We start from the raw sequence: 57671 nt of genomic DNA, 5'->3' as shown, positions 1-57671 counted from the left end.
AAACATATGCTCCTCAAGAACATGCAGCAGCTTCATTTGTATCCCGGGAGACAGGTACGTTACATTTTCCAGATAAAGAGTTCCGCCGCTGGCCTGACGAAGAATGCCTTCCGAGTCCGGACCGGGATAATGCTTATTCTGTGTGCCAAACAGCAAACCCTCCAGTAAGTTCTCTGGAATAGATGCACAATTGATGGAAAGGAAAGGCCCGTCAGACCGGGAACTGCTTTCATGAATAGACCGGGCAAACGTATTTTTTCCACAGCCATCCTCCCCAATCAGCAGTACAGAGGAGTCCGTTTTGGCCGCCTTTCTTGCCAGCGTTAAGCTGTACCGGAAGGTTTCACTGCTGCCTATAAGGTCTGCAAAGGGAGCAGCGTCCCTTCCGTTCTGGCATGACCGGTGCCGGTTAATTTTACTCTGCAGCTCCAGGTTCTCGTCAATCATATTGGAAAGCTGAGTTAAGTCACGCTGAATATTAAAAGCCCCTATAAGTTCTCCGCCCTTATAGATTGGTGTAGAATCAATGGTTTTTGTCTTTTTCAGCCCTCCGGTATAATATACACAGATCATATCACGGACCGGACGCTTTTCCGTCAAAGCTATATAGGCCGGGCTTGTGTCCTTTCTGACATCATTTTGGAAGTCATAAAGCTCAAAAAGAGACCTCCCATATGATTCTTTTAAGGTATATCCCTCCGAGCGCTCCGCAGATTGATTCAAATATACTAAATTTGCATTTACATCAAAAAACAATATTTCATCCTGCATCTGGTCGAAAACGTCAAAACAAATACCGGTTTCCAGGATCAACTCTTTGTACCCAATCATGCATAATCCTCCTCTGACTTGACACACCTGTATCTGACAGATTTAATTATAGCATATATGCAAAATGTGGGAAGAGTTTTTTATAACTCCATCAGCAGCAGAGACTATAGCAATTACAATTCATGCAATTAGTACACATCATAAGTAAATGCAATATACGCTTCGATCTCTTTTCTTCCCGGATTGCCCGGTGAATTTCCAAAGGCACCGTCATGGGCAAATCTATCCGCTGCAGACAGGCAGTCTTCCAGAGAATATCCAGAATCACGGATGGATGGAATCTTCAGTTCTTTCATCAGCTGAACGACTCTCTCCGCCAGGGCCTCAGCCAGCTGCATGGTATCTGTATCCTGTGTATATGCAGTCTCCATGGCATCCGCCACAGCCTCAAGGTTCTTTCTGTCACCGTATTTTGCTGTATAAATCATTACCCCGGGCAGTCCCCAGGCGCAGCCCAGACCGTGGGGTATATGGTTTTGGGCGCCGAAGGTCTGACTGAAGCTGTGTCCGATTTGACACCCGCAGGCCGAGATAGCCATCCCCCCCAGATTAGCCGCCAAAGACATCATCTCTCTGGCCTCTGCATTTTTAGGCTCTTTTACCGCAGCAGGCAGCCATTTAAGGGTGAGCTTTATTCCCTCTTTTCCGAAAATATACCCGTAAGGATTATAATTTTTGTTGGTGATTGCCTCCACACAGTGTGCAAGCACATCCATCCCTGTTGCAGCCGTAGGGCCTGCAGGGAGGGAATAGGTAAGCACCGGATCCACGATAGCCATGTCTGGCTTGTATATGGGCATTTCCTTCGCTCCGGTTACCGTATCTCCGATGACGGCCCACTGGGAAATCTCACTGCCTGTGCCGGAGGTAGTGCTGATCGTAATCAGCTTTATCTCATGTTCTGCTTCCCCAATCCCATAGTAGTCACGGATGGTCGTGCCATTCTGGCTGATGATAATCCCGATGGCCTTAGCGGTGTCCAAGGTACTGCCGCCGCCCACTGCCACGATACCGTCAATTTCATGCTCTCTTACAAACGCAGCGCCTTCATCACAGATATCGCTGGGTGCGTCCGCCCTGCATTTATCAAATACAAAAACCTCCAGCCCTGCATTTTTTAATACCTCAATCACCTGGGTGGCTACTTTGAATTCACATAACGCTTGTTCCGTACAAACCATAACTCTGTGCATTCCAAGTTCTTTGGCTTTCACTCCGGCCTCTTTGGACGCACCCGTTCCAAAGAGTGTCGGACAAAATGTATTCCACATGTAAGCACTCATACTATTACTCCTTTTCCTTAAAACAGACTTTTCAGATAGGACAAAACTGCCTCAAGATCGTATTGATACTGATGATATAATTCTTCTGCGCTTCCAAATCCAGGGTACACCTGGGGAACCCCAAACCTTTTAAAGGATTTTACACGGATCCCCTGGTCACACAGTACATCCGCAACCGCACTGGCCAGCCCATTTTTCATAAGGTGATCTTCCCAGACAATGATTCTGCCAGTCTCAGAGGCAGCCTTTCGTACAATTTCTTCATCCAGAGGCTTTACTGTGAACATATCAATCACCCGCACGCTGATCCCCTCTTTTTCTGCCGCATCGTGCAGCTGAAGTGCGTAATCAACCATTTCCCCGCAGGCAATTACTGAAATATCCCTGCCCTCTCTCGCTGTGAAGCCTTTACCGATTTCAAAGTCCGCATCTGACGGATATAAGATACGGTTCTCTTTACCCGGGTCAATACGGATGGAGAGAGGACCGTCATAGGTCATACTTTTCTCTATAATCTGCCGCAGCTGCACCGGATCGGATGCGGCGCAGACTGTCATATTTACCAGAGAAGAATAAAGCGCCATATCCTCCATAGCATAATGGGTAGATCCGCCATTTCCCGTCAGCCCCGCATAATTTGCAATAATTCTCACCGGAAGGTTAGGATAGCAGATATCTGTGCGCACCTGTTCCAGTGCGCGCATACTCATAAAGGGCATCATCCCGATAATAAACGGTATGTTCCCATCGTAAGCCAGCCCAGATGAGATGCCAACCACATTCTGTTCCGCAATCCCCGTGTCAAGGAAGCGGTCCGGATACTTTTCCTTGAAATCTTTGCAGCCAAAACCGATATCCGGTGTCAGTAGCCATACCCGATTATCTTTTCCCCCAAGCTCCGCTATGGTATCTCCTACCACAGATCTTGCTGAATTGTATTCGTCAAGTGTGTATGATTGCTTCATTTATAACTCCTTTCTCTGCTTTTCCAAAGCCGTGTCAAGGTCTTTTAAAGCTGTTTGTAAATCCGTTTCATTCAAGCTTCCCGCATGCCATTTTATCTGGCGCTCCATAAAAGATACATACTTCCCTTTTACAGTATTGGCTATGATTACGGTGGGAACCTCCCCGCTGCTTTTGGGGAGTCCGTCAAATGCCTCCACGATCTGACTCATATCATTCCCGTCTCTTATTTCTATTACATTCCATCCAAATGCACGCCACTTATCTGCATATGGTTCCATTATGACCGACTCCTCGGAAAAACTGGTCATCAGCTGTCTGTTGCGATCCACAACCGCCACCAGGTTTCCAAGCTTTTGCGCTCTCCCTGCCATAGCTGCCTCCCAGACAGAACCCTCACAAGTCTCCCCATCCCCCATCATACAGAAGACACGGTGTTTCTGTCCCCGCTGCCTTGCAGATGCCGCCAGCCCTACGCTGATGGGCAGCCCATGTCCCAGGGAACCCGTGGATGCCTCCAGCATAGGCAGCCTGGTTTTGCACGGATGCTGGCCATATTTACTGCCTATCTGACCATAGGTCTCACAGATTTCCTTATAGTCGAAAAATCCTTTCAATGCCATAACAATGTACATGCATGCCGCTCCGTGGCCTTTGCTGAGGATAAAACGGTCGCGTTCCGGATCCTCCTGCAGTTCGGGGGCCACCCGCATGGTATGCTGGAAAAGACAGGTCAGCACATCGATCATTGACATGTCTCCGCCCATATGAATATTTCCGCCGTAGGATCCGCACAGATTGCAGAGATCATACCGGGCCTGGTGGGCCAGCTCCTGTAAGCGTAAAATTTCTTTTTTATCAGCCATTTTCTCAAACGCTCCTTTCCTAAAAATCTATGGAAACAAATATTTTTCCGCACTGATAGCTGGATGCCAGCTCAATTGCCTCTTTATACCTGGATGCAGGAATTACATGGGTCAGGATTTTCTCCAGGGGAAGTACGCCGTCTTCAATGATCTGGCCTACCTTTCTCATGTAATATTTTCCAAGGAACCCGCCGTGGATCTCTACTTCTTTTTTAAGAAGTGTACCCACCGGAATCTCGGGCCGTATCAGCTCGTCATGTCCGTACTGCAGAACCTTGCCCCGGGGACGTACATATGCAATACAGTCCGGTATTAATCCCCCCACTGCTTCAATGCAGTGATCTACTCCAAGATTCTCCGTCTCTTCCAGCACTATTTTCCCAACGTCCTCCTGCTCCGGGTTCACCACGCAGGTTGCTCCTACTTCCAGCGCTTTCTTCCGGCGGTATTCAATGGGTTCAGAGACAATAATCTTTCTGCACCCGCTTGCCTTGAGAAGTGCTGTAAACATCAGACCGATAGGCCCCGCGCCTAACACACATGCGGTATCTCCCACATGCACATTCAGCTTTTCCAGAGCATACCCGCATCCGGCCAGAGGTTCCGCCATACCCATCAACTCAGGCTTTGCATCTGCCCCTACTTTGTATACACACTTCTGGGGAAGAACCACATAGTTTGTCAGGCCGCCGTCAGCGAATACCCCCATGGTCAGTGCCTGGCCGTCAAAGCCGGAGTCCGGACCAAGGAATACCTCATCGCAGGCCTCAGGAAGTCCTGCCAGGCAATTGTCACAGTGGCCGCAGGGACCGTGGGGATCTATGATAACCTTATCCCCAGGCTCCAAATTCGTAACCTGCGCTCCCACAGCTGCAACCTCGCCGCAAAACTCATGACCGAAAATTATATCCTTTTTACAGGGGTGCTTCTGGGGTGTAGCAAAGATATTTACATCTGTGCCGCAGACGGCACAGCCATATACTTTAATCTTGACGTCATCCCCGTGTTCCACTTCCGGGACCGGACGATCTTCATATGCAAACTCTCCCGGTCCTTTATAAATAATAGCTTTCTGTGTGTCAGCCATTTTGCTTCCCTCCTACTCTACATCAACCCATTTTGAATTGTTCTGTGCACTTTCCATAACTGCGTAATAGAATTTTACGCCGCTGACGCCAGTCTCCACATCCGGGAAGTCCAAATCCTCCTCAGTAGGTGTCTCACCGTTTTTCAGCTTCAGAATTGTATCAATAACATTCCTGTAAATATTTGCAATTGCAATATAATATCCCTCAGGATGCCCGAAAGGAACCCGCGCCAGACTGCCGGCCGGCACATCGATGCCGTCCCCTGCCCTGCAGAGCAGCTGGGCTGCCTCACCCGCCCTTGCAAAACGGACTTCATCCGGTCTGGTCTGATGCCATTCAAGAGATCCCTTGGTTCCGTAAATGCGCAGATTAATCTCATTAGGGGATCCGCACGCAACCTGAGAAAACCAATATGCGCCATGTGCACCGTTTTCATATTCGAGAATAATATTGTCATTCAGATCCAGCTTCTTGCCGAACGTATCTGCGGTTGCCAAAAGTCTCTTAATCTTCAGTCCGGTTACATAGTGCACCAGATGCTCTACATGTGTCCCGTCGTCCGCACAGGTATTGGAGATACCGCTGTATTTGGGGTCTGTGCGCCAGATTCTGGAGTTAACCTGTTCCTTCTCAGAGAGGAGTTCCAGAAAACATCCCTCCATATAATCTGCATTCACAGAAATGATCTCGCCGATATCGCCTCTGGCAATCATCTGCTTCATAACCTTGCACATAACATACCCGGAATAACAGTAATCCACTGCAAATACCAGATTTTTTTCCTTTGCCAGTCTGGACAGTTCTTCCGCCTCCTCAACCTTCAGCGTCAGAGGTTTTTCACAGACTACGTTGATGCCATGCTCAAGAAATGTCTTCGCCACTGAGTAGTGTACAAAATTTGGAGTGCAGATGGAGACGAAATCAATCTTCCCGGCCTCCGCCTCCGCCATTTTTTCAGCATCATAGTAAACTCTGGCTTTATCAACATGGTAGGCTTCTGCGCACTCATCATTCAGCTCATCGACGGCAGAAAAGCATCCGCATACAAGCTTTGCCCTGGGATCCAAACCCAGCGCCTTGCGGTGGCATTCCCCAATTAACGCTTTCAAATCTCCGCCTACCATACCATACTTTAATTCTCTCACCATTTTTTTCATCCTCCTGAAATGTTTTTTAACTGTAAGCCCCTCGGGCATTAACGCGGCGTTTGCCGTATGTTAAAGCAGTAATTTGCCTGCTTCTTTTATATAAGGAAATCCTGCTTCGGTCTCCCCTGCGGGAAAATATTCAAAGCATACCGTTCCGTCAAAACCGCTCTCCTTAATATTTCTTAACAGAAAGTCAAAATTAATCTCCCCTGTTCCGGGCTCGTGGCGATCCGGTGCATCTGCCAGGTGCAGATAAGGCATAACATCCATGTTGTCTGTAATATTCTGAAGCAGATTTCCATGCATTACCTGCATATGAAACACATCACACAGAAGTCTTACCTTCGGGGAATCAACAGCCCTCACAATGTCCGCTCCCAGCGCCGTATCCGTCACGGCCATGCCCGCATCGGCCCCCAGATTGCAAAGAGGCTCCAAAAGCACTGTCATATCTTCTTCCTCCAGAAGGGGCGCCAGGCATGTGAGTGTATGCGTTATGTTGGCAATCATCGCCTCGCGGCTGTACTTGTCACGGAAATCCGCACAGCCGGAGGGAGTGAAATGATTGGGAAACAGAATCAGGGTATCACAGTCCAGTTCCTTCGCGGCTTCTATTGACCGCCTGATCCATGCTATATATTCTTTGCTGTGTTCTCTGTCACACAGGGAATACGACTTGGTGCCGCTGAACGCCCTTACCTTTACCCCGTGCCTTCTGCAGGTCTCTTTTATCCGGGAAAGATCCCTGTCATCCCAGCTCCAGAACTCCACAGCCTGAAAGCCCGCCGCACTGACCCTTTCAATTTTCCCGCAGATATCCATGCCTGGGTACAGCGGTTCAATATTAATCGCAAAATCAATCATAATTGCTTCCTTTCTTTTATATCGCCTCTGCAGGGCATCCCAGTTATAAAATACCCTGCTCGTCACGTTTCCTCAGATCCGCTATCACCTGGGGATACAGCTTATCCAGCTTATACAGCAGACAGAGTACTACAATAATTGCCGAGAAGATTATTGGCGCATACATACAAATGGCTTTGATCATACCCAGAGCTTCTGCACTCTGCGCTGCAGCAAGACCATCGTAGCCAACGGAATCCATTAAAAGTCCGATTCCGGCAGATGCCAGACCGCCGCCAACCTTTGACCCCACAGACGCAGCACTGAAAATCATACCATCCTGCCTGACGTGGGTTTTCCACTGGCCGAACTCTGCACAGTCGGCAATCATGGGGAATACGCAGGCCCACAGAGGCGCCACGCCAATTCCCCGAAGTATAGCGCTTGTCATGGCCACGCCTACACTCATAGGATTGGTAATCCATACCAGCTGCGCCACAATCACCAGCAGGATACCGGCAAGGGTAAGATTACGTTTGCCAAACCGCATAACAAAATATGGGACAATTAAAACCACAATGCTCTGTGCAATCAGCTCTGCCGCATAGATCGGACTGTAAAGATCCTGATTTCCTAGTATGTATTTACAGTAATAGGTGGTTATGGTTCCGCTGACTGTACTCATCATAACCATAATCCCCCACAGGCCCAGGCAGATTGCCCAGTACTGGTTGGAAAACAGCGCCTTCAGGTTTTTGCCCACAGATACCTTCTGGTTCTGAGCTGCCTCGATTACCACCCGTTCCTCAATGTTAAAGAAGCAGACCAGCAGCAGAACCAGTGCAATTACCGCAAAAATGCAGGAAACAATGATCCAGCTTCTCTGTGTGTCCCCAAGGGCCTTGACCAGGGGAAGTGTGGAAACCGTTACTACCATCTTCCCCATAGGGCCGCAGAAGATCCTCCATGCCTGGGTTGAGGCCCGGGATTTCTGATCCCTTGTTATCAGGGATGCCATGGTGGAGTACGGCAGATTCAGCGCAGTGTATACGATGGTGTTCACCAGGTTATAGGTGACAAATATATAGATTGCCTGTATCGTTTGTGACGCATTTGCCGGAACCAGAAAGAGCAGGATGAAAGTAACCGCGTAAGGTACCGACATCCACAGAATCCACGGTCTCGCCTTTCCGTATTTGGATTTTGTCCGGTCCGTAATAAATCCCATAATAATATCTGATACACCGTCAAAGAGACGGGTAATCAAAAAGATAATTCCAACTACAAACGCATTAATCCCCACATAGTCGGTGTAAAAAAAAGTGAGCAGCGTACTGCATAGTCCGTATACCACGTTGCACGCAGAATCGCCCAGGCCGTAACAAATTTTTTCGCGGAAGCTGACAACATGATCCTCCCTGCTCCGGCGGTTTTTAGAAGCGTCGTCCATTTTCATAACTCCTTTCTACTTTTGATCCGAAATTTGTTTTATTCCGCATCCATTATTTTTTATGTACTGCCTTGTAAATTGTCGACAACTTATTTATAGTGGTATTGTACTATCTTTTCTAAACCAGTTCAGCCAGTTTCGTTTCTAATAATAAAACTATCTTCTCAGGTTCCTGGGAGTATTGTTGTATTTTTATTGATATCGCTTTTATATGCCAATAAAATCGGCGCATAAAACAGCAATATATACAAAGCCTATCTGCAATAATCAGATATTTCTGGATTTTTATTTATAAATATAGTAAAATAACAAGGGATAAAAGAACCTGTTTTATGCAGTTTTTTAGCCCGCCAGAGGCTGTATGTATGGATATTTTGGACCAAGCAGGAGAGGGAGGAATACCCTATGGATAGTATTGTTATAAATCACAAGATGATGGAGGAATTGGCACACCCCAATCAGATGTTCCCAATCTCAGAATTTGTAGACCATTTTGATACCTTTGCAGACGGGAGCTTCCCCAGCCACTGGCACCATGAGCTTGAACTTCAGATTGTCCTTAAAGGCAGTGCGGAGTATCGGGTAAACGGAACGCCCTATGTGGTGGAAGAAGGCTGTGCCATATACATTGCACCCGAAGCTATACATCTGGCCAGGGAGCTGTCCGAAGGTACCATCGGATATGATATTGTATTGCTGCCTCAGATCTTGATTAACCTCATGAGGAGCGCCAACTGTGAAAAATATACCCTGCCTCTGACTACCCGCCGTCCGGAAGCTCTCGTGATAACCCCGGAACGCAAAGAAGGCCACAAAATTCTGGAGTATATGAAACGGATGTACTATACTGAGAGCACTCATTTTACGTATGAACTGTTTTTACTGGAAAACCTTATCGGAATATGGCGCAATCTGCTGGGCATTCTTCCCAAATACAGCAAAGACCAGGAAGACAGCGGCAAGCTGCTCAGAGAACAGCGAATGAAGGATATGCTTGATTACATACATCAAAATTATATACAGCCAATCACTATACAGGACGTTGCCGGCGCTGCCAATATCAGTAAAAGCGAATGCTTCAGGTGCTTTTCCGAATTGTCCAAAATGACCCCTGTAGAGTATATTAATAAGTTCCGTCTGCTGCAGGCCTCCCAGCTTCTGTTAACCACAGAAAAAAGCATGTCGGATATCTGCTTTATGACCGGCTTCAATAACACCAGCTATTTTTCTAAAAAATTCAAAGATCAGTATGGGGTAAATCCTAAGACCTATAGGACCAAGAAACGAAATGAATAATAAAATCCCCCGGAGGGCAGACATACGCACTTCATTTTCTGTCTGCCCCCCGGGGGGGATATTATAGTACTTATTCTCCAAAACCTGATTCTACCAATTTCACAAGACTATCTACAGCCTTATTTTCATCCTCGCCCTCTGCCTCAATGTTAATTATCGTATCGGTACCTGCACAGAGAGCCATCACAGACATAATGGATTTTCCATCGGCAAATGTTTTCTTTGGATCATTTTCTTTCGTCAGTATGATTTTGGAATTAAATTTTTTTGCCATCTTTACAAATTCTGCCGCTGGCCGCGCATGTAAACCAACCGCATTGATTACTGTTGCCTTTTTACTGTACATAATATATCCCAACTATCCTTTTTGTATATATTTTATATCTGTTTTCGCAAATCTGCAAAATCAACGCCTGCAGCCTCATATACTGTGCCGCCTTCATTGATTTTTTCTTCTTTACCATTAATTACAACATGATCAATTGTTTTATACTCTTTTATTGATGTAATCGCAGGATCCAAAGAAATCCATGTTTTAATTCCTTTACTCTGTGCTTTGGCAGCAACATGCTCCATCATATCAATGCTTCCGATTATAACACAAATGTCATACTCTTCCGCTGTTAAAATGTCATCTATATTTTGACAAATAGTCCCCTGTTCTCCTTGTGTACCATCTTCTGAATAATTCAGATATGTCCTGCACAGTTCTCCGGTGAATTCAGATAAATATAAATACCCTTCTGACCTGCCGCCTGCCACTGCATCAACAACTGCACCTTTTTTTCCTAAATCGTGAATTATCATATATGCAGCTGCACCGCCAAGATCCTCTGCGATTACTAATGCCTGCTTTCCTTCCATATCTTCATTTAGGAATGGACATTTTCTTCCAAAAGGCCCAAATATTTCTTCTATGTTTCCGCCGTCCGCTAATTCTGATAATTCCTTTGTACTATCGTTAATTACACGAAATACGACTTTGATAATCCCTCTCTCCGGAAGGATATCCGTAAGCACAACCGGAACCCTATGCTTATCATTTGGAAGCTTTAATTCAAAATACTGGCCAGGCGCACAAGAATGTGACGCTTCTTCAGCTTCAATTCCTAACAGATATCCCTCTTGTGTCATTTCCACATTTTTATAGACTTTATACATTGTTTGCTCTCCTAAATTAATATTCATTCCAGTGAATACGTTCTTCCATATAAGAAGTACGGGCTTCTGTTTCTTCCTCACCATAACCGAGTTCAATGACACAAACTGGTTTAACATTTTCTGGTATACTCATAATCTTCTGCACCTCCTTCCATTCATCTTCAAAAGGATAAAGGCCAATCCAGACACTGTCAATGCCTTTGTCTGCTGCTGCATTCGTAAGGTTCGTCGCTGCAATCAAGCCGTCAACTGCCCAATAATGCTTGCTAAGTTCAATATCTCCCATAACAACAACTGCTGCAGTACAGTTATATTTTCCATAAGGAAGCGCTTTCTGAAGTTTTTCAATACTCTCCGGTGTATCTGCCACTAAAAATTGCCACGGGTTTTTTCCTAATGCTGTCGGTCCTGCCATTGCAGCCCTAAGCATCTCATCAATCAAACTTCTTTCTACTTTTTTATCAGTAAACTTTCTTACACTTCTTCTTTTAAAAATTGTCTCCATAAATTCCATAACTATATCCTCCTTAGCCTTTCAGATCAAAAAGACCTGATCTGTTTTCTTCATAAATTCCCCAGTTTTCTACTGCCTTTCCAAGTTCCTCATACTCTTTTGCGGCTGCCGCTAAAGACTGGCCTTTGCATACTGCATCAATACCCTGACGGAACGCTTTAGCTCCTGCTTTGGGTCCCATTGGATGTCCGTGAATTGCCCCCCCTGCGGCTATCATTACATCGTTTCCGAATTTCTTTACAACATCTTCAATATGTCCCTGAGTAGTTCCTCCTCCCGGCATCGGGAATACCGATTTAATATGCTGCATCGGCGCCAAAAGCTGTAAGCCCATATTTACAAAAGTATCCATCATCATTGGGAATTTCCCATATGGAGTCAGTGCGATCACCATATCCATTCCTGCCAAACGAGGAAGTTTTGCTCCAATCAAGGTTGCAGAAAGACCAGACCATGGGCTTTCGTATTGGGCTCCTGTATAATCCGAATGGCCCAGGATCGGCACATTGATATTCGGATCCTCTGTTATTACCCTTGTTGTGTCAAGGCCAACACTGGCATAATTAATCATCAGCGCATTTGCTCCCGCTTCAATTGCACGATACGCATTTTCTCTCATCTGAAGTACCGGCGCTGTAATATTAAATGCATATAATGTCTTCTCACCTTTCATTTCATCCGCTTTTTTAAGCGCTCCCATCACCGCTTTTACTCTATCCTCCAGCGGACAGAAAGAAGGGCTGCATACAAGCTCATCATCCTTTATCACGTCTACGCCGCCAACCGCAGCTTCAAATGCAAGCTCTGCTGTTTTTTCTGGAGTGAGTCCAATACAGGGTTTGATCATATTATTTAACAGTGGGCGGTCATAAACACCTAATACTTCACGAATTCCCTGAACACCGAATTTGGGCCCCTTAAAATTTTCAAGAAAACTTTTCGGAAACTCCAAATCGACTAATTTTACTTTTCCGGAGCTGGAAATATTTCCGATTACAGTAGAAAGCATCATCGAAAACTGAGCATCAAAGTTCCTCCAGGGGTATGCAATACGAATAATGAAATGTCTTTCTTTTACCTCTTCCGGTATTTCAATCTGATGAGACGGTGCTTCATAAACCCCAAGTACTCTCCCAATTGCTCTCTCTCTAACCTCAGGGGTTTCTCCCGGCACTTTCAACCATGTTCCACATGTCTGTTCCACGGCAAGCGCTGCAGCAAATTTCACCATATTAGTGCCAGGCTTACCTGCCGCATAATAGGTTGCGATTACAAAGCGGTCACAGTCGATTTCCTCTGGTAACTGCATGATAATTGGATCTACAAACATTATAACGATTCTCCTTTCCTACCTGTCAATTTAAAATTATCTTATACGCTAATTATAGAATTACTTATACTGACTTACAATATTGAAAGAAATTTCAATCAATCATTGAAATTTCTTTCACTCTTTCTATTTGGCAGGACTAGGTTCATTGTCTCAACGCTAATTTGAAATTCAGGTTGTACATCAGTAAAATTTGGTATATCGTCAAATAATGCCTTTTTATTCGCCTCAAAATATGTTTGAAGATCCTTCAATGTATCATAAAGACTATGAGCAATGCAAAAATATTTTGGCGGTACTTCTTCGTCCATTCCGCATATTCCCATCTCTATCTGAGCACCCCGGCATTTTACATCATTGGGATCCATCATATGGACATTGCAATAATAGTCCATATCAAAACGTTTTCCTTGTTGATACGGATACATAATAGTCAATTTATACACATTTTTCCTCCCTATATAGAAGTTTCCTGATAAACAATTTCTTCTAGCTGCCATACTGGAGCAATATCCGTAAATCGCGGAATATCTTCCATTAAAAACGTATCCACATCTTCTGTATAAGCTTTGAAAAAAGTTTCCTCATTTTCAAATACCAGTCTCGCAGAAAACGCAAAAAAAGGCGTCGTGTCCTGATAAAATTCTTTAAATCCTCTTGTCACTTCTACTTTTAAACAGGCTTTTCCCAAAAGCTTTTTTGCATTCACCAGATGACTTTTCAAATAATATTCGATATCAAATCTGCGGTCTTCACCATAAGGATACATAATTTGAAAAATAACCAATTTCCGCATACTCCTTTCTTTTTTATTTACATATTCAAAAAATCTTTACTTGTTGATACAATACCGTCGAAAGCGGGGATGCGTTCCCCACTTGACCCAGAAGCATATCCCACTGCTCCCGTGCTAACGAGAGAAGCGGTCGCAGTGTTAACATCGTAAAAAGGATCGCCGTGGGTAATCAAAATAGCCTGCCGGTTAACCTTCAATGCCGCCTGACACATACTTTTTACCTTTTTTACTGCTTCTTCGAGCGCCTCCTGAGGCGCTTTTTCTTCAGTATATTTGCTTGGTCCGTCCATAACCATAATGCCGATAATGTCAATGCCCGCCTTTGTTAACCGGACTGCCTGTTCCTCATTAAACGCCCATCCCATTGTTAAGAGACCTCGTTCTGACGCCTGACGAAGCATGTCCAGTTCCACACTAAACCCTAATCCATATTCTTCCAGAACCTCAGCAAACCAATCCCCATATATTCCTGCAAAAGGCTCATTTGAAACACCACAAAATCCCATCTCAGCAATTTTATCCAGCATTTCACTCACTGAGTGAAAAGGATCCTGCGCTGCAATCCCCGCTATGCACGGAGTACAGTTTGCCTGATGTACAATCACCTTTCCTTCTTCTAGTAATAATTGATTGGCATTGGCCACTGGAAGCGCACACATCAGAGAATTAAGACCTTTCATCCTTAATATAGCAGTTGAGTAGACGGATATTAAATGCGCTCCGGCCACATGCGCCGCTTTTGCAGACAAACCGCTTCCAGCGCCAAATACAAAAATTGTATTACCGTTGTCCATACACTCATATATTGAGCCTAAAACAGCATCTCTTTTATTCATTTTTCACCTTTTACTTTAAAACGGATACGTAAGAAAGCTCTGTATGAGAGCCTCGTTTCCATGTGCCACTTAACATCTCTGTCAGAATCTCTGATGCTACATCAGAAAACTCTGGTTCATTTATATGTTTATCTATTACTAATACTTCTATATTATCCTTGTGGGGCAGTTCTTCCTGCAGTACTTCCAGCATTATCTCGCTTCTCCTGGAATGAAGGGGATTATGGCCGGGAATCCATGTGGCTCCAGGTCCTTCACCTGACCATCCAAGCGCAAGATCAGGGGACGCTATATCGCATCCACCCCACCCCCTCATTGGAATACAAATAACTGTGGGCGCCGTGGCAGGCGCCAGGCGGCTGCAGAATTCCTTCGCAAAAGCGCGTGTTTCTTCCAGAGTAATAGCTACACAGGCGACTGAAGGATTATGATTATAAAGCTTCCTTACACCTCTTTGTATTTCAAGCATCAGTTTCTCCGGAATATCGGATATTCCTTCAAAAAGCATTAATTCACTGCCTCCTACACTCACCACCTGTGGAATTCCCTTTTTCGCCGCAGTTCTAAGCCTCATGGGTCCTGACCTCTGATAATACGTGTCAAATACATCTGCCGTTACCTCCTCTGTTGTAAGATCCAGCATCCCAACAATATGACCCTCTTCTATCATTTCTTCCATACTCTGCCCGCCTGCGCCTGTACAATGATTTACCATGACTTCATATCCGTTTTCCTCCATATGCTTCTGAGCCCGAAGAACACATGGTGTAGTGACGCCGAACATCATACAGCCTATTAATGGTTTATTTTCTGTCTCCTCGACTTCCGGAGCGGAAGCCATTCCAACGATTCCGCTTGCGGCATAGGTTAGAATACGCCTGGTAATTCGGTTCAACCCAGTCTCTGCAATTGGATACAGCATACATAAATCTCTCGTTCCGATATGCACTCCCACTTCCCCGGATGCGTCCGTAGACAGCATCATTTTCGGAACGCCGATGGGCAGGGCTCTCATCATTGTACATGCAATTGATGTTCCCATACTTCCACCCACAGATATAACACCCTGGACTTTTCCCTCTTCATAAAGTCTTACTATAGTTTTAACTGCTCCTTCTGTCACAAATTCACATGCCTGTGCACGTTCAAGCTTAAAAAGTTTTTCTGGTCTTTTCCCCGTAGGCCACAAAACTTCATGAAGAGGAATATCTGCCCAACCGCATTCTTCTCCAAGACTCAACTCCATAATATGTGGTATGCCCCCTGCTGCTTCTACCTGTTTAGCTATGTATTTTATGTTCTCGCCTTTTGTATTAAGAATACCTGCTACAATAATGTTTGGTGCTTTCACTCTCGCCTCTCCCATCTATTCCATCACAATGTCTTTAAATTGTTTCACTGCTTCCAAAATAGGCTGCTCTACAGGTATTCTTTCAATGCTGGATGCGCCTAAAAAACCAATAGAATTCGTGTGTGCATAGATATATTTTGTATCTTCAGGTGAAGAAATCGGTCCGCCATGGGCCATTAATAAAATGTCTTTGTTATATTTCTTTGCTGCAGCTTCAAATTCTGTAACTGTTTTTGCCGCTGACTCAAGGCTGACAGAGCACTCTCCCGCAGCCGGTCCTCCTATACCGCCCTGTGTTAAACCAAGATGACAAATCAGAACATCAATACCGGCTTTTCCAAGTTTCTCGGCCTGTTCAAGTGTAAAAGCATATCCTAAAGTAAACATTCCCATCTCACGCGCCAGAGCAAGCGCGTCTGCCTCCTGTTGAAATCCAATGCCGTATTCATCCATCTCTTCCGTGGTTGTCTGTAAAAACCCAAGGAAATCCCCACAGGTAGGAAAGTTCATAACTGCTGAAAATCCATAAAATTGTAATGTTCTGAAATATATTTCCATATCAATTGACGGATCATTGCCCGCAATCCCTGCTATCACTGGTACCTCGTGTATTACAGGCATTATCCTTTTGGCAAGCTTTAGTATCTCTTCGTTTGCACTGCTAAAATACATCTGCCCACACCCTGAATTGTGTCCGTCCATGCGGAAACGCCCTGAATTATAAATCCCAATCATATCTGCTCCGCCTTTTTCTGCAAATTTTGCAGAAATTCCTGTTCCTGCACCAGATATTACGATAGGATGTTGCTGCCTTAACTGTGCTCCTATTCTTAGATGTATCTCCTGTCTTGTATAACGTTTCGCCATAACTTACTCCTTTCCGGAATACAGCGATATATTTTTAAACTCCTGTACTGCTTTCATAAGTGGGACTTCCACTGGTATCCGCTCGACTGCCGAATCCAGCACTAGCCCTATTGCCCCTGTACGGGGCAGAATATGGCGGGCCGCCTCTGGTGTATTGATTAATCCTCCGTGTACGAATACGATTTTATCTGCTGATGCTGCTCTGACGGCTCTTGTCAATCTCTGTAATTTTTCTACCACATACTCTTCTGTCAGATACTCCTCTCTATCTTCCTCCGGTGATATTGTAAATCCCAAATCACAGACAACTGCATCAATATTTGTCTGCACTGCCAGTTCCGCCTGCTCCATAGTAAAAACATTTGCCATTGTGTAAAATCCTCTTTCAGACGCATAAACTAATGCAGCAAGTTCATCTTCATATTTGACGCCTGCTTTCTCAAGCTGCCACTTTGCTTCTCCCTCATAGATTCCAACACTTGGCGTATTATAAATGGCCGATACTTTATAAAATGCAAGTTCATCCAGCAAAGTTTGCAAATCTGTTGTTGGATCTGTCGCACAAATTCCTGCCATAAGCGGTATATCTGCTACTTGCGATACAATTCTCTTCACTGTCTTTAAAACCATTTCATTTGCATTTCCATATGGAAGCATGGAAATCAAAGGATGATGTCCGTCCATTTCCAAAATACTGGAACTGCTGACTGCAATCATATCTGTATTACCACGCTGTTCAAATTTAGCAGATAACCCTATACCTGCTGTTGTTACCAAAATGGGACGACACCCTGTTTTTAACTTTTCCATCAAAGAAATAATCGTCTTTTTAGAGAAATATTTATCCATATTGTCACCTTTTCCTTTTTAAGCCACCCGCTTATCTTTTCGTCTGATTTCCTTCCAAAAGCTCCACACGGTTATGGAGCCAACCACAATGATTCCTCCTGCTATCGTATTCATCGTCATCTTCTCTCCCCGTATGAGCAGTGTTAATACAGGATTAGCCAAGGGTTCTATGGCAGGTATCAGTATTACTTCCAAAGGAGAAAGATAATTAACAGCCCACGAATATATGGAATAAGATAGCCCTAACTGAAAAATCCCTAAAAATAAAATCCAAAGATAATCACTTAGCGGCGCCGGTGTATGCTGCATAAATGGAAGACATAATATAAAGTTCAACAAGCTTCCCAACATGACCACAGAGCGCACTACCTTCACATTCTGCACCTGGCATACTGATATAGCCTGAAGCGCCATCACAAAACCGACCATCACAGCAACTATATTTCCCACAGTATGTGCCATATTCACACTAAGCGACTCCTGAAAAAACAAAATAAGACCAATGAGTACCGCACCTATAACCACAAAATTGCTTCTCCTCATTTTCTCATGAAGAAATATTACGGAAAATACACATACAAATACAGGTGCTATATATTGTAAAATAATCGCATTTGCTGCGGTTGTCAGAGCATTTGCCTGGACAATCAAATACGATGCAACCGCATAAGCCACACAGCCGGTCCAAAACCATTTATTTTTCTTCTCTATTCTGGGCTTTCCCTGAACTAAAATCAAAAAAACCGCTGCTATCAGGCATCTGTATCCTGATACCCGCATACTGTCTAAAGTTGTCACAGATTTGAGTGCAAATCCTGATGTGCTCCAAAGCAGCGCACAGATAATAAGCGCTCCCATCGCTTTGTGCCGCATAGATAACTTTCCATTCATAAGTATCATATAACCTCTTTCTTTTTGCGCATATTTATAACCGGTTAACTTCCAGATGTTCATAAAGGCGTTCTGCCAGTTCATAATCTATCACCAGAACATCCACCAGTTTTCCTTTTAATAACGCCAGGATTGCATCCTTCTTTAAACCTCCTGATGCCACTACTATTTTAGTAGAAATCTTCCGGTATGTTTCCAAATCAATTGTAAGGGTTGTCTGTTTCAGTGTTGTATTGCATTCGTTGCCGTCAAGATCAATAAAATGAAGGGCCAGATCTGCACATACTCTCTTATTCTTCAATTCTTCAATTACTTCTTTCGTAAGATACTCTTCTTTAGCTAAGGGAGAGTCCAGCTTTGGATACCAGCATCCTACTCCACATACGGAAATTGTTATGGCCTCAAAATATTCTTTTATTTTTCTTCCACTTTCCGATTTCCATATTTTCTGAAGATGTTCTGCGCTTCTGACAGAAGCCTTCGACATAAGGCTGTATCTACGTCCGCCAAATGCCATACTTGCGCGGGAAACTAAAGATTGTGTATCAAGATTACATACAGCTTCCGAAATACTTCCGTGAAGTGTTAGAAAAGAAGCTTCAATCTTCTGACTGGGATTAAGATAATGAATTAGATAATACATGGTACGTCCCCATCCAATGCCAAGAACATCTTCTTTTGTAATCATTCGCTGCAGATAACGGGCGCCCTCTAAAGCGACATTTTGTTTTACCTCTTTTTCCAAAATGCCATCCGCCTTTGCATTTATTGGAGAAACAATCACTTCCTTGATTCCCAGTCTCGCCTTTAACTCTTGTTCTACATGAAAGCACTCGATATATTGACTTGGTATACAGAATTCTACAATATGTTTGTCTTTCGTTTTTTTTAGCAATCTGGAAACTGTAGGCACTGACACGCCTAGCTTTTCGCTGATATCACTCTGTGGCAATCCCACATTATAGTAGTAATATGCCGCCTTCACTAACAAATTCAATGATTGTTCATAAACTTTATCCAACATTTTTTACCCTCTGTATTTATTATGTATCCCATATACCCAAGCACTCCAGTGCCCTGGATATTCCATCTTCTTCCACTGTACCAGTCACAAAATCTGCTTTTTCTTTCACTACATCAGGCGCATCTCCCATAGCTACTCCACAGCCGGCATATTCCAAGATTTCTAAATCATTTCTACTGTCGCCAAATGCAAAACTGTTCTCCCGCAAAATCCCCAGGCTGCGTAAAACAATATCTGCACCGCTCGCTTTGCTGCAATATTTAGGCCCCATCTCAACGCATTCATTCTCGTGAACAATGCATTTAATCCTATCCATTATATTGTTGTACTGTTTCGGTTCAAATGGCCTGTCATCTAATATCAGCGTTATTTTATTTGCTGAACGTCCTTTTGCGTCAACCTCTCTCATTTTTTTACCCAGCAACTGTTTGTAAAACCCGTAATGAAACAGTGGTGTTTTACATTCTACAGAATCGGAGTACAACTCCTCACTTCCCTCTAATACAAACGCCCTATTCTCTTGGCGGGCGAAGCAAATAACTTGATCCAGAAGTGTAACGTCCATGGGAATATTCAGAATCTGCTTCTCCCGAAACACAATTTGTGTTCCGTTTCCCCCTACATATCCATCGTACAGAACGTCATAAAATTCCGGTTCTATGGATGGCGCCAGACGGCCTGTCGAGAAAAAGACATAATCTCCCTGTTTTTGCAACCGTTCAAACGCCTTTTTAGTTTTTTCTGTAACGCCAACCGTATTACGGTAAACAGTCCCGTCAATGTCAAAAAAGAAGATTCTGTCCATTTTATTATCCCCTTCCCTAATATTAATATTTAAACTGCCGATAATATCTCCTGATTGACAAATCATGGCCGGAATGTTTTTCCAGGTTCCAGCAATACCTTCCTGCCATAACATTTGATAGGATAATAGGGGAAAGAATATACTGGAATTCTTCATCAATTCCTGTAAATTTCAGTTCTTCCAGATCTACTATCACAAGCTTCTGGGTTCTTCCCTGCAAAAATTTCTCCACTCGCTCATCTAAGGCTCTGCATGGTCCCAGTCCCTTTACAAGAGTTACCATAACATCCTTTTCCACCAGCTCTAATGCTCCATGAAAGAACTCCGATGAGCTGACGAGACGGTTTCTCATCCATTGCATTTCTTCCAGAATGCACATTGTCAGCAATGTCATTTCCCCAAATACTATATCGCTGCCTATCCATATCTGGTATGGCTCCTGCCAGTATTTTTCTGCATTCGCATCCGCAACCCTATCATATGCATGTTTAATACGGAGGGCATCGGAATGGAGGGATTTCATTTGATCTGCAAATCTTTCATAGTTTTGGAAATCCCCTTTCCGGTACAGAAAACGAAGTATAAACAAATATAATCTCATATAGGTGTTTTCCATTCCTTCTTCCGCAGATACAATTTTGTAGTCAGAAGCTTCGGCAAGTGGACAATGTTCCATGGATACAAAAGATACTATGGTTGCCCCCGTTTTTTTTGCGTACCAACATAACGATACTGTTTCTGGTGTATCTCCGGATTTTGAAGCTGTGAGGACAAGAGAATTTCTTGTGATCCGTCTGTCTTTCTCTGCAAGCGCCTCTGCGGCATTCAGCAGGTAGACTGGTATATCAGAATACTTTTCAATGATTCTGCATACTGCATACATTTCAGCAGTTGTTCCGCCTACTCCGGAAAGAATAATGTTTTTATACTCTTTTTGCGCAAGCTTATCCGCTATCATTTCAATGGGAACGCGAAGGGCATACACTTTTATTCCATCAAGCAAAAATTTCTGATCATCGAATTTATACATTTCTTCATGCTTCGGCATAATCAACTCCTCCTTTTTTCCCTGACAGTATCCGTGCGTTTCCAGCAAAGCACTGTCAGGGTAAGTATTATTTTAAAGACTCAAGATATGCCGCATACCCATCAAGAAGTTTTTTAGCTGAGCTGGTTCCCATACGATCTGCGCCTGCCTCTATCATTGCAAGTGCTATATAATAGGTTCTGATTCCGCCTGCTGCTTTAATCTTACAGCTATCCCCTACAATAGATCTGAGCAGCCGTACATCTTCCACAGACGCACCTGCCGAACGCATACCTGTAGATGTTTTAATAAATGCAGGCCTGACTTCTTTTGCAATTTCACAAACACGGATTTTTTCTTCCCGGGTCAGCAGACACGTTTCAATAATTGCTTTATCCGCCACACCGTTCTTACGGCATAATTCTGCAATCCTGCCCATCTCTTCCTCAACCATACACCATCGGTGCTGTTTAAGTTCTGTCAGATTTATGACATAGTCGACTTCATCTGCTCCCAGATCAATGCATCTCTGAACATCTATAATCTTCGCATCCGGCATACTGTCTCCGCCCGGGAACGCAACCGCTCCGCTGACCATTACCCCGGAATTCTTCAATAAAGCCTTAATATCTGCCACATTGTTTTCTGCAACCGCACAACATGCAACTCCATAATTTCTTGCAAAGGCTGTCTGCTCTTCAAAATCATGATCAATTTCTATAACATGATCTAAATATTTTGCCAACTCTTTTACTGATAATAACTCCATAATACAACCTCCAAAAATTTTAATATCTATTTAAGCAATGTAGATGCCGGAATGCGTTTATCGCTTACCACGATCTGTACATCTATGGAAACACCTTCCGAAATCATCTGTTTCACTGCATCTGCCTCTTCCTGTGAAATAAAAATGCTTTTATAGAAACGCTTCCGGTTTGATGCGTCTGCAATTCCTCCGATAATGAATTCATCAACTGCCGCCCCTTCTTCACGCAGCTTCTTCACTGTTAAAGGAGTTTTTGCCAACACAATTGTTGGAGACTTTAATCCAGTTTTTAATACTTCCGCCCCTTTTTTCACGTTAACCACATCAATGGTTACCCCTGACGGAGCGCTCATCTTAATGATGCTGGTTACAAAGGGATCCTTTGCCGTTGCATCATCAATACAAACAATATTTTTTGCAGGATATTTCTTCATATAAGAAATCATAACCTGTCCGTGCGTCATTCGTTCATCAATGCGAAACAGTAGTAAATTCTCAATCATATTTTTACCTCACGTTGTATCATTCAATTTCAAATATTGTTTCAATTCCCCGGTGCCCAACTGCAGCCACAGCTTCCGCAAATTCTTTTAAATCGTCATAATCTTCATTGCTCATCAGAGCTTCCATTGCCATACTTAAGTTTACACCTGTTACAATTGCTGTCGGGTAGCTGTTTAAACTCTTGCAGGCAGATATGAAAGGGGTACCGCCTTTCATATCTGTCAGGATCAACACACCCTTTCCCTGATCAAGGCTTTCAATTTTTTTCTGAACAGAATCCAAAAATGCTTCCGGCGCCACCCCAGGCATAAGGGATAACTGCGCCGCTCCTTTATAACATCCAGCCACCATTTTGGCGCTATGCACCAGTCCTTTTGAAAGATTTCCATGGCTTAAAATTAGTACTCCTATCATAGTTTTCCCTTTCCGACCTTTCAGGTTCCTTTTACTACACAGCAAGAATTCCAAGATATGACATTGCTATACTGAATAGAATCATAATCAAAACTACCCAGGTTACTTTGAATTTTTTTAATAATTTCCATGTTAATAATGTCATGATTAATGGAAGTGCTCCTGCACAGATCATATCGAACATATCCTGAAGGGCTGCCCCATATCCTCCAATCGTAAAAGACAATGGTGTAGAAACATTTACATAACTAAAGGCCAGACAACCAATGACCATTAGTCCAACCATGGAGCATCCTTCAATCACTCGATTTAAAATTCCAGACGACAGAAAAGTTGTGATTGCTTTCTTTCCTTGCTTATAACCGATGTTATATGTCGCCCATCCGCAGATACACATCAAAACCGGGAATAAAATAAAGAAGAAAAGCGGGCCGGCAATACTGCCCTCAAGTGCCATATTGCATCCTATCGCAGCCAGAATAGGAACAACGATTCCATAGACAAGTGCATCTCCAACACCTGCCATAGGCCCCATTAATCCGCAGCGTACTGCATTAAATTCCTCATCCTTAATGTCAACGCCATTTGCAATCTGTTCCTCCATAGATGCTTCCAGTCCAAAAATAACTGGTCCGATAAAACTTGGCTCTGTGTTAAAAAATGTAAAATATTTTTTTAATCGGCTGCTCTGCTCTTCCTTGGTCTGATAAAGGTCTTTCACGAGATATGTACCGCTGTATGCACGTCCGAGCCCCATCATACGCTCATAGTTAACTGCTGCCTCACATGAGTAGCTTCCAAGCCAATGTAACACTCGTGCCTTCTTAGATAAACGCACTTTCGGCTCCGCAAGGGCTGCTGCTTCTTCTGCTTCTTCTGCTGCTTCTTCCGCCGAATTAGACGGCTGATGCCCAAAAAAGAAAAATGCAATTGCAATACAGACTGAAAAAATTGTAATTGCCATAGTGTTTAATCCCAGATAAGCAGCCATGAAATAACCTGCAAAGAAAAATGCAGCCAGCTTCTTAGTCACCATAAACTTAAGGAGCATTGCAATACCAAGTGCCGGCATTAATCCGCCTACAACAGCCAGCGCATTTGTCAACGACTCTGGAATTGCATTAGAAATTGTTGTTACGACGCCGCTTCCATAGCCAACAAGCAAAAATGCCGGTACACCATAAGCAAAAAAGCAAACAAAAAATGACGGAACAAAATTGTAAAAACGAACCTTTTTCAAATCACCTTTTTCTGCTGCTTTCTCTGCTGCATGTACCCATACAACATTGACTGTTCTTACAAACTGATCAGCCAGCATACCTAACATAGAGAACGGAACAGCAAATGTAAGCGCAATTGTTGGATCACTGGAACCTGCTAAAATTGCCGCTGCCGTTCCAAATACGCCTGCATACTGTATGCTTGACGGCTGTGCTCCTCCGGGTGCCATCCATCCCATATATACGAGATTGATATTTGCTCCGCAAAGGGCGCCCATCACCGGATCTCCCATTGCCGCACCTACAAAAAAACCTGAAACCAATGGATAAATTAACGTAAAATTCGCTATAGTACAAAACCACCATGCGGATAGCGTTGAAATTAACGCTACCAAAATTGCCTGTATGATCACAGCGCATCCCTCCTAAACTTTTTCATTTAGTTTCTCTACTCTAAATAATACATGCGCAAACAGATAAATGGATTTTATATACGGCCGTTATATATTTCTCATCACTATTCACTTAGGTTTATTTTAACAATTCACTATAGCATCAACTAGATCGAAAATATTTTCATCCCTTATCCGTAATCGAATGAAAATATTATCACTCTTGCCTTTTTGACTGTACATGGTAAGGTAGAATCAGACAAATGACATAAAGGAGTGATTATATGCATAAAAACAGATTTAACAAAAAAATTGCTATTGTTACCGGCGGTGCCGGCGGAATAGGCTTTGCCGTTGCCAGCCAATTGATAGAGCAGGGGGGACACATGGTTGTTATTTTTGATCTGAATCCAGGCGCGCTAATTAAAGCGATTGACAAACTTGGCCCTTCCCATTGCAGTTATATGGCTGTTGATGTAACAGATGAAGCACAAGTAAAACAGGCCATAGAAAACGTTGTTTCTCAATACGGTACTATTGATATCCTAGCTAATATGGCCGGTATTTCAGGTCCAAGCGCCCGCGTTGAAGAATATACTTTTTCTGATTTCAAAAAAGTATATTCTGTAAACGTTTTTGGTACATTTCTAATGATGAAATATTGTCTTCCATATATGCAAAGGAATAATTATGGCACAATTGTCAACACATGTTCTTGCTCCGGTATAAGAGGTTACAAACTGGAAATAGGATATGGCTCCAGCAAGTCCGCAGTACTGGGTATGACCATGAATGCAGCAAACGAAAATGGCGGAAATGGCGTACGCATCAATTGTGTATCCCCTGGATGGGTCGACACAGACATGCTCCAGAACATCCTGCATCAATATTCCAATTCTGACAATGATGGATATACGAAAGATACTCTGCGCAACGGAACGATGAAGCGTCCAAGTACACCCGAGGAAGTTGCAAATGTAGTTACCTTCCTGCTCTCAGATGAGGCAAGATATGTAAATGGCTCTAACTTTGTCTGCGATGGCGGCAAAATCTTAGATTAAGATTGGCGGAAAGATTTGAGAGGATCTTTCCGCCTCTCTTCTCTTACATTTCTATAATCTTCTTTCGAATGGGAAGAATACAACCTGGCGCTACTGACAATTCATCAATTCCCATCCTGACAAACGTCCTGGTCAGGCTTTTGTCTGCTGCCAGCTCGCCGCAGATTCCCACCCATATTCCTTCTTTATGGGCGCACTCAATAACTCTCTGAATCATTCTCAGTATCGCTGGATGATGTGCGTCATAAAACATGTCTAATTTAGCATTTTGCCTGTCAATTGCAAGGGTATACTGAGTCAGATCATTTGTCCCTATACTGAAAAAATTTACTTCCTTTGCTAATAGGTCAGCGATCATCACTGCTGCCGGCGTTTCTATCATAATTCCCAATTCAATTTCACCAAAACATACACCTCTGGAATTCAATTCCTCCTTTAATTCCTCCACTATTTGTTTTGTTCTATGTACCTCCCACAAGGAGACAACCATTGGAATCATAATCGCAATATTGCCATAGGCGCTTGCTCGCAAAAGCGCCCTTAACTGTATTCGGAAAATATCTTCTTGTGTAAGGCAAATTCGAATTGCCCGATATCCAAGCGCCGGATTGTCTTCCTTTTCCATACCAAAATAATCTGTCTGCTTATCAGCACCTATATCTAAGGTACGGAAAATCACTTTTTTCCCTTCCATCCTTTGCGCTACGTCTTTATATATTTGAAATTGTTCTTCTTCCGTTGGATAGTCCGCTGCTTCTAAGTATATAAATTCACTTCTGAACAAGCCGACACCTTCCGCATCGTTTTCAAGAACTGCTTCCATATCGCCCAAAGACCCTATATTCGCAAATAATTTAATTTCTTTTCCATCGCTGGTCAAAGTCTTCTTACCTTTTAAATGCCGGAGAAGTGTTTTCTTTTCTGACTCTTTTTCCTGAAGTTTTGTATACTCCTCTTTTACTGTTTCCTCTGGTTCTATATATACGATTCCGCTATTGCCATCTATAATTCCGTTCTTCCCATCTATATCTTTGGGTAGCGGTGCACAGACAATGGCAGGTATATTCATAGTCCTCGCTAGAATTGCTGTGTGAGAATTCACAGAACCCTTTCTCGTCACAAACGCCAGCACATTTTCTTTTTCAAGCTGTACCGTCTCACTTGGCATAATATCATCCGCTGCAATGATTACTGGTTTATCTAATTTATGGTTTATTACAGCAGCTCCGCATAACACAGCAATTAATCGCTCTGAGACATCTTTTATATCAGCCGCTCTCCCTTTCATATATTCATCCTCTGCAGCGGCAAATATCTTAGAAAAGTTCTCTCCCGTCACTTTTACTGCATATGGCGCATTTTCTTTTTCATTTTTTATCATAGCAATAATACTATTTTGATATGCCTCATCCATAAGCATCATTTGATGAACTTCAAAAATAGCAGCCTCTGCAGTCCCAACGCCTACTGTTGTTTTATCATACAATTCCTGCAGCTGACTATTAGTGATTTTCACAGCATCTTCCAAACGCAGAATCTCGCCCTCGTAATCCTCCACTTTCTTACTGCGTACTGTTATCCCATCCTTTTTTAGTTCTCTGAATTCTCCCATTGCGACTCCTGCAAAGGCTGATTTTCCCACTATCTTTTCCATAATATTAACTCCTTTGGCATTTTTTATCTTCCTCGCTCATTTCGTAATCACTGCATATATATTCATATAAATATGCAATCTCATTTACTGGAATTTCCACATTATAATGACCCAGTAATGTGCAAAAGCTCTCTTTTACAATACGAATAAAATTCTGATGATTTTGAATAAATTCGTCTATACCTTCATATGTTTCTATTGGTGTTTTCGTAACCAGACGTTCTATTAAAAAACAAATATGCATATTAATTCCAATAATCGTCTTGCTTAAAAACTTTCTTTTTAACATTTGCTGTAATAATGTAGTTGCATCGTTAACATGCTCTAACAATTTTTTTGCATTTAGTATAGTCAAATTCTCCAAAACAGATTGTAACGAAAAGTTTTTAAGCAATGCCTGATTAAATTCTTCTATCTCTTCTGCACTTAAATGCGAAGCCAACACTTCATTAACTACATCTATATTATTAAAGTTTATAATTTCTTCCAATGTAGCTGACTTAATACCTGGAATCTTAAGATTCAATGTTTTAATCAACAATTCTACGTTATATTTTTCGAAGATTATATCCTCACATCCATTTTTATATAAAGCCTCATAATCATATGCAACCATCTCCAGAGGGATTGGTTTTGGCAGGCTGTCTTTAAATAAACGCGTCAGTTTTTCTGCAATATTTTTGCCGGCATCACTTGCAAAGATAATGGCCTTCTCCTTTTTTGTATGGCTGAATATAATATATTTACATTGGTTTTCTTTACATGCCCCTTCTAAAATATCCTGCATCTTCTCACCTGCCAGCATTTTTTCCGCTATATTAAGAGCAAGAATAGTCGATACATTATTGATTATTCCCAAGTTGACAGTGCCATCTATCACTTGCCCCAGGTCTTCTAATGCTCCGGTGTCAACCATTAAAATAATATTTTTGTAATGGCTATTTTCCTTAATAAACAATGACAATTTCTGTATTACATCATTAATAGAACTGCCTATAGGCATATCGATTGCTTCAAACAGCTGAACCTGCAGAATGGTATTTACAGTATCTGCTATTGAACTGGCAGTAGTATATCCATGGCACAGAATAACTCCGGCCGTATCCATTATCTTTAGCTTCTGATTATAAGAATGAATATTTATCATAATAAACACTTTGTTCAGTTGTAATAGTTCCATACTGGTATTCATTTGAATCTGTTTGCTTAGAATTTCCGTTAGATAGTTAATATCCGGCATATTTTCAACCATCAGATTATATATTTTCTGAACTTCCTCGCGATGTTCTCTGTCCCACACCTGAATCTTAGAGTTATGATTATGCTGCGCTATCATCATCCTGGAAATTACATATGCGCAATTCACCGGAAAATTAACATTATATATATTGTGAATATTCGAGATCATCTCCATCACAATTTTTTCCATGGGACCCAGTCTTTCATCAGAAAAAGACTCCTGAAAAATCAATATATCATAATAGTACTTTAATGTTTTCTTTCCCGAATCTAAAAACGCATCGAACCCTTTTCCCGATGAAATTACATACCGATAGCTTTCTAAAAGATTTTTCCACATTTCAAGAATCTTATCTGCAGCTGAATCTAATTGAATGACGTCCAGCCGAAGAAGCATTGCATCTTTTTTCTCCATACTGATTGCCCCCTGCATCCTTGCCGGTAAGTTGTACAGGAAAACCTCAAGTGTATCGTCCGTATGTTGTTGCGCATATGCATTCGCACAGATAAGTGTAATCGTCTGTTTCAGCTCCGCTATATTATGCTCAAACTGATAATTCATAAGCTTATGCATCAAATTTTCAGAAAGGTATATTGTTTTATCTAAACGCTCCTGTTCATCTTTAAAAAACATAATTACAAATGCTTTTCTTTCATCTTCGTTTCTTTCAGCCAGAGACGGAATATCACATATTACTGGAATATTAAACAGTAATTTTTTCGAAATCTGAGGATACGATTTTTCATCTGTACCCATAACCAGCCTGACATTCTCTTTTTTTCTGGCAGCATTGGTGATGTATTCCGCCAATCGTTCCTGCAGTTGTTCACTGCACATAGCAATATTTTCGAGGTACAGAATACCTCCTGTCAATGCATTTAACAGTTCCTCCAACCTTTCACACTGCTTATCTAGAGGAAGCTGGTTTAATTTAACCCTTTGTATTTTCCGTATATCTTTCAGCAGGCTGTTATTTATGCAATACTCATGAATTAATTTCATCAAATAAGTTTTTCCACTTCCGGCTTCCCCTTTTAGTAAAATAGGGAGTCCTCCCGGATAAACAAGCGCTGACTTAATCTGAGAAATACAATAGTTTAAACTTCCTTCATAACCAATCGCTTTCCCGAAATCCTTCTCTTCCGGGACATTCTTCTTAAGCTCATTGTGAAGTTCCTGTATACTGAAATACTCCTTTTGCAAAAGCTGTGTATGGAACTTTCTTTCCATAATGATCCGATTTAAATAGTACACCGGCCGAGAGCTAATTTTAACAACCGTGTCCTCTTTAACCAATTCGTTTAAATATAGGGAAACGAGGGAACGAGACATATTAAGTTTGTTACAGATGTCTAATGTAGTATAATGTGTAAGATCTTTAAAATTGAATTCCTTTGTAACATTCTCCAAATACTCATAGACTTGTTCTTTCGTACTTATATGCACGCTATCACACCTCCATTTTCCTTATGACACGATTATAACTTAGGCATCTTTTTATGTCTTTTCTTCAAAAAATTCCTGACACTATCTTTGTCTTTTCTTTGAATTTTAACACAAGTAAACCCTTTTTTCTCCTAGTGTCAAACTTTCTTCAACAGAAGTATCTGTTTCTTCACGTCTTTCTGTGTCTTCTCATAAGGTAAATTTTATAATTTTAATTTCTTATACCATTCTTTGAGTTCACCCAAACTTACATTGGCATCGAAACGTTTCCTTTCTTTTAGCTCTGCTCCTGGACAGGAGGGTGCAAGTTCCATACTGGTATTACCCATACCGCTTCCTCCGGATGTAACTACCTGAATGATTGTCTTTCCTGATCTCCGGCTGAATCTCATGTAAGCCCCCACCTACTGCTTCCGCAACTTTCTTTGCTAGTTTCTCCGTTATCCCTGTTGCTGAAAAATATGCTACCAAAATTTCACTCATAATTATATTCCTCCTCATAAGATATGTTTAATCAAATTAAATGCAGGTCTGCCCCAAGGGCAAACATTAAAAGGTTCCTACAGGGACATTATACAACAAAATCCGCATTTTTATCTTGACAAGTCACGGTTGCTGTTATATTATAATATTACTTACGATATGAGTTATCATAAATAATATTTTAATATAAAGGAGAAGATTATGCAAGATATTACTGTTGTCGGATGTGGAGTAATGGGAGGTTCCATCATTAACGCGCTGCTGAATGCCAATATTAACGTTACAATTGTTGACATCAATAAAAATGCAGCAGAAAAATTTATCAGCCGGGGAGCAAAATACTTTGCCAGTTTGGATGAGGCCGGCGATAACGATTGTATCTTAGTCAATTTACCAAATCACAAGATTGCTTCTGGAGTTTTATCCAATGCCAATAAAGAACGCCTGAATGGAAAAATGTTAATTAATACTACTACCTCTAGTCCTGAAGAAGTTTCTGCCATGGATCAACTTGCCAAAGACATGGGCATGATGCATCTCGATGCCAAAATCGAAAACTATCCAGGCGACATTGGCTCGGATAAAGCTTATCTTATCTATTCTGGGTGCAGACAGGTATTTGACGCTGCCAGGAATGTACTGGAAGCAATCGGAAAGGCAGTATATCTGGGACCCGATATTATAGGCGCAAGTGTTATTGATATCGCGGTTCTGGATGTCCATTTCGGTGCTATTGCTACTTTGGCGGAGTCCGTTGCTTACTGCATTAAGTATAAGTATTCGGTAGAATCCTTTATAGAGCAGGCCAAAGAAATTCTGCCAATTATGCTGGCAGGTAATTACCGGGCATTTTCCGATGAATGCAGCAACTATACCGGCAGTTTTGAGGACGCTTCTGAATGTACCCTGCGAATTGAAACTACAGCTATGAAAACCATCTTAGATTCCATGCATTCGGCGGGAGTAAAAACTCCCTGCGGTGACTCCATACTGGATCTGTTCCAGAAGGGGATAGAAAGCGGCAACAGTTCTAAGAATGTGGTCGCTATCGTCAATGAGTTAATGTAACTAGTGTATTGAATTATCACGGTACGGTATGATATACTTCCGGTGCAGGACTGCAGGCCATTTCCGGCCCACAGTCCTGCCCGGATTATTATTTTAAGAAGGAGCTTACTTTATGACCAGTAAAACATTATATGTGTCGGACTTGGACGGTACTCTGCTGAACCGGCAGAAGCAGGTGACGAAGTACACCGCCGATACGATTAACCAATGCATCAAACGGGGAATGAATTTCACCGTTGCCACTGCCCGCATGCCCTATGGATGCGATTACAGACTCCGGGATATCCGTATCAACACCCCAGGGATACTGACAAATGGCGTATTCCTGTATGACTTTGAGGCTGAAAAGATCATAGCTGCGGAAGAGATCGCAGCCCAAAGTGCAGAAACTGTTGTAGATATCTTTCAGAAAAACGGCCTGTCCTGTTTTGTCTATACTTATGGCCATCAGGGAATTTCCATCTGTTATGGACATAAAAAGCTGGAGGAACAGACACAGTATTACAGTGATCGCGCCATAGAAAAGTGTGCACAAGTGGAGCTGACAGAGGATTTGAAAGGGGCTGCCGGAAGCGGAAAGGCTGTGTATATTACATACACCGGAGAAAAGAAGCTGCTGGAACCTGTCTGCAGAGATTTGGATCGTGTAGAAGGGATTGCGTATTCTTTTTATCTCAATGTCTACAATGATCTGTATTGCCTTGAGGTTTTCAGCCGAAAAGCCAGTAAACGGAATGCGCTTTTAAAGCTGAAGGAAATGACCGGATGCAGCGAACTGGTAGTATTCGGAGATAATCTGAACGATATCTCAATGATAGAAATTGCTGACAGAAGCTATGCCCCGGAAAATGCTCTGCATGAAGTAAAGGAAATGGTTACCCAGGTACTGGCCGACTGTGACCATGACGGTGTAGCCCGTTTCCTGGCAGAGGAATGGGAAATAAAATAAAAGGATAAGGTCACCTGTGATTGCTGCTTACTCACAGGTGACCTTTTTACATAGGAGGTCTACTCTCTTTTAAAACCAGTCTTATCCCTTTCCGTAAGTTCCCGTATCACCCGGCAGGGATTTCCCGCGGCAACAACCCTTGGAGGGATGTCTTTCACAACAACACTTCCCGCTCCGATAACCGCTCCGGCCCCTATGGTAACACCGGGCAGTACCGTCACATTGCCTCCAAGCCATACGTAATCCTCTATATGAATCGGCTTGGAAAAGCACCCTCCGTCTGCCCTTTCTCCGGATCCAGGCAGTGGTTCACCGCATAGATTCCAGCGTTGGGGCCGATTAACACATGGTTTCCTATGGTTACTTCTGCGCAGTCCAGTATGGTGCATCCAAAATTTATATACACATGGCTGCCGATAGTGATATTCACACCAAACTCACACTGAAACATTGGTTCAATGAGCACCTCATCGCCAACCTCATGAAACATCTTCTCCATCAGCTCTCTGCGGTATGCTGCCTGGCTGTCATCCGTCCCGTTATAGCTGCGGAAGAGCTGCTTGGCTGTTACACGGCGCGCAAACAGCTCAGGAGCAACATCATTATATAATAAACCATTCTGTAACTTTTCCCAATCATTCATAAAGTACTCCTCTTTTCTTTTTCAGTCTCTTGCCTCCGGGTATAGTTCAAAATATTCCCCCAGCTTCAGGCTATATAGTACTTTGGGGACTACCTGCTTCTTTTTTACCACCGATTCAAAACATGCGATCCACCCTCCGTCATCTTTATTCGGATCTGGAAAATGTACTGCTATTATTGTTTTAATAGGATACAGCCGTTCCCTCGCCCAGGCCAGCGTGACGTAAGTAAAGGGGCAGATTAGATAGTCCACCTGCAGCCTGCTCTGTTCTGCACGGGCCAGCAGAGCCTGAGGCTCGGCATCTCCGGTAAGCATCAGTGAGCCATATTTGGTTTTTAGATAATAACAAATATTGTCCACATCCCGGTACTGTTCTCCCATATGGAGGCAGCAGAAAGAATATAGTTCCAATTCAGAATTTACTTTGTATGAAATGGGGTTCCCAGGGCTTACCGTCAGAATCGTATTATGCAGACGACACCTTAATTCCTTTGTAATTTTTTCATTGGCAAATAGAATAAGATCCTTGTTTTTCTCTGCAAATGCTATGACTTTTTCCATATGATAGTGATCGCTGTGCTCGTGGGTCAGAAGTAATAATTCAGCCTTTCCCGCGAAAGCAGTATCCTCCAGTTTCGGATCTGCACATTGATATCTATCCAAGTTATCATGGCAAAATGGATCTGCATATATCACTATGTTATGTATAAATAATACCACTCCGGCATTATTTATCTGGCATGCTGCAATTTTTACGTCCTTTGTTTTGGTCTCTAGGGCGTTTATTAACTTTCTCAATTTTACTTCTCTCTGTTTCATAGGATATATTATTACCGAAATAGCAATTTAGCTTTATCCATACGCTCTGCCACGCGAACCCCAAAGGGACAGCGTTCTTCACACAGGCCGCATCCTATACAGTCTGCCGCATTGGAGGACAGCTCCTCATAATGAGCTTTTACCGTACTCGGAACTTCTTCCTGCATCACAGCCAGATCATAGAGCTTATTTACCATAGCAATATCTATTTTCTGGGGACATGGAGCACAATGGCCGCAATAAGTACACTGTCCGAAATAGGCATGGCGGGGTGCCCCTGCCAGCACACTGGCGTAATCTTTCTCCTCCTCAGAGGCAGTTTCATAGGCAACTGCTTCAGCCACATGCTCCGGCGTATCATACCCCACCATAACACTTGCCACCGCGGGTCTTGTGAGTGCATAGTGCAGGCATTGCACCGGCGTAAGTGCAACCCCGAAGGGAGATGTCTCAGCGGAAAACAAACGGCCTCCGGCATAACCTTTCATTACTGTTATACCTACTCCTCTCTCCTCACAGATCCGGTAAAGCTCCTCTCTCTCCGGAGCGATTCCCCTCAGTGTCTCATCGTAATCCTCTGCAAAATATTCATTCATATCCTCTGTGGCCGGCATCAGATCAAAGGCAGGATTGATACTGAACAAAATCATCTCTATCTCACTGCACCGGGCCGCCATCTTTGCCACATCCGGATTATGAGTGCTCATTCCGATATGCCGGATCGTTCCCCGTTCTTTCAGCTTACGGGCATACTCTATAAACTCCCCTGTCATAATCCGGTCAAATTCAGCAGCCTCATCCACAAAATGTATCATTCCCAAATCTATGTAATCTGTCTGCAGGCGATCCAGAAGATCCTGAAAGGCTTCTTTGACTTTTGCCATATCACGGGTGCGCACATATTGGCCATCCTGCCACGTAGAGCCCAAATGTCCCTGTATGATCCACCGTTCCCGTCTTCCTTTCAGTGCTACTCCGATGTTGGTGCGCACCATAGGTTCCGACATCCAGCAGTCCAGAATATTAATTCCATTCGCCTCACAGCAGTCAATGACTTCCTCCACTTCCTCTGCATTGTGCCGCTCCAGCCACTCTGCTCCCAAACCGATTTCACTCACGCACAAGCCTGTATTACCCAATTGTCGATATCTCATTTTGATTTATCCTTTCGTATTATGCTGTTCCGCGCTTCCCTGTTGTTACGATATTATCCACACTCTTTATTGTTTTATCTTATAGTCTGCTTTGACAGCCAATCTATGATAATATCATAATTCTGAGGCTGGTGGGGAAATGTACAATTCGTGCAGTCCTTGATCCTCCCCCCGCTTTTCGCTTTCAAATATTTCGGTTTACCAGGACACTTCTCGGAAATATAAAAGGGACAATAGCAGAACAGACAGTTCATTTCTTCGATTCCGCTGTGGCACGGATAATATTTGCAGCTTTTATTGGCAAAAAATCTGTATGAATTCTCCACGTACTACACCTCTCAATTCTCTTCACAATCGGACGCCGGGATCATCTTTTTGCACGACTTCCCAAAATCAGTTACTTCATAAGTTATATTCAGTTTACCATCTGCGGCCATTTGAATGGCTGCGGCTTTCATAATTCCTACCCCGCAGTAGGTACTGATAATCTTTTCTATATTTTTTGCAGAAGTTGTTCTCTCCCCTTTATATTCCTGCTGAAGCTTTTTAGCCACTTCCTCGGAAGAAAAGGTACTATTTTTTGAAATAGCATATTCTAAAACTCTTGATTTAATCGGCAGTCTCATAAAATCTCCTTATCTACACATCTCTCAGATTAAACAATTCCGATGGTTTTGCCAGCACAATCAATATTCCTACAACAATGACAAAGGCCCCCAGAATCCCCAGAGTTGTCACCGAAAAAGAAATAATTCCCATCTTAGACATTACAATTCCTATGGGAATACTCCATATGGGGGTGGAAAATAAAATCGCCGATCCCCTGGTCGCTCCGCAGTAACTGTACGCCACATAAATTCCGTTGTACTGGATTGTCAGAAAAATAATAGACATAAACAAGAACAGTAAAATGATCGGTTCAGAAAAAATTACTGCAAAAATCTGCGTAATCCAGTTTACATGACCGGTTGCCGCACAGACGATAAGTGCGCACAGCAATTCTATAAGAGAACCGCCAATCATACGGTAGAGGGGGCATACAATAAGAGGATCTGACACATCAATGGCATGTGTGCTGATAATTGCTTCAATGGCATATCCGATCGGCGCCGCCGCCGTTATGATAAGGCCCAGATAGAAATGGCTGACCCCTTCGGGAGGGGCGATACTTGCAATAACCACACCGGCAACTGTAAGGATAATTCCAACAAAAACACGGATCCCCGTCTTTTCCTTCAAAAATATAGTTCCTAAAATAGCCGTTATTACAGGGGTTAGCCCAATGATGCAATTCCCATAAGTAGACCCGCAAAAGCTGATCCCTACGATGGAGCAGGCCGTTGCCACCGGTCCCCCAAGAATAGAAGCCCCTAATACGGTTCTCGAGGATTTCACCCTCCAGATTCTCAGATATTCTGCAAGGGGGATTCCCCGTATGGTATTAAAAATTATCATTAGGATCCCTCCGCAAAACTCGCAGAAAGATAGTATGACAAGAGTTAATACATAAGTGAAGACAATTACATTTGGAAAGGACTGGCTGATCCGCTCCGAAGCTGTCACATTGAAGTTTTGGAAAATCACCAATGACAAGGCAGAGATCCAGGCCAGACCCAGTCCCAGCATTGCTAACCTGACTTTTCTGTCTTCATAGATTTTTTTTGCTTTCGCATTCTCACTGAAAGTATCCATAAAAATACCTATCGCTTTCTATATATTTATGCCTTACGCTATGATAGCAGTCATAGACCCCGGCACCTGATTTTCTAATTAAATACCCCCTGTAATTTATAGATTGAACTGCCATTTCATTACAGGGGGCGGAGGATTACTCTAATGATGAATAAATAAAACTACATAAATAATGCTTCTCTGATTACCTCACCCACAGTGGGATGGGGAAATACCAGTTTTTGTAATTCAGCAAGCGGCTTTTTCGATGCAATCATCATCTCTGCACCGCAGATTATTTCTGAGGCGTAACTGCCGATCATATGGACACCAACCACTGTATTGTCCTCCAGATTCACGATTAACTTACAGATACCGTCGCCTCTTTCTACCTCTGCGAGATATCTCCCGGAATAGTTCATAGAAACGCTGATACTTCTTACCTTCATTCCTTTGGCAGCCGCACTTTCCTCAGTTTCTCCAACCCCTGCCACTTCCGGATCCGTATAGATAACCGATGGAATTCTGGAATAATCCATTGTATCTTCAATTCCAAGAATATGGTTTACCGCCACCTCTGCCTCTCTGTAGGCTGTATGAGCCAGCATGATTTTGCCATTGACATCTCCTACCGCATACACACCTTCCACGTTAGTTCTGAGATGTTCGTCGGTTACCACCGCGCTGCGGTTCATTTCAAGCCCCAGGTTTTCTAATCCCATATTTTCTGTATATGCCCGCCGGCCGATTGCACAGAGAACGGCATCTGCTTCGGCAATTTTTTCACTGCCTTTTTGTTCGTACAAAACACCTTGTTCGGTAACCCCGGTTACCTTACAGCCCAGCTTAAATTTGATGCCCTTCCTCTTATATGCTCTCAGCAAAATCTCTGAAATCTCAGCTTCTGTAGGTCCTGCAATTTTATCCAGCATCTCAATGATGGTCACCTCAACGCCAACCATAGCATAATAAGATGCCATTTCCAGGCCAATGACGCCGCCCCCTATCACCACGAGCTTTTCGGGAAGATTAGTTCTGCTGAGCGCCTCAGCATTTGTCATCACATAACCTGAAACGATTCCTTCTTTCAGTCCCGGTATCCCGGGAACCACCGGCACCGAGCCGCATGCCAATATTAATTTCTCTCCAACATATGTTTTGTCATCTGCCCGGACTATGAATCCGTCTGAGGTCTTTCCCTCCACATAACCCATGGCAGAAACAACAGTTACTTGATTGGCGTCCATAATCGCCTTCACACCCGCTACCAGTGAGCCAACCACCTGATTCTTACGCTGAATCACCTGTTCCTGATGAATCTCTACGTTATCTGCCGTAACGCCGAATCCTTTGCTGTTCAGCGCATGCTGATAAAGCTTGGCAGAATTCAGCATCGCTTTTGAAGGGATGCATCCCTCATTCAGACAGGTACCTCCCAGCGCCCGCTTTTCAATCAATACAACCGATTTTCCTGCCGCAGCAGCGCGCTCCGCCGCCAGATAACCGCCGGGACCGCCGCCTAATACAATAATATCTGCTTTCATCTTACATATCTCCATTCCTCTGTATCCCTCAGGGCACAAAACATTTCTATAGAAAGGTAATTATTTAAGAATCACCTTCTTAATGCCCATATAATCACATACAAGCTTTACAATGTCTGTATAATTGCCTTCTTTGATGACTACATGATGGTGCAGCCCTGCCTTAATCATCTGATCAATCACCCGGCTCGGCTTCTGTCCGTCAGCTCTCAGCTTAAGAACCAGTTTCTCGCCGCCGTCTACCCACTCTTCGTGGCTCACAGGCAGGGTCTCACCCTCTGCGATCAGAACCTGGTAATTTCCGGCGCTTCCCTGCATGTCACAGAAGGTAACCTTATCCATTGCTTTTAACGGAACTCCGATAAAGGCTCCCATCTCTCCGGATGGATTCGTGACAACTTTATCAATGCTGTCTGCCAGAGAAGCCGCGGAACTGCCCTCGTGACAAATCGTCATATAATCGGCTTCATCGTCAAAGGCTCCAATCTCACCAAGCGCGCATGTGCCGCCGTCGGAAGCAAGATTTAAAATATACTGGATCACAGCATGGGCAATATCCCCTTCTGTATCTACAATAATATCCTCATCAGCCAGCCAGGAAGCCGTCTGGTTCATCAGCCCGCCATAGTTTGGATAGCATTCCGCCGCAATGGCGTTAAGTCCGGTATCCTGTATCATTGCTTTTGTGGCCATATACACTTTTGCCATCCAAAGCATGCACGCATCGCTGCACTTAACCGTTCCTGTGCGATCCTTTAATTCTTCCAGAGTCTTTTTCGCCTCTGCATCGCAGATCTTCTCAGCGGCATCTGTAATTTCTTCCATTTCAAAGTGAATAATTGTGGGGCCTAAAGTAGTGGAAAACTCCCACTCCTCAATACTCATATCCTGAGGACCTGCAACTCTCCATGTCTGGCGGGGACCCACCAGAGCCAGACGCATAGATTTTACTTTATCAATAATCTGTCCGGCACGTGCCACATTTTTAATCTTTCTGATAAGGGCTTCATCGTCTGCAAGACCATATACATACTCGAAATGTATTCCGGGGTTCTTTAAGGCTGATCCAAAGTTCTGCACACAGCCAATAGAGAATGTTTCCGGATAAGGCACAGCCCAGAACACCACCGGAACCTTTAACTCGTGAATAAACAGATACTTGAGAGAGTCCGTAACCCAGGTCACATCCATAATGGCCACAGATTCGATCCCTGCTGCCTTAAACTGGTCGCAGACATTCAGTGCATCTGTGGAGTTCCATACGGAACGGTTGGCCACAACCACATCGATCCCTGCATCTGTCATTGCATTGGCCGCACTGTTAATCAACTCATCGTATCTCTGACCGCCGCTTTCTACGGGACTGCAAAGTCCTACTAAACCCATTTTTGCTTTGTTCATTTGATCATCTCCAATCATTAATAAAAAGTTTAAACCGGACCGCCGCACCAGGAAATCAGTGCAGCCTCGGTTCCTATATTTGTAATTTCATGAGGTTCCCCTTCTTCAATAAGAAGCAAATCCCCTTCCAATAATTCATAGCAGCATCCTGTCTCCGGGTTCCGCACAATTACGTGCCCTCTGCTGACGAAAAAAGTTTCATGGGAGATTGGATGCCCCGGATCCACTCCGCCTGTCTGTCCGGGCAGCAGTTCAGATGTCCCAAACCAGATTTTATCCGTTCTGCAGTAATCTCTCACTACTTCCGGTCCATCCAGGCTGACCTTAGCTGCAGTTTTTCTAATAATTTGCATAGCTCTCTCCAACCCCTTCTTATTTTGCTAACTCTTTTGCAACCTCGTCCTTTTCCCGGATAAAAATTCTAACCAGAATAACATTTGTGATCAAGGTCAGTACGGCACAGAATGCCAGGCCAATCCAGTAAGAATCTGTAAAGTCCTTCACAACGCCCACAATCTGCTGGAAGACAAACATACCTACCAGGAAAGACACACCCTGGATAATACCATTGGCGGGTCCGATCTTAGATGACTGCGTGGTATCAGAAAGAAGTGCAAACCCTATAGGATATACAACGTAAGCACAGAATCCTGTACATATCATACCAATCACAACAATAGAAACGATTCCGCCCTGGTTGCCGAAGATCATCAGTATATATCCGGCTACCATTCCGACTCCGCCGATAAGCATGGTTGGTCTTCTCTTGCCCATTTTGTCGGAAATTGCACCGAACAGCAGACTGGAAACAATACCTACCGCAGTAAATAAAGTAGAGGCTAATCCTGCATTGGAACTTGACATACCCAGCTCCACTAACATACTCGGTCCCCAGTAATTGGCAATTCCCAACCCGCCCAGTACACCTGTAACGGCAATACAATGTGCAATTGTGTTTTTGTTCATTGCCTTATCGTATTTATTGGATTCATCTGCCGCGGAAGAGGCTTCGTCTATATCCATAATCCCGGGATCCTTTAAGATCAGAATTAAAATCACAAGTACAACTACCACAAAGACAATTACCGATATATTTCCGCTTGAGATACCCAGACGTTCCAGCAGCAGTGAAAAAATATACAATGCACAGAAAGTGCCAATGCCGTCTGCTGCTGTCATTGCTCCTGTGGCAACTCCCATTTTATTCGTTCCATTGAACCAGTGTACTGCAAGCGTATATGCCGCATTATAGATACATGCATTTCCAAAACCGCTCACCAGTCTGGAGATAATAAGAACTGCATAAGATGGGGCAAAGAAGAACATTGCATGACCCACAACCATAATGCCGATGCCCAGCATAGTAAAGAATTTACATCCTCTCTTTTCAACCATTGCACCTACGATAAACAGACCAACGCCGCAGGCAAAGGAATAGGCGGTATTAATAATACTTAACTGGGAATAAGATATACTGTAGGTTTCCATAATGTAATCAGAAAGTGTTCCGTGGCAATACTGGAAAAACGGTGCGATAGAACCTGCGATCACACATAAAACTAACATAAACTATTGTTTTTTACTCGGGTTGACTAATTTTTCATTCATTTATTACACCCTCCATTCCGTTCAAAATCATTTTATCTAATAAGTAACCTTCTCCTTAGCTGCCTTATTGCCGCTGCTGTCTTTATAAAAGTGAGACAACTTTCTCAAGATTTTCCCGGAATGTGCCATCTGCAGCAAATTTTTTATCAAACAGTGCGCTGCCCATTGTAAATGTCCACGGATTCATCTTACGTACCGTCTCGATCCGCTCCGGAGAATCAATACTTCCTGCCATAATAACCGGCAACTTGGAATTCTTGATAAAGTCTGCAGAAAATACCTCCGGATCTCCTTCAGAGTAGCGATAACCTAACAGGTCAACACCAAAAACTCCCTTGTCTCTGTATTCCGCTTCCTGCTCCAGGCAGAAGGAAACTGAACCCTCGAGGACGCTGGGACTGCCGGAGACCTTTCCCACAAACGGACAGTATTTCAGATCCTGCTGTTTGATATACTCCAGTACACTGTCATAGAAGATTGTACCCGCAAGGTAATCAAAGCCGCACTCTACGGCCAGTTTTGCGCCGCGCATACATTCTTCCTCTGAATATGTAACAACCTCCAAAAATGTAGTTTTCCCGGCCTGCTTCATCAGCTGACACAACTCTCTCATCTGTGCAGGCGGCATGCCAACGTCCTTAAATCCCCAGTTTACCACAGGCAGATCCCTGCAGCTTTCAAATACCTCTTTTGCATTTGACACTGTAACATCATGATGTGTCAGCATAACAATTAATTTTTCAACCATTTTAATGATCTCCTTCTTCTATTATATATAGTTACATGGTCTGGTCAAAGCATTCAGTCAAATCAGAAAACAGTTTGCGGTACATTTCGTATCCCTCCCCGTAAACCTCTTTGTTTTCCGGGTCAGGGTCAAAGACAGTTTTTATATCGATCATGCTGTCTACTGCACCATCTATGCTGTCAAATATACCCACTGCTTTCCCGGCCAGAATTGCCGCTCCCAGACATGCCGCTTCTTTTGATTTTGTAGTAAGTAACCGCTTGCCTGTAATATCAGATTTAATCTGGCTCCAGACAGCGCTCTTAGAGCCTCCCCCCAGGGACCGGATTTCGTTTACTTCAATTCCCATCTTAGAGAGGGTATCAATATTTCGCTGCAGAATATAGCCCACAGCCTCAAAAATAGCTCTTACAAAATGTGCTTTTGTGTGCTTCATGGTGAACCCGAACCACACCCCCTTGGCTTTGGCATTTACATCCGGCGCCAGGGATCCGGACAGATGAGGAAGCATCAGTAATCCCTCGGCTCCGGCAGGAACACTGTCTGCTTCTTTTCCCATTAAGTCATAGGCATCCTCTGTGGATATGGCTGCAACTGCCATCTCATCCTGGCAGAACTTATCTCTGAACCATCGAAGGGCCATTCCTCCTGTGGTAAAGGTATGCATCATATACATATCCGGTATAGCAAAATAATGCAAAGGCATCTTCCTGTTGGGGTCAAAAGTGGGTTCTACCACCGGTACACAGATCGCCAGCGCAGATCCAATGTTTTCAGAAAACATACCCGGGTGAACATTGCCCACGCCGATGGCGCCCGCCGCCTGGTCAAGGGCACCGGTGCATATGGTAATATCCTCTCCCAGCCCCAGTTCTGCCCGTATCTCAGGAAGCATTCTCCCCACAGCTTCGCCAGACTCACGTACAGGCGCCAGCTGTTCTTCTTTTATTCCGATAAACTCCAGCATTTCAGGCCAATATTTCTTTGTGGTAATATTCCAGTAAGCAGAGGAGCAGACTAAGGATCCCTCTGTGGCAAATACGCCGGTCATCCTATAGATAAAATAGTCTTCGATCAATAAATACTTATAGGTCTGCCGGAATATTTCCGGTTCATTTTTCTTAATCCATAAGATCTTTGCAGCCGGCCAGCAGGGCTCAAAGCTCACCTGTCCGGTTACCTGATAGCACGTATCATCCCCGAAACGCTCTGTCATTTCTTTTGCTTCATCAACTGCCCGGTTATCCATCCAGACAATAGCATTCCTTAACGGCCGGCCGTTTTTATCAATACAGATCATGGTTTCCCCCTGCGCAGATATTGCCAGCGCAACACTGTCCTGTGCACTTATGGGATATTGTGTTTTTAAATCAGCCAGGCCGTCGCAGAATGCCTTCCAATAAACCTCTGCGTCTTCTTCTACAAAATTTACTTTTGGAGTCATCAGACTATATTCCTGAGTGGATACAGCTAAAAGACCTCCTTTATTGTCAAATAGTGCAATTTTAAGAGCCGTCGTTCCCAGATCCAGACCAATCAATAACTTCATGTCTAACATTTACCTCCAAAATCACTTTTTTCCTCGAAGAAGCAGCTTGTTACTTCTTCTGCCGTAATAGAGCCGAAATACATCTGTATCGGTATCTCCCGCAATACGTTCACAACTTTTTCTTTTTCATAAGCCATACCAGTCAATTTTTTCTCTACCGCGCTTACGCTCTGCAGCGCCAGGAAATCGCCGTTGATCACACAATGTGCAATTCTGCCGTCTGCAATGTCCAGATTTACTTCTACCGTCCCTCCGGAAAAGCGTTTCCTGTTTTTATAATTGCACTTTGGCGATCGGCTGAAATTCCATTCCTTACTTCTATATTTTACATCGGCCAGCTTTTCAATCTCTCCCAGCTCCTGAGAATCCAGCTGCACTTGTTCGAACGCTCCGCCCCTGCTCCAGTAGTCGATGAGCAATTCCTTGACCCTCTGAATGTCAATGGGAGAGGATACATAGTCCTGAATGTTTGTAACCCTGCTGCGCACAGACTTTACACTTTTGGACTGAAATTTATCCGGTGAAACATGGAGAACTCCGCTCAGAAGCTCCAAATCAGAAGCAATCAAAAGAGTACCGTGCTGCAGCAGCCGATTCTTTGACAAAGTCTGGGCGCTGCCCGAAATCTTCTTTCCATCCAGCAGCAAATCATTGCGTCCCTTCAGTTCAATCTCCAGGCCATACTCCCGAAAGGCCTCTATGACAGGCTCAAGCAGCTTTCCAAAATCCACACCTCTGCCTTCATTCCAATCCGTAATGTAGGAATAATTCAGGTTGCCCAGGTCATGGTAGACCGTCCCGCCGCCTGTGATTCTGCGTACAATATTCACCTTTAATTCTTCTGCCTTTGACAGATTGATTTCTTCATATGGATTCTGATGCAGACCCATGACTATGGTATTCTCATTCTGCCAAAGAATTAAATAATCGTCATCCCTGCAATTTTTTAAGACATATTCTTCAAATGCAAGGTTGTAATAAGGATCCACTTTCGCCGTCTCTAAATATTTCATCTATTCCCACTGCTTTCCAATACTTCGTTGACTGGTAATAACATCCTAGAATTCCATTGTCTCCATTAATTCTTTTACATAACTAAAGAATTTCGCCGCGTAAGCCCCGTCAATCATCCGGTGATCTGCCACAAGATTCAAGTTCATCATGGGTCTGACGGTAATCTCGCCGTCAATTACCACAGGGGTATCTTTCATCTTCGTGACACCCAGAATTGCAGCCTCCGGCTGGTTAATTATGGGGGAAAAGCTCTCTATCCCCATCATCCCCAGGTTTGTAATGGTAAAGGTACCTCCTGTGATATCATCCATAGTGATTTGATTCTTCTTGGTTCTGAAAACAGAATCGTTGGTTTCCTTCGCAATTGTATAAATATCCTTATTCGCTACGTCCTTGATATTCGGAACCATCAGTCCCTCTTCCAGGGCCACTGCCAGACCAATATTCACCTGGTCGTGTATAATGATTTCATTATCCTGAAAACTGGAATTAAACAATTCGTATTCGGTAATGGCCTTTGCACAGACCTTCATCAATATATGATTCAGGGTGACTTTCAGGCTTTTGTCCTCATTATCCTTATTTAACTTTTTCAGCATAGACAGCGTATGCGTCATATCTACGCTCAGAGTAAAGGCAACACGGGGAGATACGTTCCAGCTTTCGCTCATTCTCTCTGCTATGATTTTTCTCATACCTGACACTTTTATCTTTTTTTCCATTCTGCCTCACCTTTTCTATCATGCCCTTCCTTCTGTCAGGATACCTTTATCCCGACAGCTCCAAAGGGCGTATCTGCTTATTGCTGTGTAATTTTGTCCAGAAGGTCTTCTACTGTTGTCACCGTTGTGATTCCAAGTTCCTGAATCTCTTTTGTAACGTCAGAAGGAACATCATCATCCTCATTTAAAAAGCTCTGGAGTACACCGCCGAAGAAGAATCTGTATTTCCGGCCTCTCTCGGCCGCCAGTTTTACTATCAGTTTTGCGTAAGGCAATGCCTGTCCGTTGTGGAGGCTGACACATATATCTGTAATGTTGTTCTCATCTGCCAGATCCAGCACATCAATTGCCTCCAGCTGGTTTCCGCCGTCAATCACATCCGCGCCAAACTCCTTCATAACTCCCACCAGTACCGCGGCGCCTGCAAAATGTACATCCGCGGATGCAACACAGATTCTGTGATCCTTGAGAAGCGCAGGATATTTGGTATCTTTCAGAAGATTAATCTGATTGGCCAGTTCATTCTGGGTTGCATTCCACAAAGCTGCGGGCATTAACGGTACGATGGTCTCATTGCCGTCCTCAACAATGGATGGATGGAACAATTTCTCCAGAGTAAACGGATCGATGGCTTTTAAAACAACCATAAGTTCAATGGGGTTTGTGATATCTACACCGGCCTCCGCAAGACCGTCCAGCATATAATGGAACATTCTGTCTGACAGCTCGATGGTCTGATCTCTCAGCTTTTCAATGGGATCCCAATTCATCAGAGGCTCCCAGTAATAGGCAACTTCCTGTGCTCTCTGACAAGCACCTGTCATATCCAGCATCTCCGGAACGGTAGGAATCGCTACCTTTTCTGTAATGGGTACTGATAGGAATGAACATCCCGTCTTAAAATGCTTTTCCGCGAGAATCAGAAGCAGGACTTCCGGAATCTGAAAACCGTAATTTGCCTGAACGTGGTGATCCCAGTGACTGATCGTATCCGGATAAATAAAGCCGATTCCCGGCTGATCCTCTTTGCTGAAGACTTCACTTGCGGCAAGCCACAGAGCTGTCTTGTGCATAATGTTCTGGGTAAAGTTTCCGAAACTATAGGAGTACCTGGCGCCGCAGAGGTCGCATACAATGTATCGATCCATTCTAGCCCATGCAAGTGAGGTGGCGAGGTCATTAAAGTAGGCTCCATACGAGTCGTCGGACTGTCCGTTTACAATGATTTTGTCATCGTATCTCGAAGCCACGATTCCAAGTGCTTTCACATTCTCAGTCATGTTCCAGACCTCGTCCGGGCAGCCCGGGGCAACCTGTACATAGGTGCTGAACAAGCCGGTCCACTGAGACCCAGCCTGGACGGAATTGATTGTAGTTTCCACAGCGTTAGGCCAGCCCAGATGATTATCGGCAAATATAGGTGAAACGCTGGAAGCCATAGTAATTGCTTCCCAATCCTCCGGCTCATTCAGCATAAATCCCAGGGAGATGGGCAGCCCTTCTCTCTTGTCCTTGGGAACTCCGGTAATATTCTGGGGGAGCTGATGTGCCATACTGATATTCAGGCCGGTCTCTTCATTAAACTTCTCAGCCTCTTTCATTGCCGCAACCTGCTCTTCCACACTTGAGAGTCCCGTGTTTATCTTCCAGCACATTTCTCCTTTTTCCTTCAGCTTCATACGGTAGTCCACTGGCTTCATACCGTATTTCTTCTCAAAAGGAATTGTCTTTATCTTTAGATTTTTTCCAATCTCATATCCTTCCTGCCAGACTTTCTTCCAGTCCGGAATATTTTCAGGAATTAAGCTTGCTATATAATCTCTGTTCGCTTTATTTAATAGTTTCCCCATAGATCTCTCTCCATTAAGGATTTCCGAGTATGTTACAGATACGCAGAAATGTCCTCATTCTCATCTTCAGCTACAATAAGCACCGGTGTCTGGCATGCAATTTTGGTTCCTTCTTCTACAAGAAGTTTTCTTACAACCCCGTCCATATCAGATTCTGCCTGATTTGTAATCTTATCTGTGGAAACTTCATATAAAGCGTCTCCCTCAGAAACTGTGTCTCCCTCTTTTACGAGATACTTTTCTACAGTTCCTTCTTTCATTGTTGCTCCCATTCTTGGAAGCTTAAATACCTTTACCATTTTTATCCTCCTAAAATAATCTTTTAAAACGTGACCTTTTCCCTGCTTACTCCATTACTTTCTTAACAGCGGTAACAATATCATTCTTCTGCGGGAAATAATAATCTTCAAGACTTACGGTATAAGGACAAGGAATATTCAGAGCGCCCACGCGTACAATTCCCTTATCCAGGGTCTCGAACATATCTTCCGCTACATTTGCAGCCAATTCTCCGGACCATGCACCTCTTTTCACCTCTTCGGTAACGATGACGAGCTTTCTGGTCTTAGCGATTGATTTGTAAACAAGTTCTTTATCAAATGGATATAAGGTTCTCGGGTCAATAACCTCTGCACTGATTCCCTCTTTCTCCAGTTCCTCTGCCGCTTCCAGAGCTTTCAGCACACACAGTCCGGTGGCAACTAAGGTAACATCACTGCCGGGTTTCTTAATGTCCGCGCTTCCAAGGGGAATCGGGGAGTATACATCCTTATCTACCACATCACCCTTTGTCTGGTATAACATCTGATGCTCGAATACCATGACCGGGTTGTCATCTTCAATGGCGGTCAGCAGCAGGCCGTACACATCCTGCGGGGTTGAAGGATATACAACCTTCAGTCCGGGAACATGTACCAGCATAGCTTCCAGAGACTGGGAATGCTGTGCGGCACACTGCATTCCGCCGCCGCTGGTAAGTCTCAGAGTCATAGGAACGTTCATTCCCCCTCCGTACATATATCTGAATTTTGCAGTCTGGTTCATAATCTGATCCATACAGCATCCCATAAAGTCGTTGTACATCAGCTCAGCTACCGGACGCATTCCGGTAAGCGCAGCCCCTGCGGAAAGGCCAACAATCATCTGCTCAGCCACGGGTGTATCACGAACCCTCTCTTTTCCAAACTGCTTGTATAATCCTCTGGTAGCGCCCATAGAACCGTCTACAAAACCAACGTCCTCACCAATACAGAAAACCGTAGGATCCTTCTCCATCTCAAAACGGATTGCGTCAGCTACCGCTTCTGAAAAATACATATTTCTCATTATCTCGCCTCCTCTACAATATCTGTGTACACGTCTTCAAGTGCTGATTCTTTTGCCGGGAATGAACTTTCGGCGGCAAACTTCACTGCTTCTTTTACCATGCCCTTTACTTTTTCCTGAACTGCCTTAAGATCTTCATCTGTAGCCACACCATTATCTTTTAAATACTCTTCAAATCTTGGAATCGGGTCATGATCCGGCTGTTTCCAGAGTTTCACTTCCTCAGGATTGCGGTAGTTCTCTGGTTCACCCTCAAAATGGCCTCTCCAGCGGTACGTTTTGCACTCAATATAGGTTGGTCCATAACCGTTTCTTGCACGGTCAATTGCTCTCTTGGCAGCATCACAGACAGCTAAAATATCGTTTCCGTCTACCACTTCGCTTGGCATTGCGTATCCGGCTGCACGGTCTGCTGTGTTCTCGTTTGCCATGCCGTTTGTTATCCGGCAGGATACTGCGTAAAGGTTGTTCTCATTTACGAACACAACCGGAAGATTCCAGAGTGTGGCAATATTCATGGCCTCATGGAAGGAGCCTTCTGCTGTTGACCCGTCTCCATGGAAACAAATACAAACTTTATCTGTTTTCAGCATCATAGATGAGAATGCTGCTCCGGTAGCCAGGGTAAAGCCGCCCCCTACAATACCGTTTGCTCCAAGGATTCCCAGTTCCGTATCTGCAATGTGCATGGAACCGCCCTTTCCTTTGCAATATCCGGTTTCTTTTCCCCACAGCTCGGCCATCATTTTATTCATATCAGCGCCTTTTGCGATAATATGGCCATGTCCTCTGTGGGTGCTTGTGATGTAGTCGCCGTCAACGAGATTTGCACATACACCGGTTGCAATTGCTTCCTCCCCGATGTACAGATGTACAAACCCAAGCACATCTCCTTCTGCAAAGCTCTTCGCTGTCTGGAATTCAAACTGGCGAATCTTCTGCATGGTTTCATACATTTCCAGTAACTTTTTGTGTGATAAATTCATGTTCTTCCTCCTTAAATTTTTATTTTAAAAAAGCCAAAAAGCCTTCTTTAAGCATTAGCAAATATTTTTCCGCCTACCAGTACTTTGATCTGTGTCTCCAAATACTTTCCGTAGTCGCTGTCTTCCTCACTTATCACGGTCCCATCTTCTTTCACGATGAGTTCTTTATACATAATCCTGTCATCATCAAGATACATATTCCGACATTCATACCTGATATAAGAGATTTCCAAATTTTGTTCCCGAATCAGCCTTACTGCATACTCTTTTGTGACATCAACGCCCTTTTGCAGGGCATCCTCCAGCTCATCAAACTCAAACCGTTCATTCACGGCATGTACTAAGTATCCTCCTCTGTCTTCCCCCAGACGGATTACTGCCTCTATCTCTACACTCACACCGGAGGTTGCTGCTCCCACCGCATTTGCCACTTCATAGTGCTCTGGAACCACTAAGTTGAAATTATATTTTTTCTGAGCAATTCGATACCAGGATTCCGCAGGCGCACCAATGGCACTGATGGGGAATTTAATCCTTCGGAACCTTTTCAAATTGTTGTAGATTTTATCTACAATAGCGTCTCTTACCTGTTCCACATATTCATCTGTTGTCGTTTCCGCAAGTGCAGCCTGTTCCCGAATCGCCTCAACTGCATTCACCCTGTCCCACGCAACAAACTCGCCCGTATAGTGAAGCACGTCTGTGGGGGTTACATTATGTTTTCCGCCCCGGCAGGATGGAAGCAGCCGTTCCGGGCCAATCTCAATCTTCCCGTCATCTATTTTTACCGCGCTGTCTCCGCCAAGGCCGTATGTATATAGCTGGGCTGATCTGATACGTATCTGCCAGTCCCCGACTACCGCGCCGTCTTTGGAAAGCTCCACTCTTTTATTTCGAACAATCCCAATGTCCGTGGTGGTTCCCCCCATATCAGCCACAACCGCATTCTTTATTCCTGTAAGATTTATTGCCCCGATGATGCTTGCCGCCGGTCCGGATAAAACAGTATCAATGGGGGTGTTGCGGATGGCATCGATTTTGGCAATCGTACCGTCACCTTTTACCACAAATACAGGTGCGCCGATCTTCTGTTCATCCAGAATTGTTTTAATTGCTTTCACAAAATTATCAATAATCGGCAGAAGTCCCGCATTCACAACTGCCGTGTTTGTCCTCTCCAGATATCCTAGCTCTGAGACAAGTTCATGGCCGCACACCACCGGCAAATCACAGATACTTTTAATTACTGCTTTTACTCTTTGCTCCAGAATCGGATTCCTCACACTCGCCTGGCCGGATACCGCAAACGACTCTACTCTTGGCAGCAATTTCTTAACCGCCCGTTTGACTTCCTCCTTGTCAATATCCCTTATAATCCGTCCTTTGATATTGACCTTGCCTTCCACAGCGATGCACTCATTGGTGGCTAATTTCCCTACCGGTACTCCGCCAATCATCAGAAGTCCTATCCGACCAATTTTGCCCTCAACTGTCGCGTTCGTAGCTAAGGTTGTAGACAAAACCACTTTTTCAATTTTACTGATATCTGACTTTGATAATCCCAGGCTCACGATGCTGTTTCTGATTCCTATCTCCAGCTGCTCGTGAGTGGTAATTGCTTTCGCCTTTCGCTTAATGCAATCAGCCCCCTGTATCTCTGTGTCTAATAAAACCGCATCTGTGTACGTTCCCCCTGTGTCAATTCCAACTACATATGACATCCTGCTACCCTCCAGACTTATTAAATTTTCCCGATCATCTTCTTTCGGCGGCATTAACGTTTTATATTGCTTTATGTATTAAGTTATGTCTTGCCGTAAGTTTTATTATAAAGTAGATTTTATCTCATTCTTCCTTTTCTGTCAATATTTTTTTTAAAGTTTAATTTAAGTTTTTATTTGGAAAATGCTGTATTTTTTGATAATTTTTTTAACACATCACACAGACAACGCCCTTACCTGGAGATAACTTGCATCTCTCCGGATTGAATTGACTATTACGGATTTCATGGCAAAAAAAGAGCCGGAATCCGTATTCCGACGTCTCTTTTTTCCATATACCTGTTTGCACACTTTATTATTGTATTTTACTCAAAACTATGAACCATCTGAAGTAGCCTTGTTATGTCTTGACAATTTGTGTTATTCCGTTTATGATAAGTCTTGTCATAAGTATTTTCTATGGCTTATAAATGGAGGATAAAATGAATACACCTATTAGAACAACAATGCTGTTAAAACAGCAGAATAAAGAACTGGTCGTTTCTGCATTCCGGGAAATCGGCCAGGGAACCCGCAACGAAATAGCGCAGCTCACAGGCTTAAGCATTTCAACCTGCGGAAATATCATCCGGGAGTTAGTGGAATCGGGTGAACTCTCGCAAGGGGATATGGCTCCGTCCCAGGGCGGCCGCCCGTCAAAAATATATATTTACAATGCCAATACTTCTCTGGCTTTGGCTATATCCCTTGTGGCAAACGGTGAATTTAATCAAATTGAATTGGCTACGGTGAATCTCCAGGGCACTGTTCTGGTGAGAGAGTCTTATATAAAGTCTCTGCATCAGCTTTCCTTTGAATTTTTGGACTCTTTAATCGCTGAACAATTTGAAAAAACGCCTAGAATCAAGGTAATCGGAATCGGGATCCCCGGCATGGTAGTTCACGGAGAAGTTTTATACTGTGATATAGAAGAGCTGGAGCATCTGAACTTAAGAGATTTATTACAGACAAAATACCATGTGAAAGTATTTATTGACAATGAAATGCATTTTAAAACCTTTGGTTATTTTCAGGCTCATTCGAATTTTGGTCTGAAAAACTATGCCTTGCTAAATGTGCCTGAACATTACATTTATGGTGCCGGTTTTATGGTAAACGGTCATCTTATTCGGGGAAACGCAAACTTTTCCGGGGAAATTAACTTTCTGCCTTACGTGTCCTCAAGAAAAGAACTGATTGAACAGTGTGACAGTGACAGCACTTTTGTGGAGCTGATTTCAAAAGTCATTATTACCATTATTACCATTACGGATCCCCTCTATATCATCCTTTGCGGCTTTCGGTTTACCGATGAACTGGTTCTGCAGATTCAGGAAAATGTGAATAAGGTACTGCCGCCCCAGTTACTGCCCCATTTTCATTTGCAGCAGGATATTTCGGATGAATATTTGACAGGAATCATCAGTGTTATTACCAATCTTTTAACCGACAAAGAACCGTACTCACAGCCATAGTCCCTCACCTATCTATTAATCTGTAACGTCCCTGTCCGGCAGCCTTTTACGTCCTCAGAGGCTGCCCTGCCCCTCTGACAAATCTCCCAGCAGTTCCCGCAGAAGATTTTCCTGGTATGCCGCTTTTTTTGTCTTTTTTAAACGCGAAGCTGTCTGAGCCAGACCCGGATTCTGAATGGTATTTAGCTGTGACATAAGTCTGTCAATAAGCTGCTTCCCCTCTGTTGCTCCGCGTCTGCTTTATCTGCCCTGGCTTTATCAAGCTTCCGGCCTGCGAAATCCAAAGATCATACCCGATCCTGCGCCCGTCCAGGAGCACAAAGCCCCAGAAATCCATCGCCTTCCCCCAGATACTCTCCCATATATCTGGAAACCCAGGCGCGCTGGCTCTTCAGATACAGGGAATCCGGATCCTCGTTGTTCTCCCAGTACAAAGCTGGACTGTTCGCCAGCTGCCCGTATACACGGAGCATAGAAAGCCGCTCTATAAACTGCAGCACACCCACAAAATCAATCTGCTCTGACAAAAGAAACTGCTCTTGTTCCTCTTTGTCCTCCAGACATATCAGAAGTACACATAAAATACAGTAATCCCGTATTTCCTGGAACTCCTGAATTCATATTTGCCTGGACAAATTCATGCAGATACTTGATAAACTTATCCTTATGTACAATAAATTCCACGGATTTCAGAAGACGATCGGTCCGCCCAGAGTAGAAGTCTCTCAGATAATCCTGATAGTTCTGGTTCGGCCTCTTAAAATCCTCCTGAACATTCCTCCACCACTCATTGAGTTCCTTCAGGCTGCACTGCTTCATGTCCTCCGCCTCATCAAGCCCTCTCTCCAGACGCACAAACAGATTTGTGGACAAATTCCCTGACTCCAAAAACAGATTTTCCAGGCGCACCGTCATCCTTTCTATCTCCACCGCATATTCCGACATAGTATAGCGGTACTGTTTGTTTTTTAATCCGCAATCGTATACACCCTTGCAGGATCCTGAATAGGAGTGAGGTTCTTCCATTTTACAAGCGCCTCCAAATCAATCTTTAACTGCTCAATTGTATAAGAAACAAACTCCGGTTCCTCAATGGCTTCCAGATATTTCATTGCATCACCTGATCTTTCTGTGGATGGAAAAAGGCTTGAGGCGCATCATTAGTTTGGTATGCTTTTTATTCTACCATTATATTATTTTTTCTCCATATGAAGATTTCATTATTTTACATATCATTGGTTCTTTTCCTTCAACCCTTTCCCTGCTTCTGGAATCTTAGCTGCTTCTGGCCGCAAAACGGGCCAGTCCGCACAAGGCAGACTGGCCCTTCCTCGGCAAGCAACAGGAAGCTCGATTTGCGCAACAAACACAAGGCTTACCATATGCGCTGGGCAAATATGTCAAAATTAATCTGCCATTCACCGTCATCCTTTACCATCACATCCTGCCAATGAAAATTATTATTCTCGATTTTGGCAAACACCCATTTTCGTCTTTCATTCTCAATGTTCGTAAGGACTATGATATCGTCTTGTTTTCTCGCTTCAAAGCGCATAATTTTCCCTGTATAACAATACGCAATATCCCAAGCATACGTCCCGGGGTTATAAACGCGGAGCGTCGTTCCGTATTCAAAATCGGGCAGGAGAATAACATCCTGAATTGCCATTCCGTCTAGAATCCATGAAAAATGCCACTCGCCTTTTATCGAATGAGAATTGCTATTATCAATGTAATCGATTTTCCAACTGCCGATAAGCTTCCCGAAATAGTTAAATTCCTCGGGCAGCTCCACGTTTTTACTTTCACTTGTTAACGCATTGAGAAGGTTTTGCATATATTAATTCCTCCGATACTATAATAATATCTGCTGCAAATTCCAGTTTGCCAAACGTATCTGTTCACCTTAGTCCTGCCCTCTGCTCAAGGCAAAGGTTTCACATAAATCTCCTTTTCCTTGTCGAGCATAAAACCGCAGGACAGAAGCAGACCGCAGGAAGCCTTATTCTCCGGCTCTGGCTGTACCACAATCCTTTTGGCATCTGGATGTAGGGCGATCCTGTCTGTTAAGTCATCCACAATCCTTTTGCCAAATCCTCTCCGGAGGCAATCGGATTCCCCAATCATATAGTCAATGCTGTAGGAACCGCCCATTGCTGTGTAGCCCTCCCAAGATTCATCGCTGTCTTCGCAGGCATAATACTGGCAAAAACCGATGGGTTTTCCTTCATGCTCCACAATAAAATGGTGTATCCAGCAAAACTCGCTGTCCTGCTTCTCAACCTCGCTGATCCAATCCAGTGGCTCGTGATACCACTTGGCAACGTGAGGTGTATACAGCCATTTCCTGAATATTCCTAAATCCGTCTGATCCATATGTCTTATCCTAAACATGTATCTGCCCTCCTAATTTAAATTATAGTTCTCGTCCTTATGATACATAAGAAAGGTATATCTATTGGAGCAAAATTATTTTTATTTTATGATTAAAACAACCGTTTCCCGTCTGAAATATCGATGCCAAGCCCTTTTGCTATGCCGGTCTGCTTATATGGGTTAATTTTTTCTGCAATGCCGTCATGGCGGAAAAGCGATCCTGTATTTTTAAACCAAAAGGTCACGCCCGCTTTGACACATTGCTCCCGGATCTGCAGCACCCACTCATAATCACACACACGCGCTTCCCGCCCAGTTTCGCCCCCCACAGTAACATGATCCACCCCATGAAGATAAGGAGTGAGATCGATTGCCTCCAAAAGCGGAGCGCAGGCGATGAACCTCCGCTTTATTGGATAAGATAAAAATAAGGGAAGCCGGTAATCGGCCAGCGCCTGATTTTCTACCGTGCAGCCAATGTTCACGTTGTCATAGCCTTCGCCCCAGTCGGCGGGAAGGGATACAGGGAAACGGTCGATCCGCTTTGTCAGAATCAAAAAATCAATGTCCGTCCGTTCCCGAATCATAGCCCACACCTCTCCCCGCCACTGGTCCGCCTCCGGCAGAAAAAAGTCGGTGGCAAAGCAGGTGGCAAGGATCTTATCCCCTTTGATGTTATATTCGCCTTTTTTATTTCTCCTGATGGGCCAGTCGAATTTATCTGTTTTTAGAATCGTATTCTGTCCACAGCGTTTTGCATACGGCCCATAAAAATAACAGTTTGTGCAGCCGTCACTTATTTTGTAACAGCCTGTCCACGGCTCCCAGTTCATAGGCGGCCTCCTTTATTCTGAGTAAAATAGCGGCGGCTTTTTTGCGAAAGCCGCCTTGTTCCATACATCTGATTACAGCGCATACTGCTTTACGAATTCGGCCGGGTACATCGTACGTTTGGCCACTTCCTCCGCCGACATGCCCTGAGCAAAAAAGCGTTTGATAACCGTAGTCATATCCTCTGCGATCTCCACAATATGTTTGTCCGGGTCATACACCCGAATGTCACGCTGTCCCCATGGATATTCCCTGATTTCGTGTACCCACTGCAGGCTGGGCAAGCGTTTTAGCTCAGCATATGCCTGCTCTAAATCCTCCACTTCAAAATACACCTGAAAGTTATGTGACTGTTCCTTTACACAATCAGCAGCAATACCAACAATATCAGCATACCCCTCCTGCAGAGAAAAGCCTTCAAAAGCTACATGCCCTCCAATATCCATGACTGCATTTTGATGAAGCACGTTTTCATAAAAGTTTTTAGAGGCGGAGATATCCCTGACCGCCAAAAGACAACCTTGATATTTCATGTTTTTATTCCTCCTATAAGGAAATTATAGGATAGACTTCCGTCCCGTCATAGTAAAAATCCGACATAGTTTCCAAATACTGTTGAGGAGTAACACCACTGATGGCCTTAAAGTCTTTATCAAAATGGGCCTGATCAAAATAGCCGGCCTGCTGCGACAGAGCAGCAAAAAAGCAGGGCGATGTCTGAATCTGCTTTAGCACATAATTAAAGCGGATTAAGCGTGCATAGTTTTTCATATTCATTCCGATTTGTGTGAGAAACAGGCGGTTTAAATGCCGCTCGCTGTAACCGGACTGCCGGGCTACCTCCTGCACTTGTGTCTGTCCGTGTCTATCCGAAATGTATGCAGCTGCAAACAGCAAAGCGTCCGAAACAACCTGCTTTTCCATGCGCTGGTATAATATTTTCTCACAGGAATTTACAAGCCCGGCTGTGGTTTCCGACACCACAAATGCCTGATGCAGTAATTTGCAAAGTTCATAGTCAATGTCTGCCAGGGAAAGGCGTTTATCCGCAAACTCAGCTTGGCTTTGACGTATCATCTGATACAAACCATATGGGGAAAACTGGATAAGCAGCAGGATATGATAGCGGTTTGGCTCTCTGCCCAGCGGGATAGGTGTCAGGGATGCGCCCCATAACTCAGCCTTAACCGCGTTTCCGTCGAACGCAAGGGACAGTGTTCCGCAAGCGTTGGGCATAAGCGTGTATTGAGGCAAGAACGTATCCTTCTCCGGAAACACGATGTTGTAATACTGAATATATTTTCTTAATCCAATGTGTGAAGGAAATATGTTGAATTGGTTATCTTTTTCAAGCATCATAGGTGGCCTCCTGCAGCTGCAGTTTCTACTTGTAATACTCATCTTATTTATCTCTGTATCTGAATATTCTTGTGCGATGAAATCGCACTTCCGGAAATCTGGAAATCAGATGTCCGGAAAGTGGAAATCATCTTATGCGAGATTACTCGCGTAATGTTTTGTCCAGTCCATATACCTCTCGCATGGAGATGTCATGCGCTGTATCGATGCTTGTGATGTTGATTCGGTAGCTGTCATGAACAATGCGATCAATGATTGCATCAGCAAGTGGACTTGCATCGCCACCAAGCTGGTCATACCATTCTTCGAAGCCATACTGAGAACAGAAAATCGTGGATGATTTCTTACGCCTCCGATGGAGCAATTCGAAGATATCCCTTTGTTCTGTATCTGTTGGCTTGAGTAAAAGCCATTCG

Annotated in this window: 65 protein-coding genes (1 of these 65 running past the window's edge); 5 read left to right on the top strand and 60 right to left on the bottom strand. The window is 43.6% G+C overall.

What is annotated here, in order from left to right:
- The 8 genes from BUA56_RS04780 to BUA56_RS04745 form a co-directional block, all read right to left on the bottom strand.
- Window positions 1-831 carry the 5' portion of a sigma-54 interaction domain-containing protein gene (locus BUA56_RS04780; protein WP_072849471.1) on the bottom strand. 645 nt of this gene lie to the left of the window's left edge, so only the first 831 of its 1476 coding nucleotides appear in the window; it begins with the start codon at window positions 829-831; the stop codon falls past the left edge of the window.
- A gap of 128 nt (window positions 832-959) precedes the next feature.
- The gene (locus BUA56_RS04775) at window positions 960-2114 is read right to left on the bottom strand and encodes an iron-containing alcohol dehydrogenase (protein WP_072849469.1); all 1155 of its coding nucleotides are present in this window, start codon (window positions 2112-2114) and stop codon (window positions 960-962) included.
- Between the two features lie 17 nt (window positions 2115-2131).
- Complete coding sequence (locus tag BUA56_RS04770; protein ID WP_072849467.1) at window positions 2132-3079, bottom strand: transketolase family protein; 948 nt, start codon at window positions 3077-3079, stop codon at window positions 2132-2134.
- Window positions 3080-3943 carry a transketolase gene (locus tag BUA56_RS04765; protein ID WP_072849466.1) on the bottom strand — a complete coding sequence of 288 codons (864 nt, stop codon included), beginning with the start codon at window positions 3941-3943 and terminating at the stop codon, window positions 3080-3082.
- 19 nt (window positions 3944-3962) lie between these two features.
- On the bottom strand, window positions 3963-5030 hold the full coding sequence (locus BUA56_RS04760; RefSeq protein ID WP_072849465.1) for a zinc-dependent alcohol dehydrogenase: 1068 nt from the start codon (window positions 5028-5030) through the stop codon (window positions 3963-3965).
- Window positions 5031-5042: 12 nt separating this feature from the next.
- Entirely contained in the window at window positions 5043-6179 is a 1137-nt protein-coding gene (locus BUA56_RS04755) for a Gfo/Idh/MocA family protein (RefSeq protein WP_072849464.1), read from the bottom strand.
- A 69-nt stretch (window positions 6180-6248) separates the two neighbouring features.
- Window positions 6249-7043 carry a TIM barrel protein gene (locus tag BUA56_RS04750; RefSeq protein WP_072849463.1) on the bottom strand — a complete coding sequence of 265 codons (795 nt, stop codon included), beginning with the start codon at window positions 7041-7043 and terminating at the stop codon, window positions 6249-6251.
- Window positions 7044-7086: 43 nt separating this feature from the next.
- The gene (locus BUA56_RS04745) at window positions 7087-8472 is read right to left on the bottom strand and encodes an MFS transporter (protein WP_072849462.1); all 1386 of its coding nucleotides are present in this window, start codon (window positions 8470-8472) and stop codon (window positions 7087-7089) included.
- 405 nt (window positions 8473-8877) lie between these two features.
- Between BUA56_RS04745 and BUA56_RS04740 the strand changes: the two genes are divergently transcribed.
- Window positions 8878-9768 (top strand): AraC family transcriptional regulator, encoded by an 891-nt coding sequence (locus BUA56_RS04740; RefSeq protein ID WP_072849461.1) that lies wholly within the window; start codon window positions 8878-8880, stop codon window positions 9766-9768.
- Window positions 9769-9838: 70 nt separating this feature from the next.
- Here the strand turns inward: BUA56_RS04740 and BUA56_RS04735 are convergent, their stop codons facing one another.
- From BUA56_RS04735 to BUA56_RS04650, 18 genes are all read right to left on the bottom strand, one after another.
- On the bottom strand, window positions 9839-10114 hold the full coding sequence (locus tag BUA56_RS04735; RefSeq protein WP_072849460.1) for an HPr family phosphocarrier protein: 276 nt from the start codon (window positions 10112-10114) through the stop codon (window positions 9839-9841).
- A 32-nt stretch (window positions 10115-10146) separates the two neighbouring features.
- Window positions 10147-11013 carry a ferredoxin reductase domain-containing protein gene (locus BUA56_RS04730; protein ID WP_207650910.1) on the bottom strand — a complete coding sequence of 289 codons (867 nt, stop codon included), beginning with the start codon at window positions 11011-11013 and terminating at the stop codon, window positions 10147-10149.
- Window positions 10946-11443 (bottom strand): nitroreductase family protein, encoded by a 498-nt coding sequence (locus BUA56_RS04725; RefSeq protein ID WP_072849458.1) that lies wholly within the window; start codon window positions 11441-11443, stop codon window positions 10946-10948. The genes BUA56_RS04730 and BUA56_RS04725 overlap by 68 nt, the downstream gene beginning before the upstream one ends.
- A gap of 13 nt (window positions 11444-11456) precedes the next feature.
- Window positions 11457-12773, bottom strand: a complete 1317-nt coding sequence (locus tag BUA56_RS04720; RefSeq protein WP_072849457.1) for a RuBisCO large subunit C-terminal-like domain-containing protein — start codon at window positions 12771-12773, stop codon at window positions 11457-11459.
- Between the two features lie 98 nt (window positions 12774-12871).
- Window positions 12872-13219 (bottom strand): EthD family reductase, encoded by a 348-nt coding sequence (locus tag BUA56_RS04715; protein WP_072849456.1) that lies wholly within the window; start codon window positions 13217-13219, stop codon window positions 12872-12874.
- Between the two features lie 11 nt (window positions 13220-13230).
- On the bottom strand, window positions 13231-13569 hold the full coding sequence (locus BUA56_RS04710; protein ID WP_084067651.1) for an EthD family reductase: 339 nt from the start codon (window positions 13567-13569) through the stop codon (window positions 13231-13233).
- 17 nt (window positions 13570-13586) lie between these two features.
- Window positions 13587-14405: a phosphoenolpyruvate hydrolase family protein gene (locus tag BUA56_RS04705; protein WP_072849454.1), complete on the bottom strand. Its 819-nt coding sequence runs from the start codon at window positions 14403-14405 to the stop codon at window positions 13587-13589.
- A 10-nt stretch (window positions 14406-14415) separates the two neighbouring features.
- Window positions 14416-15756, bottom strand: coding sequence for a Tm-1-like ATP-binding domain-containing protein (locus tag BUA56_RS04700; RefSeq protein ID WP_072849453.1), 1341 nt, complete (start codon window positions 15754-15756; stop codon window positions 14416-14418).
- Between the two features lie 15 nt (window positions 15757-15771).
- Window positions 15772-16623 (bottom strand): phosphoenolpyruvate hydrolase family protein, encoded by an 852-nt coding sequence (locus tag BUA56_RS04695; protein WP_072849452.1) that lies wholly within the window; start codon window positions 16621-16623, stop codon window positions 15772-15774.
- 3 nt (window positions 16624-16626) lie between these two features.
- Window positions 16627-17472 carry a phosphoenolpyruvate hydrolase family protein gene (locus BUA56_RS04690; protein ID WP_072849450.1) on the bottom strand — a complete coding sequence of 282 codons (846 nt, stop codon included), beginning with the start codon at window positions 17470-17472 and terminating at the stop codon, window positions 16627-16629.
- A gap of 18 nt (window positions 17473-17490) precedes the next feature.
- Complete coding sequence (locus BUA56_RS04685; protein WP_158640977.1) at window positions 17491-18363, bottom strand: DMT family transporter; 873 nt, start codon at window positions 18361-18363, stop codon at window positions 17491-17493.
- Between the two features lie 34 nt (window positions 18364-18397).
- Complete coding sequence (locus BUA56_RS04680) at window positions 18398-19387, bottom strand: sugar-binding transcriptional regulator (protein WP_072849446.1); 990 nt, start codon at window positions 19385-19387, stop codon at window positions 18398-18400.
- A 19-nt stretch (window positions 19388-19406) separates the two neighbouring features.
- Window positions 19407-20258, bottom strand: a complete 852-nt coding sequence (locus BUA56_RS04675) for an HAD family hydrolase (RefSeq protein ID WP_207650908.1) — start codon at window positions 20256-20258, stop codon at window positions 19407-19409.
- Complete coding sequence (locus BUA56_RS04670; RefSeq protein ID WP_084067645.1) at window positions 20215-21240, bottom strand: SIS domain-containing protein; 1026 nt, start codon at window positions 21238-21240, stop codon at window positions 20215-20217. The genes BUA56_RS04675 and BUA56_RS04670 overlap by 44 nt, the downstream gene beginning before the upstream one ends.
- A gap of 67 nt (window positions 21241-21307) precedes the next feature.
- Window positions 21308-21988, bottom strand: a complete 681-nt coding sequence (gene deoC / locus BUA56_RS04665; protein ID WP_072849442.1) for a deoxyribose-phosphate aldolase — start codon at window positions 21986-21988, stop codon at window positions 21308-21310.
- Between the two features lie 26 nt (window positions 21989-22014).
- Entirely contained in the window at window positions 22015-22491 is a 477-nt protein-coding gene (locus tag BUA56_RS04660; protein ID WP_084067644.1) for a PTS sugar transporter subunit IIB, read from the bottom strand.
- Between the two features lie 19 nt (window positions 22492-22510).
- Entirely contained in the window at window positions 22511-22906 is a 396-nt protein-coding gene (locus BUA56_RS04655) for a PTS sugar transporter subunit IIA (RefSeq protein ID WP_072849440.1), read from the bottom strand.
- Between the two features lie 34 nt (window positions 22907-22940).
- Window positions 22941-24539 (bottom strand): PTS system mannose/fructose/sorbose family transporter subunit IID, encoded by a 1599-nt coding sequence (locus tag BUA56_RS04650; RefSeq protein WP_072849438.1) that lies wholly within the window; start codon window positions 24537-24539, stop codon window positions 22941-22943.
- Between the two features lie 263 nt (window positions 24540-24802).
- On the opposite strand from BUA56_RS04650, the gene BUA56_RS04645 reads away from it, so the two are divergent.
- Window positions 24803-25579 (top strand): SDR family NAD(P)-dependent oxidoreductase, encoded by a 777-nt coding sequence (locus BUA56_RS04645; RefSeq protein WP_072849436.1) that lies wholly within the window; start codon window positions 24803-24805, stop codon window positions 25577-25579.
- 43 nt (window positions 25580-25622) lie between these two features.
- Here BUA56_RS04645 and ptsP read toward each other — a convergent pair whose 3' ends face one another.
- From ptsP to BUA56_RS24060, 4 genes are all read right to left on the bottom strand, one after another.
- A complete protein-coding gene (gene ptsP / locus BUA56_RS04640) occupies window positions 25623-27233 on the bottom strand; it encodes a phosphoenolpyruvate--protein phosphotransferase (RefSeq protein WP_072849434.1) in 1611 nt (536 codons plus the stop codon).
- A gap of 4 nt (window positions 27234-27237) precedes the next feature.
- Window positions 27238-29703 (bottom strand): PRD domain-containing protein, encoded by a 2466-nt coding sequence (locus BUA56_RS04635; RefSeq protein ID WP_207650907.1) that lies wholly within the window; start codon window positions 29701-29703, stop codon window positions 27238-27240.
- Between the two features lie 419 nt (window positions 29704-30122).
- Window positions 30123-30311 (bottom strand): flavodoxin, encoded by a 189-nt coding sequence (locus BUA56_RS04630; protein WP_072849430.1) that lies wholly within the window; start codon window positions 30309-30311, stop codon window positions 30123-30125.
- On the bottom strand, window positions 30241-30402 hold the full coding sequence (locus tag BUA56_RS24060; RefSeq protein WP_103711493.1) for a flavodoxin: 162 nt from the start codon (window positions 30400-30402) through the stop codon (window positions 30241-30243). The genes BUA56_RS04630 and BUA56_RS24060 overlap by 71 nt, the downstream gene beginning before the upstream one ends.
- Window positions 30403-30603: 201 nt before the next feature.
- Here BUA56_RS24060 and BUA56_RS04620 point away from each other — a divergent pair, with 201 nt between their 5' ends.
- Window positions 30604-31470 (top strand): NAD(P)-dependent oxidoreductase, encoded by an 867-nt coding sequence (locus tag BUA56_RS04620; RefSeq protein WP_072849428.1) that lies wholly within the window; start codon window positions 30604-30606, stop codon window positions 31468-31470.
- 112 nt (window positions 31471-31582) lie between these two features.
- A complete protein-coding gene (locus BUA56_RS04615; RefSeq protein ID WP_072849426.1) occupies window positions 31583-32419 on the top strand; it encodes an HAD-IIB family hydrolase in 837 nt (278 codons plus the stop codon).
- A gap of 59 nt (window positions 32420-32478) precedes the next feature.
- Here the strand turns inward: BUA56_RS04615 and BUA56_RS23275 are convergent, their stop codons facing one another.
- The 20 genes from BUA56_RS23275 to BUA56_RS04520 form a co-directional block, all read right to left on the bottom strand.
- Window positions 32479-32640, bottom strand: a complete 162-nt coding sequence (locus BUA56_RS23275; protein ID WP_207650906.1) for an LbetaH domain-containing protein — start codon at window positions 32638-32640, stop codon at window positions 32479-32481.
- Between the two features lie 26 nt (window positions 32641-32666).
- Complete coding sequence (locus BUA56_RS04610) at window positions 32667-33062, bottom strand: maltose acetyltransferase domain-containing protein (RefSeq protein ID WP_207650905.1); 396 nt, start codon at window positions 33060-33062, stop codon at window positions 32667-32669.
- Window positions 33063-33083: 21 nt separating this feature from the next.
- Window positions 33084-33881 carry an MBL fold metallo-hydrolase gene (locus BUA56_RS04605; protein WP_084067642.1) on the bottom strand — a complete coding sequence of 266 codons (798 nt, stop codon included), beginning with the start codon at window positions 33879-33881 and terminating at the stop codon, window positions 33084-33086.
- Window positions 33882-33892: 11 nt separating this feature from the next.
- Complete coding sequence (locus BUA56_RS04600) at window positions 33893-35035, bottom strand: aldo/keto reductase (protein WP_072849422.1); 1143 nt, start codon at window positions 35033-35035, stop codon at window positions 33893-33895.
- A gap of 74 nt (window positions 35036-35109) precedes the next feature.
- The gene (locus BUA56_RS04595; protein WP_072849420.1) at window positions 35110-35361 is read right to left on the bottom strand and encodes a cysteine-rich small domain-containing protein; all 252 of its coding nucleotides are present in this window, start codon (window positions 35359-35361) and stop codon (window positions 35110-35112) included.
- Between the two features lie 12 nt (window positions 35362-35373).
- Entirely contained in the window at window positions 35374-35661 is a 288-nt protein-coding gene (locus BUA56_RS04590; RefSeq protein WP_072849418.1) for a hypothetical protein, read from the bottom strand.
- Window positions 35662-35674: 13 nt separating this feature from the next.
- On the bottom strand, window positions 35675-36727 hold the full coding sequence (locus BUA56_RS04585) for a DMT family transporter (protein ID WP_072849416.1): 1053 nt from the start codon (window positions 36725-36727) through the stop codon (window positions 35675-35677).
- 161 nt (window positions 36728-36888) lie between these two features.
- A complete protein-coding gene (lpdA, locus tag BUA56_RS04580; protein ID WP_072849414.1) occupies window positions 36889-38250 on the bottom strand; it encodes a dihydrolipoyl dehydrogenase in 1362 nt (453 codons plus the stop codon).
- Between the two features lie 60 nt (window positions 38251-38310).
- Complete coding sequence (locus BUA56_RS04575) at window positions 38311-39651, bottom strand: hypothetical protein (RefSeq protein ID WP_072849412.1); 1341 nt, start codon at window positions 39649-39651, stop codon at window positions 38311-38313.
- A gap of 29 nt (window positions 39652-39680) precedes the next feature.
- A complete protein-coding gene (locus tag BUA56_RS04570) occupies window positions 39681-40004 on the bottom strand; it encodes a cupin domain-containing protein (RefSeq protein ID WP_072849410.1) in 324 nt (107 codons plus the stop codon).
- Between the two features lie 19 nt (window positions 40005-40023).
- Window positions 40024-41217 (bottom strand): MFS transporter, encoded by a 1194-nt coding sequence (locus tag BUA56_RS04565; protein ID WP_072849408.1) that lies wholly within the window; start codon window positions 41215-41217, stop codon window positions 40024-40026.
- A 124-nt stretch (window positions 41218-41341) separates the two neighbouring features.
- A complete protein-coding gene (locus BUA56_RS04560; protein ID WP_072849406.1) occupies window positions 41342-42007 on the bottom strand; it encodes a hypothetical protein in 666 nt (221 codons plus the stop codon).
- A gap of 31 nt (window positions 42008-42038) precedes the next feature.
- Window positions 42039-43556, bottom strand: a complete 1518-nt coding sequence (locus BUA56_RS04555; RefSeq protein WP_072849404.1) for a xylulokinase — start codon at window positions 43554-43556, stop codon at window positions 42039-42041.
- Window positions 43557-43558: 2 nt separating this feature from the next.
- Window positions 43559-44569, bottom strand: coding sequence for a lipoate--protein ligase (gene lplA / locus BUA56_RS04550; protein ID WP_072849402.1), 1011 nt, complete (start codon window positions 44567-44569; stop codon window positions 43559-43561).
- Window positions 44570-44614: 45 nt separating this feature from the next.
- Window positions 44615-45292: a dihydrolipoamide acetyltransferase family protein gene (locus tag BUA56_RS04545; protein WP_072849400.1), complete on the bottom strand. Its 678-nt coding sequence runs from the start codon at window positions 45290-45292 to the stop codon at window positions 44615-44617.
- Window positions 45293-45369: 77 nt separating this feature from the next.
- Window positions 45370-47142: a cobalamin B12-binding domain-containing protein gene (locus tag BUA56_RS04540; RefSeq protein ID WP_072849398.1), complete on the bottom strand. Its 1773-nt coding sequence runs from the start codon at window positions 47140-47142 to the stop codon at window positions 45370-45372.
- A 32-nt stretch (window positions 47143-47174) separates the two neighbouring features.
- A complete protein-coding gene (locus BUA56_RS04535) occupies window positions 47175-47441 on the bottom strand; it encodes a biotin/lipoyl-containing protein (RefSeq protein ID WP_072849396.1) in 267 nt (88 codons plus the stop codon).
- Window positions 47442-47487: 46 nt separating this feature from the next.
- Window positions 47488-48468, bottom strand: coding sequence for an alpha-ketoacid dehydrogenase subunit beta (locus BUA56_RS04530; RefSeq protein WP_072849394.1), 981 nt, complete (start codon window positions 48466-48468; stop codon window positions 47488-47490).
- Window positions 48468-49454, bottom strand: coding sequence for a thiamine pyrophosphate-dependent dehydrogenase E1 component subunit alpha (locus tag BUA56_RS04525; protein ID WP_072849392.1), 987 nt, complete (start codon window positions 49452-49454; stop codon window positions 48468-48470). The genes BUA56_RS04530 and BUA56_RS04525 overlap by 1 nt, the downstream gene beginning before the upstream one ends.
- Before the next feature lie 47 nt (window positions 49455-49501).
- Entirely contained in the window at window positions 49502-51175 is a 1674-nt protein-coding gene (locus BUA56_RS04520; RefSeq protein ID WP_072849391.1) for a hydantoinase/oxoprolinase family protein, read from the bottom strand.
- Window positions 51176-51657: 482 nt separating this feature from the next.
- On the opposite strand from BUA56_RS04520, the gene BUA56_RS04515 reads away from it, so the two are divergent.
- Window positions 51658-52689 carry an ROK family protein gene (locus BUA56_RS04515; RefSeq protein WP_072849389.1) on the top strand — a complete coding sequence of 344 codons (1032 nt, stop codon included), beginning with the start codon at window positions 51658-51660 and terminating at the stop codon, window positions 52687-52689.
- A 54-nt stretch (window positions 52690-52743) separates the two neighbouring features.
- Here BUA56_RS04515 and BUA56_RS22910 read toward each other — a convergent pair whose 3' ends face one another.
- The 10 genes from BUA56_RS22910 to BUA56_RS04475 form a co-directional block, all read right to left on the bottom strand.
- Window positions 52744-52884 (bottom strand): hypothetical protein, encoded by a 141-nt coding sequence (locus BUA56_RS22910; RefSeq protein WP_158640976.1) that lies wholly within the window; start codon window positions 52882-52884, stop codon window positions 52744-52746.
- Between the two features lie 92 nt (window positions 52885-52976).
- On the bottom strand, window positions 52977-53216 hold the full coding sequence (locus BUA56_RS04510) for a hypothetical protein (RefSeq protein WP_072849387.1): 240 nt from the start codon (window positions 53214-53216) through the stop codon (window positions 52977-52979).
- Window positions 53200-53715, bottom strand: a complete 516-nt coding sequence (locus BUA56_RS04505) for a DUF2397 family protein (RefSeq protein WP_278321242.1) — start codon at window positions 53713-53715, stop codon at window positions 53200-53202. Before BUA56_RS04505 ends, BUA56_RS04510 begins: the two co-directional genes overlap by 17 nt.
- Window positions 53658-53801, bottom strand: a complete 144-nt coding sequence (locus BUA56_RS23840; RefSeq protein ID WP_278320843.1) for a DUF2397 family protein — start codon at window positions 53799-53801, stop codon at window positions 53658-53660. Before BUA56_RS23840 ends, BUA56_RS04505 begins: the two co-directional genes overlap by 58 nt.
- A 263-nt stretch (window positions 53802-54064) precedes the next feature.
- On the bottom strand, window positions 54065-54526 hold the full coding sequence (locus BUA56_RS04500; protein ID WP_072849385.1) for a hypothetical protein: 462 nt from the start codon (window positions 54524-54526) through the stop codon (window positions 54065-54067).
- Window positions 54527-54612: 86 nt separating this feature from the next.
- Window positions 54613-55083, bottom strand: coding sequence for a GNAT family N-acetyltransferase (locus BUA56_RS04495; RefSeq protein ID WP_072849383.1), 471 nt, complete (start codon window positions 55081-55083; stop codon window positions 54613-54615).
- 92 nt (window positions 55084-55175) lie between these two features.
- Window positions 55176-55898, bottom strand: a complete 723-nt coding sequence (locus BUA56_RS04490) for a DUF5131 family protein (RefSeq protein WP_072849381.1) — start codon at window positions 55896-55898, stop codon at window positions 55176-55178.
- Window positions 55899-55970: 72 nt separating this feature from the next.
- On the bottom strand, window positions 55971-56429 hold the full coding sequence (locus tag BUA56_RS04485) for a VOC family protein (protein ID WP_072849379.1): 459 nt from the start codon (window positions 56427-56429) through the stop codon (window positions 55971-55973).
- Window positions 56430-56442: 13 nt separating this feature from the next.
- On the bottom strand, window positions 56443-57255 hold the full coding sequence (locus BUA56_RS04480) for a helix-turn-helix transcriptional regulator (protein ID WP_072849377.1): 813 nt from the start codon (window positions 57253-57255) through the stop codon (window positions 56443-56445).
- A 142-nt stretch (window positions 57256-57397) separates the two neighbouring features.
- Window positions 57398-57671, bottom strand: a 274-nt coding sequence (locus BUA56_RS04475; protein WP_158640975.1) for an ATP-binding protein, incomplete at its 5' end; no start/stop codon positions are given.

This window comes from Lactonifactor longoviformis DSM 17459 (genome assembly GCF_900129135.1).
GTDB classification, from domain to species: domain Bacteria; phylum Bacillota; class Clostridia; order Lachnospirales; family Lachnospiraceae; genus Lactonifactor; species Lactonifactor longoviformis.
This window is presented reverse-complemented; position numbering and strand designations above follow the sequence as displayed.

Excerpts from the sequence above, each read along its gene's own strand:
- BUA56_RS04775 (WP_072849469.1), bottom strand. The coding sequence starts at position 2,114 with ATGAGTGCTTACATGTGGAATACATTTTGTCCGACACTCTTTGGAACG.
- BUA56_RS04770 (WP_072849467.1), bottom strand. The coding sequence starts at position 3,079 with ATGAAGCAATCATACACACTTGACGAATACAATTCAGCAAGATCTGTG.
- BUA56_RS04765 (WP_072849466.1), bottom strand. The coding sequence starts at position 3,943 with ATGGCTGATAAAAAAGAAATTTTACGCTTACAGGAGCTGGCCCACCAG.
- BUA56_RS04760 (WP_072849465.1), bottom strand. The coding sequence starts at position 5,030 with ATGGCTGACACACAGAAAGCTATTATTTATAAAGGACCGGGAGAGTTT.
- BUA56_RS04755 (WP_072849464.1), bottom strand. The coding sequence starts at position 6,179 with ATGGTGAGAGAATTAAAGTATGGTATGGTAGGCGGAGATTTGAAAGCG.
- BUA56_RS04750 (WP_072849463.1), bottom strand. The coding sequence starts at position 7,043 with ATGATTGATTTTGCGATTAATATTGAACCGCTGTACCCAGGCATGGAT.
- BUA56_RS04745 (WP_072849462.1), bottom strand. The coding sequence starts at position 8,472 with ATGGACGACGCTTCTAAAAACCGCCGGAGCAGGGAGGATCATGTTGTC.
- BUA56_RS04740 (WP_072849461.1), top strand. The coding sequence starts at position 8,878 with ATGGATAGTATTGTTATAAATCACAAGATGATGGAGGAATTGGCACAC.
- BUA56_RS04735 (WP_072849460.1), bottom strand. The coding sequence starts at position 10,114 with ATGTACAGTAAAAAGGCAACAGTAATCAATGCGGTTGGTTTACATGCG.
- BUA56_RS04730 (WP_207650910.1), bottom strand. The coding sequence starts at position 11,013 with ATGGTGAGGAAGAAACAGAAGCCCGTACTTCTTATATGGAAGAACGTA.
- BUA56_RS04725 (WP_072849458.1), bottom strand. The coding sequence starts at position 11,443 with ATGGAATTTATGGAGACAATTTTTAAAAGAAGAAGTGTAAGAAAGTTT.
- BUA56_RS04720 (WP_072849457.1), bottom strand. The coding sequence starts at position 12,773 with ATGTTTGTAGATCCAATTATCATGCAGTTACCAGAGGAAATCGACTGT.
- BUA56_RS04710 (WP_084067651.1), bottom strand. The coding sequence starts at position 13,569 with ATGCGGAAATTGGTTATTTTTCAAATTATGTATCCTTATGGTGAAGAC.
- BUA56_RS04705 (WP_072849454.1), bottom strand. The coding sequence starts at position 14,405 with ATGAATAAAAGAGATGCTGTTTTAGGCTCAATATATGAGTGTATGGAC.
- BUA56_RS04695 (WP_072849452.1), bottom strand. The coding sequence starts at position 16,623 with ATGGCGAAACGTTATACAAGACAGGAGATACATCTAAGAATAGGAGCA.
- BUA56_RS04690 (WP_072849450.1), bottom strand. The coding sequence starts at position 17,472 with ATGGATAAATATTTCTCTAAAAAGACGATTATTTCTTTGATGGAAAAG.
- BUA56_RS04685 (WP_158640977.1), bottom strand. The coding sequence starts at position 18,363 with ATGAATGGAAAGTTATCTATGCGGCACAAAGCGATGGGAGCGCTTATT.
- BUA56_RS04680 (WP_072849446.1), bottom strand. The coding sequence starts at position 19,387 with ATGTTGGATAAAGTTTATGAACAATCATTGAATTTGTTAGTGAAGGCG.
- BUA56_RS04675 (WP_207650908.1), bottom strand. The coding sequence starts at position 20,258 with ATGATTTGTCAATCAGGAGATATTATCGGCAGTTTAAATATTAATATT.
- BUA56_RS04670 (WP_084067645.1), bottom strand. The coding sequence starts at position 21,240 with ATGCCGAAGCATGAAGAAATGTATAAATTCGATGATCAGAAATTTTTG.
- deoC (WP_072849442.1), bottom strand. The coding sequence starts at position 21,988 with ATGGAGTTATTATCAGTAAAAGAGTTGGCAAAATATTTAGATCATGTT.
- BUA56_RS04660 (WP_084067644.1), bottom strand. The coding sequence starts at position 22,491 with ATGATTGAGAATTTACTACTGTTTCGCATTGATGAACGAATGACGCAC.
- BUA56_RS04655 (WP_072849440.1), bottom strand. The coding sequence starts at position 22,906 with ATGATAGGAGTACTAATTTTAAGCCATGGAAATCTTTCAAAAGGACTG.
- BUA56_RS04645 (WP_072849436.1), top strand. The coding sequence starts at position 24,803 with ATGCATAAAAACAGATTTAACAAAAAAATTGCTATTGTTACCGGCGGT.
- ptsP (WP_072849434.1), bottom strand. The coding sequence starts at position 27,233 with ATGGAAAAGATAGTGGGAAAATCAGCCTTTGCAGGAGTCGCAATGGGA.
- BUA56_RS04635 (WP_207650907.1), bottom strand. The coding sequence starts at position 29,703 with ATGGAAAGAAAGTTCCATACACAGCTTTTGCAAAAGGAGTATTTCAGT.
- BUA56_RS04630 (WP_072849430.1), bottom strand. The coding sequence starts at position 30,311 with ATGAGATTCAGCCGGAGATCAGGAAAGACAATCATTCAGGTAGTTACA.
- BUA56_RS24060 (WP_103711493.1), bottom strand. The coding sequence starts at position 30,402 with ATGAGTGAAATTTTGGTAGCATATTTTTCAGCAACAGGGATAACGGAG.
- BUA56_RS04620 (WP_072849428.1), top strand. The coding sequence starts at position 30,604 with ATGCAAGATATTACTGTTGTCGGATGTGGAGTAATGGGAGGTTCCATC.
- BUA56_RS04615 (WP_072849426.1), top strand. The coding sequence starts at position 31,583 with ATGACCAGTAAAACATTATATGTGTCGGACTTGGACGGTACTCTGCTG.
- BUA56_RS04610 (WP_207650905.1), bottom strand. The coding sequence starts at position 33,062 with ATGAATGATTGGGAAAAGTTACAGAATGGTTTATTATATAATGATGTT.
- BUA56_RS04605 (WP_084067642.1), bottom strand. The coding sequence starts at position 33,881 with ATGAAACAGAGAGAAGTAAAATTGAGAAAGTTAATAAACGCCCTAGAG.
- BUA56_RS04600 (WP_072849422.1), bottom strand. The coding sequence starts at position 35,035 with ATGAGATATCGACAATTGGGTAATACAGGCTTGTGCGTGAGTGAAATC.
- BUA56_RS04590 (WP_072849418.1), bottom strand. The coding sequence starts at position 35,661 with ATGAGACTGCCGATTAAATCAAGAGTTTTAGAATATGCTATTTCAAAA.
- BUA56_RS04585 (WP_072849416.1), bottom strand. The coding sequence starts at position 36,727 with ATGGATACTTTCAGTGAGAATGCGAAAGCAAAAAAAATCTATGAAGAC.
- lpdA (WP_072849414.1), bottom strand. The coding sequence starts at position 38,250 with ATGAAAGCAGATATTATTGTATTAGGCGGCGGTCCCGGCGGTTATCTG.
- BUA56_RS04575 (WP_072849412.1), bottom strand. The coding sequence starts at position 39,651 with ATGAACAAAGCAAAAATGGGTTTAGTAGGACTTTGCAGTCCCGTAGAA.
- BUA56_RS04570 (WP_072849410.1), bottom strand. The coding sequence starts at position 40,004 with ATGCAAATTATTAGAAAAACTGCAGCTAAGGTCAGCCTGGATGGACCG.
- BUA56_RS04565 (WP_072849408.1), bottom strand. The coding sequence starts at position 41,217 with ATGTTAGTTTTATGTGTGATCGCAGGTTCTATCGCACCGTTTTTCCAG.
- BUA56_RS04560 (WP_072849406.1), bottom strand. The coding sequence starts at position 42,007 with ATGGTTGAAAAATTAATTGTTATGCTGACACATCATGATGTTACAGTG.
- BUA56_RS04555 (WP_072849404.1), bottom strand. The coding sequence starts at position 43,556 with ATGAAGTTATTGATTGGTCTGGATCTGGGAACGACGGCTCTTAAAATT.
- lplA (WP_072849402.1), bottom strand. The coding sequence starts at position 44,569 with ATGAAATATTTAGAGACGGCGAAAGTGGATCCTTATTACAACCTTGCA.
- BUA56_RS04545 (WP_072849400.1), bottom strand. The coding sequence starts at position 45,292 with ATGGAAAAAAAGATAAAAGTGTCAGGTATGAGAAAAATCATAGCAGAG.
- BUA56_RS04540 (WP_072849398.1), bottom strand. The coding sequence starts at position 47,142 with ATGGGGAAACTATTAAATAAAGCGAACAGAGATTATATAGCAAGCTTA.
- BUA56_RS04535 (WP_072849396.1), bottom strand. The coding sequence starts at position 47,441 with ATGGTAAAGGTATTTAAGCTTCCAAGAATGGGAGCAACAATGAAAGAA.
- BUA56_RS04530 (WP_072849394.1), bottom strand. The coding sequence starts at position 48,468 with ATGAGAAATATGTATTTTTCAGAAGCGGTAGCTGACGCAATCCGTTTT.
- BUA56_RS04525 (WP_072849392.1), bottom strand. The coding sequence starts at position 49,454 with ATGAATTTATCACACAAAAAGTTACTGGAAATGTATGAAACCATGCAG.
- BUA56_RS04520 (WP_072849391.1), bottom strand. The coding sequence starts at position 51,175 with ATGTCATATGTAGTTGGAATTGACACAGGGGGAACGTACACAGATGCG.
- BUA56_RS04515 (WP_072849389.1), top strand. The coding sequence starts at position 51,658 with ATGAATACACCTATTAGAACAACAATGCTGTTAAAACAGCAGAATAAA.
- BUA56_RS22910 (WP_158640976.1), bottom strand. The coding sequence starts at position 52,884 with ATGTCACAGCTAAATACCATTCAGAATCCGGGTCTGGCTCAGACAGCT.
- BUA56_RS04505 (WP_278321242.1), bottom strand. The coding sequence starts at position 53,715 with ATGGAAGAACCTCACTCCTATTCAGGATCCTGCAAGGGTGTATACGAT.
- BUA56_RS23840 (WP_278320843.1), bottom strand. The coding sequence starts at position 53,801 with ATGAAATATCTGGAAGCCATTGAGGAACCGGAGTTTGTTTCTTATACA.
- BUA56_RS04500 (WP_072849385.1), bottom strand. The coding sequence starts at position 54,526 with ATGCAAAACCTTCTCAATGCGTTAACAAGTGAAAGTAAAAACGTGGAG.
- BUA56_RS04495 (WP_072849383.1), bottom strand. The coding sequence starts at position 55,083 with ATGTTTAGGATAAGACATATGGATCAGACGGATTTAGGAATATTCAGG.
- BUA56_RS04490 (WP_072849381.1), bottom strand. The coding sequence starts at position 55,898 with ATGAACTGGGAGCCGTGGACAGGCTGTTACAAAATAAGTGACGGCTGC.
- BUA56_RS04485 (WP_072849379.1), bottom strand. The coding sequence starts at position 56,429 with ATGAAATATCAAGGTTGTCTTTTGGCGGTCAGGGATATCTCCGCCTCT.
- BUA56_RS04480 (WP_072849377.1), bottom strand. The coding sequence starts at position 57,255 with ATGATGCTTGAAAAAGATAACCAATTCAACATATTTCCTTCACACATT.